Genomic DNA, 57,671 nt, shown 5'->3' with positions numbered 1-57,671 from the left:
GGCGCAAAAACGACGCTGATCGAGGGCAGCAACCACGCCATCAGCGATTTCGACGATCATCTGGATGCGGTGCTGGCATTCTGCGGCATCGATGTCGCGCCGTTGCCCGGCGCAGTCGCGTCCTGTGCGGATGCGGACATCGACGTCAACGACGTCGGGCGCTCGGCGCTGTCGATCGGGGCCGCCTCGGGTGGGATCGCCGCCGTCGTTACAGGATCCGGCCGTCTGGCCAATTGAATCAATCGACGAGGGTCGCCGACCGGCGGCCGTCGCCACCGCCGTGTCACTGCGCACACGGTTGGAACGACCGCAGTCGCATGCGGAGAAAGGGTAGAGCGTGAACGTTTTTTTTGAAGAATCCGGCAGTTTCAAGGCGGGCACCGTGCTCTCGCAGAACGGTGACGCGCTGCAGGTGGAGTTGCCGGGCGGTCGACGTGCCAAGGTCAAGGGCCGCGACGTGATGGTGGAGTTCGCCACCCCGACACCGGCAGAGCTCGTCAAGCAGGCCGAGGCCGACGCGGCCGATATCGATCTGGATTTTCTTTGGGAAGTGGCCGGCGCCGACGAATTCAACTTCGCCGCGCTTGCCGCCGAGTACTACGGCGAAAAGCCGACGGCGGTGCAGCGCGCCGCGCTGGCGCTGCGCATTCATGCGTCGCCGGTGTATTTCCGTCGCAAGGGTCGCGGCAATTATCAGCGGGCGCCGGAAGAGCAATTGAAGGCGGCATTGGCCGCGCTGGCGCGCAAGGCGGAGCAGGCGCTGGTCCAGGACGGCTACACGCAGGAATTGATCGCCGGGCGCTTGCCGGACGTCTTCAAGGGCAAGGTCGTTGCACTGCTGGTGCGGCCGGACAAGAATACGATCGAATACAAGGCGATGGAAGCCGCCGCCGCCGCGCGCGGCATGACCGCGGCGCAGCTGATGATCGCCTGCGGCGGCATCGAGTCGCCGCGTGTCTGGCATGAAACGAAATTTACCGCCGAGTATTTCCCGGGCGGCACCGGTTTCCCGCCGGTCGAGGTCTCGACACCGCTCGACGAACTGCCCGATGCGGGCGTGCGCGCTTTCTCGATCGACGACATTACGACGACCGAAATCGACGATGCGATCTCGGTGACGCATCTGCCGGATGAGCGTTTGCGCGTCGGCGTCCACATCGCGGCGCCGTCGCTGGGCATCGCGAAGGACGATGCGATCGATGCGATCGCCCGTGCGCGCCTGTCGACGGTTTATATGCCGGGCGACAAGATCACGATGTTGCCGCCGGAAGTGGTCGATGCCTTTACGTTGAACGAGGGCGATTTCCGTCCGGCCGTGTCCTTGTACCTGATTTTCGACAAGCAGAACTACGAGGTGCTGGCCACCGAGACGCGCGTCGAAAAAGTCTTTATCTCGCACAATCTGCGCACCAACGAACTCGATCCGATCGTGACCGAGGAATCGTTGGCGGCCAATGAGGGCGACTATCCGCACCGTGACGATATCGTCGCCTTGTGGCCGGTCGCGCAGGCCTTGCACGAGAAACGCCAACAGACGCGGATCGCGAATGGCCTGCGTCGTGAAACGCAGCGTTCGGCGGACTTCAATTTCTACATCGACGGCGAGCATGTGACCATCGCGCCGCGGCGTCGCGGCGCGCCGTTGGATTTGATCGTTGCCGAATTGGCCATCGCGGCCAACAGCAACTGGGGTGCCTTTCTCGCGGAGCACGGCGTGCCTGGCATTTACCGCGCGCAACGCGCATTCGGACCGAACCGGACCCGGATGCAGACGTCGGCGGCACCGCACGAAGGGCTGGGCGTCGCGCAATATGCGTGGAGCACGTCGCCGCTGCGTCGCTATGTCGATCTGGTGAATCAATGGCAACTGGTGGCCATCACCCGCAATGGCGTGGCGGCAAAAATGGTGGCGCCGTTCAAGCCGAAGGACGCGGATCTGTACGCGGTCGTGCAAGGTTTCGACGAGACCTATTCGGCCTACGCCGAGCATCAGCACAAGATGGAGAAGTTCTGGTGTCTGCGGTGGCTGCGCCAGGAAGCACGCAAGCAGATGGTCGCGCAAGTAATCAAGGGCGATCTGGTGCGCTTCGAGGAAATTCCGCTGACGATGATCGTGCCCGCCATCGGGGTGCATGCGCGTGGTACGCGTTTGCTGCTGGACATCGTCGAGATGGATGAGCTGAATGTCGATCTGTCGTGCCGCCTGGTACAGGTGCTCGACAGCCCGGTGGGCGACGGTGCCAATGCCGGCGAGAGCGCGGACAGCGAAGCGGCCGGTGACGAGAGCACGTCGACAGCGGAAGGCGAGGCGGACAGCGCTGCCGCCGACGCCGACGCATCGTCGTCGGTCGCGCTGGCCGACGACACCGACGCTGCATCGGCCCCGGTGCACGACGCGGCGGATCGCGGCGATGCATTCGACCAGGAAGCGACGGTGACGGAAAACCGCGATCAGGCCGCACTGCAGGCCGGCGCGACGACGGAGAAACCGCTGTGAGCGCCGCGGGCCAGGCACCGCAATCGACTGCCGGCGACGATGCGGAACAGCACGTGCCGGTCGGTGTCGATCGCTACCGGGTGATCGGCCATCCGATCGCGCATAGCAAGTCGCCGGCGATCCACGCGGCCTTTGCCGAGGCGACCGGTCAGGCCTTGCACTATGACCGCGTGCTGGCGCCGCTCGATGGTTTCGCCGACGCGGTACGGGCGTTTGCCGCCATCGGTGGACGGGGAATGAATGTCACGGTGCCTTTCAAGTTGGAAGCGTATGCCTTGTCCGATGTGTTGACGCCGCGCGCGGCGGCAGCGGGCGCGGTTAATACGCTGCGGTTCTTGCAGGAAGGCGAGCGTGTCCGTATCGAAGGCGACAACACCGACGGCGCCGGTCTGGTATGTGATATCGAGCGCAATCTGGGGCGTGCGTTCGCGGGCAAGCGGGTTTTGCTGCTCGGTGCCGGCGGCGCGGCACGCGGCGTGATACTGCCGATGCTGGACGGTCGCCCGTCGCAATTGCATATCGCCAATCGCACCGCGGCCCGTGCGGTGGAATTGCAGGATCGGTTTGCCGCCGATGCGGCCCGGCTCGGTGTCGAATTGGCGGCCGTGGATGCCTCGCGACTGATGCCGTTTTCGCGTGCGGTCCCGGGCGCTGCAGCCGAGGGTGCCGATGCCGCCGCGCAACGCTACGACATCGTCATCAATGGTACGTCGAGCAGTATCGGCGGCGACTTGCCGGATGTGCCGGAGGGCGCGATCGGTGCCGGCACGCTGGTCTACGACATGATGTACGGTGCCGCGCTGACCCCGTTCCTGGTGGCGGCGCAGGCCGCGGGTGCCGACGTCGCGGATGGCCTCGGCATGCTGGTCGAGCAGGCGGCCGAGTCGTTCCTGCTTTGGCGGGGCATTCGTCCGGACGGCCGGCCCGTGCTGGCGACGCTGCGTGCCGCCACCCGCGGGCAGTGAGAACGTGGCCACCCGCTCCCCGCCTCGGCGATGGCTCCGCTCCCGCTTCATGCGGGTCGTGTTGCTGTTTCTGATCGCCTGGTGTGCGACGCAGGTGTTCTATATCGGCAATATCGTCTGGTGGCGCTTTGTCGATCCCGGTTCGACGGCCTATATGCGCGCAGGCAGCTGGCGCATGGCGCATGACGGCGATAAGCGTCCTTTGCAGCACATCTGGGTGCCCTACGAGGCGATCTCGCTGACGCTGAAGCGCGCGGTGGTGGCATCCGAAGATGCCACCTTCGTTGAAAATCCGGGCTTCGATACCGAGGCCATGATGCAGGCCTGGGATCGTAATCAACGCGCCGGGCGCATGGCCCGCGGCGGCTCGACGATCACGCAGCAATTGGCGCGCAATCTTTTCCTGTCGTCGGAGAAAAACTACATCCGCAAGGCGCAGGAACTGATCATCACCGCGATGCTCGACACGCTGCTCGACAAGCGCCGCATCCTGGAAATCTATCTGAACTCCGTGGAGTGGGGCGATGGGATCTATGGCGCGGAAGCGGCCGCGCAGCACTATTTTCATGTGCCGGCATCGCGCCTTTCTTCGGCGCAGGCTGCCCGGCTCGCGGTGATGTTGCCGGATCCGCGCTATTTTGACGCGCATCCGGGCTCACCGTATCTTCGGCAACGCACCGGTGTCATTCAGGCGCGGATGAACGCGGTGACAGTGCCCCGGTAAGGTAGAATCGCGCTTATTTCCCACGGCGCTCGCCAGCACCCTGTCTGGCGGTCCGTCTCGCGTTCCGGTCATTCCATGTCAGTTCATCCGTCTGTGTCCTCCTCTTCTGCAACGCCGTCGTTCAACGGCATGCTGCGTGCCGCGTGGCAACGCACCGGTTCCCTGCTGTGCGTCGGGCTGGACCCGGAACCCAGCCGGTTGCCGCTGTCGCTGGTCGGCGCGGACGCCGGCCAGGGGGCGATCGATCCCGAGCATATCTTCACGTTCTGCCGCGATATCGCCGACGCGACGGCGCCTTATGCGAGTGCTTTCAAGCCGCAGATCGCCTACTTTTCGGCGTACCGCGCCGAAGTCCAGCTCGAGCGATTGATCGCGCATATCCACGCACGGCATCCGGGACTGCCGGTGATCCTCGACGCCAAACGCGGCGATATCGGCTCCACCGCACAGCAGTACGCGCGGGAAGCATTCGAACGCTATCAGGCCGATGCGGTGACGGTGAATCCGTATATGGGTTTCGATACGATCGAGCCCTATCTCGCCTATCCGGGCAAGGGCGTCATCGTCTTGTGCCGGACCTCGAATCCAGGTGGATCGGATCTGCAGTTTCTCGACGTAACGTCCGCTGCCGGCACGGCGGCGCGTCCGCTGTATCAGGTCGTCGCGGAAAAGGCGGCACGCGAATGGAATGCCAGCGGTGAACTGTCGCTGGTGGTGGGCGCAACCTTCCCGGCGGAAATCGCCCGCGTGCGCGAAATCGTCGGCGATATGCCCTTGCTGATTCCGGGCATCGGCGCGCAGGGCGGCGATGTGCAGGCGACGGTGGCCGCCGGCAAGACCGGTGACAACACCGGGATGATGATCAACTCGTCGCGCGCGATCCTCTACGCGGGGAAGGGCCCGGATTTCGCCGCGCGTGCGGCCGATGCGGCGCGCGAGACGCGCGATGCGATCAATGCCGCGCTGGCGGCCTGATCGGACGGTTGCGTAATTTACCGGATGTCTGCGGCGGGCAGCAGGGCATCCAGTCCCTGCAATGCGTGCCGCACACTGCGAAGCCGGACGTCGCGCCGATCCCCGTCGAAATGACAGGTCACCGTGTGGACCAGCGGCTCCCCACGCAGCACCAACGTATTCCCCTCCCTCGCTTGTTCCTGGCGAAGTGCGCCATCCGGCCAATAGGCCCAGCCGAAACACACGGTACCCACCGGCTTTTCCACGCTGCCACCGCCGGGCCCCGCAACGCCGGTCACCGATGCCGCGATCCGCGCGCGGCTCGCAAGCAATGCGCCGCGCGCCATCGCGGCCGCCACCGCTTCGCTGACGGCACCGTGCGCGACGATCAAATCGCTGGGAACGCCGACCGCTTCGGTCTTCGCTTCGTTCGAATAGGTGACGAAACCCCGCTCGAACCACGCGCTGCTGCCGGCCACTTCGGTCAGCGCCGCGGCGATCAATCCACCAGTGCAGGATTCGACGGTGCTGACCATCCAGCCGCGCGCGATCAGGCGCTGTCCCAGCTGTGCGGCTTGCTGCGCCACCGCCTCGAATGACGGGGCGGGCGCGACGCTTTGAGAGGCGAGACGGGAAAGAGGTGCGTGCGACATCGACAGCTCCGGTAGCGATATTGCGGCGGTATCGCCGCTTACGTCACATTGAGGGGGCTCAGGCGAACAGACGATGCCCAATGGCCAGCACCACTAGCGAGAAGAACGCCGCGACGAGATCGTCGAACATGATGCCGAAGCCGCCCTTCAGTCGCTGATCGAAATAGCGTATCGGAGGAGGCTTCACCATGTCGAAAAAACGGAAGACGAGGAAGGCGATTAGCTGCGCGACGAAACCGGTCGGCGCGGCGAGCCAGAGTACCAGCCAGATCGCAACGATTTCGTCCCAGACCACGGCACCGGGATCCGGCGTATTCATGTGACGCGCGGTGAAGCCACAGAAGCCGATGCCGGCGAGGAAACCGATGACGATCAGCGCGGCCCAGGCGGCGGAAGACAGCCAGGGTTGCAGGATGGCGAATACCGCCCAGCCGAACAAGGTGCCGCAGGTGCCGGGCATGATGGGCGACAGACCGCTGCCGAAACCCAGCGAGGCGATATGCACCGGATGGGACAGCATGAAGCGCAGCGTCGGGCGCTGCCGTTTCGCGGCCGTCGGATCGACGTGCGCCGCGGAAGTCGCCGGGGCGACCGGTGCGGCGGTGCGGGGGGTGTCGTCGGAGGAGTGCGGATCAGGCTGCATCGAAGTGATCGAAACCGGTCAAGGAAAGAGAGAGGCGGGTGCCGTCGTGCGCGACCCAGTGTACCTGACCGGCCTGGCCGAGAGCCGCCGCGGCGCCGCCGGCAACGTCATCGTCCTTGCCCGCATCGGGTGTGCGGTGCGGGGCCGTCGTGTCGGCGGCAAGCGTGTCAGGCGCATCATCGGTGGCGCGCATCGTGCCGACGCGCGTCAGCGCGATGCCGTCGATCGACGGCTGTCCATTCAGCGCTTCCAATGCGGCACGAGCGTCCACCGGTGCGGTGAAGCACAGCTCGTAGTCGTCACCGCCGCTCAAGGTGCAGATGCGCTGGATATCCAACGAGCAGGCGGCCAGTCGGCCCGAGCGCGGCACCGCATCGGCATCGACGACGGCCAGCAAACCCGAGCGTCGGGCGATATGGGCCAGATCACCGGCAAGGCCGTCGGACAGATCGATCGCCGCATGGGCCAGTCCGCGCAATTGTTCGCCCAAGGCTATGCGAGGGTGCGGCTGCTCCATCGCGACCCGCACGCGCTCCAGGGTGTCGGTCTCGGTCGCCGCCGACGTGATGCCGAGTGCCGACAACGGCCAATCCTGGCGCATCAGACCTAAGGCCAAACGCGCATCGCCGAGTGTGCCCGAGAGCCAGATGTCGTCGCCTGCCCGCGCCGCGTCCCGACGCAAGGCGGTCCCTTGCGGCAAGGCGCCGAAGATCGTGATGCTGATCGTCAACGGACCGGCCGTCGTGTCGCCGCCCACCAGCTCGCAGCCGTGATGCTCGGCCAACGCGAACAGTCCTTCGGCGAAACCGTTGAGCCAGACCGCGTCCGCGGCGATCTCGGCGGGTAACGCCAGCGACAGTGTGAACGCCACCGGCGTCGCGCCCATCGCGGCCAGATCGGACAGATTGACGGCGAGCGATTTATGGCCGAGTTTGCGCGGGTCGACGTCGGGAAGGAAATGTCGGCCGCTCACCAGCATGTCGGTGGAGACCGCCAAAACCTGTCCCGCCGGCAAATCCAGCAGCGCGCAGTCGTCGCCGATTCCTAATTGCGTGACCCCGCGCGCGATATCGCGCGAGGGCTGCGCGGCACGCTGCCGTACGGCCCGTGCGCGCTTCAGGAAAATCTGATCGATCAGTTCGAATTCTGTTGGCATACCGAGAGGAAACGCGCCCGATTTCAGGCGATCGGAAGGGGAGAAAGGTCGATGGCGACAGCCGATGCCGCGCCCGGTATTGTGCCCGCATTCGGTCCCGCGTGGTCGGGCGCCGGGCAGGCACAACGCATCGGTGCGCGATTGATGTCCGTCCAAGCGGGGCAGCGACAGCGAGGGCGCGGGATACGTCGTCTCATGGTGCGATGCGGCATGCGCGCGCGAAGTCGGTGAGGCGCCCACACGCGCGCTGCTGCGATGCAGCATTGCCGCGTTCGATGCGGCGCAATAGCGTACTTCTAGCGGCGGGGCCGGTATTTGTCGCGACATTTGGCGCTACAATGCGCCGACACGTCAACGATTTCGCGGCCGGCCCAGGCGTCGGCCGAGGCGATGTCGCGGCGCGGCGCGCGGCGTTTTCCGCACGCCGACGCCTTGTCTTACGCGATGGTGCAAATAGTTCGATCGTTGACGCAGGGGTTGCGGTGCAAGCGGGTTGTCGATAGCGCGCCTTGGACGCCATGCGTCGGTGCGCATGACGCCGCTGCCGTGATCGTGGCAGTATCGTTTACGTTGTTGCCGTCACCCTGCCGTCGCTGGATCGTTATTGCTTTTTGGTCGGTGCTCGACCGCTTTCTGCCAGGTTCTCATGTCCACACCCGTGAATGACAAATTGCGCGAAGCCGCGCTCGATTACCACGAATTTCCGACGCCGGGCAAGATTGCCATCGCCCCGACGAAGCAGTTGATGAATCAGCGCGACCTCGCCCTGGCGTATTCGCCAGGCGTGGCCGCGGCGTGTGAAGAGATCGTCGCGGATCCCTTGAACGCGGCGCGGTTTACCGCACGCAGCAATCTGGTCGGTGTGGTGTCGAACGGTACCGCGGTATTGGGTCTCGGCAATATCGGTCCGCTGGCATCGAAGCCGGTGATGGAAGGCAAGGCAGTGCTGTTCAAGAAGTTCGCCGGTATCGATGTGTTCGATATCGAGTTGAACGAGATGGATCCGCACAAGCTGGTGGATGTCATCGCAGCGCTGGAGCCGACTTTCGGCGGCATCAATCTCGAAGACATCAAGGCTCCCGATTGTTTCATCGTCGAGAGCGAATGCCGTAAGCGGATGAAAATCCCGGTATTCCACGATGATCAGCACGGTACCGCGATCGTCGTGGGGGCCGCTGTCACCAATGGTTTGAAAGTGGTCGGCAAGCCCATCTCGGAAGTGAAGCTGGTGGCTTCCGGTGCGGGCGCCGCGGCGCTCGCCTGCCTTGAATTGCTGCTCGACCTCGGCCTGAAGCTCGAGAACGTGATCGTGACCGATCTGGCCGGCGTGGTCTACAAGGGCCGCGTCGAATTGATGGATCCGAAGAAAGAGCAGTTTGCCCGTGAGACCGAACTGCGTACGCTGGCGGAAGCCATCGACGGCGCCGATATTTTCCTGGGCCTGTCCGCCGGCGGCGTGTTGAAGCCGGAGATGGTCGTCAAGATGGCGAAGGATCCGCTGATTCTGGCGCTGGCCAATCCGAATCCGGAAATTCTGCCGGAGGCGGCACTGGCCGTGCGTCCGGACGCGATCATCGCCACCGGTCGTACCGACTATCCGAACCAGGTCAACAACGTCCTGTGCTTCCCCTTCATCTTCCGCGGGGCACTCGATGTCGGCGCCACGACGGTGACGAAGAATATGGAGATCGCGGTGGTCAATGCGATCGCCGAATTGGCACGCCAGGAACAGAGCGATGTGGTGGCCACGGCCTACGGCATCGAAGACCTGTCGTTTGGCCCGCAGTATTTGATCCCCAAGCCGTTCGACCCGCGCCTGATCGTCAAGATCGCGCCGGCCGTTGCGAAAGCGGCGATGCTCGACGGCGTGGCGACGCGTCCGATCGAGGACATGGACGCGTACGAGCAGCATCTGCAGCAGTTCGTCTACCAAAGCGGCACGATCATGAAGCCGGTGTTCCAAGTGGCGCGCGCCGCCACGTCGGAACAGAAGACGATCGTCTTCAGCGAAGGCGAGGAAGAGCGTGTGCTGCGCGCGGTGCAGATCCTGGTCGATGAAAAGATCTGCTTCCCGATCCTCGTGGGACGCCCGGCGGTTATCCAGCAACGGATCACGCGTTATGGTCTGCGTCTGGTTCAGGATCAGGACTTCCGCATCGTCAATCCGGAATTCGACGAGCGCTACCGCGACTACTGGCAAACTTACCTCAAGATGCAGTCGCGCAAAGGCACGACCGCGCAGTCGGCCAAGCTGGAAATGCGTCGCCGCCCGACCTTGATCGGTTCGATGCTGGTGAAGAAGGGCGAAGCGCGCGGTTTGATCTGCGGCACGATCAGCACGACGCACCGCCATTTGCACTTCATCGATCAAGTGATCGGCAAGCGCGATGGTGCGACCGTCTACGCGGCGATGAATGCGCTGCTGCTGCCGGGCCGTCAGATTTTCCTGGTCGACACGCATGTCAACTACGATCCGACGCCGGCCGAATTGGCCGAAATCACCGTCATGGCGGCGGAAGAAGTGCGGCGTTTCGGCATCGAGCCGAAAGTCGCCTTGTTGTCCCATTCGAATTTCGGCTCGAGCAAGGGACCGAGCGCGCAGAAGATGCGCGACACGCTCGACATCCTTCGCGAAACCGCGCCGGATCTGGAAGTCGATGGTGAAATGCACGGCGACGTCGCCCTGGACGCGCAATTGCGCGCCGATCAGTTGCCGGACTCGACGCTGACCGGAAACGCCAATCTGCTGGTCATGCCGAATATTGATGCAGCAAATATTGCTTACAATCTGCTGAAGACGGCAGCGGGCAATAATGTCGCGATCGGTCCGATCTTGCTGGGTGCCAAGCAACCGGTGCACATCCTGACGGCATCGGCGACGGTGCGCCGTATCGTCAATATGGCGGCGCTGCTTGTGGCCGACATCGTGGCGGAAGAGCTTCGGCACTGATTCCGCCATGGACAGCCGACTACTGCGTCGATGGTCGGCTGTCTCGTATTTTCCTTCTCCGTCTCCCGTCGTAGGGGGACAAACCGGGTCCGCGACACATGCCGGACCCCGGCCAAATTCCGATATCTGATTGATTTGCCTGTGTCTTCAGGTTAGGCTAACGCCTTGGCGCGTATTCTTTCGTGCGAAAGGGGGCGTCGAGCGGCGTCCTTGAGACGTGAAGAACGGCGTGCGACTACGCCTTCCGGACAGCAGAAAAAGTGCCAGCCTAAGCAATCATTGCTCGGTGGCAAGGGTTCGGTACGGTGATGAGTGCCGGCCGGCGCAGGACTTTTGCCGCTGCTGGTGCAGCGTCGACCTTTTTTCTGCAGCGGCGATGAACTCAGCCGCGTCGCCGGTGTCTTAGCATGGGTATTGTGTCGGAAAGCGGGTGGCAGCGCGTGCTGCGCATGGGACGGCGTGAAAGCGATATCGCGTCTTCCTCCGGATGTCGGACGAAGGATGTCCGACGCGCCAAACCCGTACGTGCCGTTGCGACTGCGGCCGTGCTGCTGGCTGCCTGGTTGGGCGTCGGCGCTGGAAATGGGGCGGCAGGCGTCGATGCGCAGGGTGGGCACGGCGTTTCCGTGCATCTGCTGGCCTCCGCCGAGGCGCGGCAGGGTTGGCAAAGCCGGCAATACACGCCGGACGGCACCGACAATGCCGAGGGCGCGAGGCGCCTGGCCACTTTCGCGGGTGCCGCGATTGGGGCGGATGCATTGCCGACCGAGGCTCGGCGGGTATTAGGCGAAATACGTGACGGCGGTCCTTTCCGGTACGAGAAGGACGGCGTCATATTCGGCAATCGCGAAAAGTTGCTGCCGCGCGAACCGCGCGGCTATTATCGGGAGTACACGGTACCGACACCGCGCGCGCGGGACCGCGGAGCGCGGCGCATTGTGTGTGGCGGGCCACCGAGACAGCCTGATGCCTGTTTCTACTCGGACGACCATTACAGCAGTTTCAAACGAATCCAGGGATGACAACGGTATGAGCGGCAACCATTCTGCGCAAGAGACCGTCGTCGCAGTTGATCTTTTCGGACGCAGCGACTTGAACCTGTTCCGTCGGGTCATGTCGCTGCGCGACAGCGCGGTGGAGCGCCAGCCAACGGCTCCCAGTGTGCCCGAGGACACGACGGTCGACATGTTCCGCACGGTGCGGTCCAATATCGTGCAATCGATCCGCGCGTTCCGGGTGATCGATCTCGCCGAGCAGGCGAAGCGACTCGACCAACATTTCTTCTATGCCGATTGCTCGGCGGCGAACACCAAGGGTGAAGTACTCGAGGCGATTTCACGCGCCTTTTATTTCCCGAAACATTTTGGGAAAAACTTCGATGCGCTCTACGATTCGCTGACCGATCTGGTCGCGAAGTCCGGGCGGCAGACCGGTTTCGTCATCGTCTTGGACAGCTTGCCGGCCGTGCAGAAGTTCGACAAGGAAGCGCGTGAAAACCTGTTGGACGTATTCCGCGAAGCGTCGGAATTCTGGGCCGAGCGCGGCGTGTCCTTCCGCGTGTTCTATTCCTTCATCTAAGACGAGATCGGTGCCGTAGCGGCGCCGATCACCAGCCGCCCCATCGCCCCGCCAACGCGGCCAGAACGGCCATGCCGGCCGTCTCGGTGCGCAACACGCGCGGTCCCAGCGATAAGGCGGCGATGCCGGCCTCTCGCGCCGCCGCTTCTTCCTGATCCGACCACCCCCCTTCCGGGCCAATCCATAATTGGACCGTGGCGCGCGGCGCCGTCGTCGGCAATTGCGCAAACGGTGTCGCGGCGCGTGGCGACAGCAGCCAGCGCAGCGGCGTCGCGGGGTCGTCGGCGCTGCCGTCGGTCACCGCTTTATCGGCGCCGCGCTCGGCCAACACGCGCTCGAACGACTGCGGCACCCGCATCGTCGGGATCACATTCCGCCCGCATTGCTCGCAAGCGGCGCGGACCAGCGCTTCCCAGTGCGCGTGGCGGCGTTCCAGTCGCTCGCCCTGCAGCTTGACGACGCTGCGCTGCGCGAGGACGGGCGTGATCGTGTCGACGCCAAGCTCGACGGCTTTCTCGATCAGCCAATCCATTTTCTCGTTGCTCGCCAGACCCTGGACCAATTCGATCCGATAGGGCGGTTCGGCATCGCCGACGTCCACTTGTTCGGCGAGCACGCTGGCCTGCGCGGCGCGTTTCTCGAGCAGGTCGAGCCGCACGTCATAGGCCTTGCCGTTGCCGTTGAACAGCGTCAGCGCATCGCCGTCGCGGAGTCGGAGGACCTGCAGGTGCCGCACGGTTTCGGCCGGGAGGGAGAGCGTCGTGCCGGCGGCCAGCGGCAGATCGACGAAGAATCGGGGACTTGGCATGCGGCCATTCTACACTGGGGGTTCTGTTAGAATGATGTGCCCAACCGGTGTGCGCTTTCGTCGCGGCATCTGCCGCAGACCCGCCTGCCGGAGGGGACGTATCGTGGACGTACTCTCCATGCATCCCGCGTCGTGGTCGGCCGCGGCGAGACTCGCACCGCGCGGCAATGGCCGGCGCCGGGCGGGTTTGCGCCGCGTACGGCGACGGCGCCAGCTCTCGACACCATGACTCTCCAGACCAGCAGCCAGATGACGCCCCTAGCCAATGCGATCCGCTTCCTTGCCGTGGACGCCGTGGAAAAGGCAAAGTCCGGCCACCCGGGTATGCCGATGGGCATGGCCGAAATCGCCGTGGCGCTGTGGCAGAAACACCTGAAGCACAATCCGTCGGATCCGCTGTGGTTCGATCGTGACCGTTTCGTGCTCTCGAACGGCCATGGTTCGATGTTGCTGTACGCATTGCTGCATCTGACCGGCTATGACTTGCCGATCGGCGAACTGAAGCAGTTCCGTCAATTGCACAGCAAGACGCCGGGTCACCCGGAATGGGGCATCACCGCAGGTGTCGAGACGACCACCGGACCGCTGGGCCAGGGCATCGCGAACGCGGTGGGCATGGCCTTGGCCGAAGTGCTGCTGGCGCGTGAGTTCAACCGCCCGGGCCACGATATCGTCGATCACCACACCTATGCTTTCGTCGGTGACGGCTGCCTGATGGAAGGGATTTCGCACGAAGTCTGCTCGCTGGCCGGTACGCTGGGCCTATCGAAGCTGATCGTGCTGTACGACGACAATGGCATCTCGATCGATGGTCATGTCGAATACTGGTTCGGCGACGACACGCCGAAGCGCTTCGAGGCCTATGGCTGGAACGTCGTGCGCGGCGTGGACGGTCACGACATCGCCGCCGTCGATGCCGCCATCACGGCCGCCAAGGCGGCGGGCAAGCCGTCGCTGATCTGCTGCAAGACGGTGATCGGCAAGGGTTCGCCGAACAGGGCCGGCACGCATGACGTGCACGGCGCCGCGCTGGGCGCGGATGAAATCGCCGCGACGCGTGCCGCGCTGGGCTGGCCGTACCCGGCATTCGAAGTGCCGGAAGAAATCTACGCATCGTGGGATGCGCGCGAAACCGGCAAGCAAGCCCAAGCCGAATGGGATGCCCGTTTCGCCGCCTATGGCGCGGCGTTTCCCACGGAAGCCGCCGAGTTTGGCCGCCGCATGCGCGGTGAGCTGCCGGCCGACTGGGCGACGCAGGCTGCCGCGATCGTCGACGGCGCGAACAGCCGCGCCGAAACGGTGGCAACGCGCAAGGCGTCGCAACAGGCCATCGAAGGCCTGGCCGCGGCGCTGCCGGAATTGCTCGGCGGCTCGGCCGATTTGACCGGCTCGAACCTGACGAACTGGAAAGCGGCAAAGCCGGTTCGCGCGAGCGCCGAAGGCACGCAGGGCGGCAACTACATCAACTACGGTGTGCGCGAATTCGGCATGAGCGCGGCGATCAACGGCATCGTCGCGCACGGCGGCTTCGTCACCTTCGGCGGGACGTTCCTGACGTTCTCGGATTACAGCCGCAACGCCTTGCGCGTGGCCGCGCTGATGAAGGCGCGCTCGCTGTTCGTCTTCACGCACGATTCGATCGGTCTGGGCGAAGACGGCCCGACGCACCAATCGATCGAACACGTGGCCAGCCTGCGCATGATTCCGAATCTGGACGTCTGGCGTCCGTGCGACACGGTCGAATCGGCCGTGGCGTGGACGCAGTCCGTCGAACGCAAGACCGGCCCGGCCGCGCTGATCTTTAGCCGCCAGAACCTGCCGTTCCAGGCGCGTACCGACGCGCAGATCGCCAACATCGCCCGCGGTGGCTATGTGCTGCTCGATTGGAACGAAGAGATTCCGGCGCGCAAGGTCATTCTGCTGGCTACCGGCTCCGAAATAGGCCTGGCGATGGAGGCCGTCGAGGCGCTCCAGCAGGTCGGGATCGGTGCCCGGGTCGTATCCATGCCGTCGACCGATGTGTTCGACCGGCAGGATGCCGCATACCGCGAACGCGTGCTGCCGAAGGGCGTGGCACGGGTCGCGATCGAAATGGGAGTCAGCGACTTCTGGCGCAAATACGTGGGTCTCGAGGGCGGCGTGGTCGGTATCGACACGTTCGGCGAATCGGCCCCGGCGCCGGTGCTGTTCCAGCACTTCGGCTTCACCGTGGACAACGTGGTGAAGACCGTGAAGACGGTGCTCGACTGATTTTTTTCAATCGATAGGAGACGTACCATGACGGTTCGGGTTGCAATCAATGGTTATGGCCGCATCGGCCGTAACACGCTGCGCGCGTTCTATGAAGGTGGCAAGAAACACGACATCGAGATCGTGGCCATCAATGACCTGGGTGATGCGAATACCAATGCGCATCTGACGCAGTACGATACGGCGCACGGGCGTTTCCCGGGCACGGTATCGGTCGAGGGCGAGTATCTGGTCGTCAACGGCGACAAGATCAAGGTCCTGGCAAACCGCAACCCGGCCGAACTGCCGTGGGGCGAGCTGGGTGTGGACGTGGTGCTGGAATGCACCGGCTTTTTCACGACGAAGGAAAAGGCCAGTGCCCACCTGAAGGGCGGCGCGAAGAAAGTCATCATTTCGGCGCCCGGCGGCAAGGATGTCGATGCGACGATCGTCTATGGCGTGAACCATGGCGTGCTGAAGGCCAGCGACACGGTGATTTCGAATGCCTCGTGCACGACGAACTGCCTGGCGCCGCTGGTCAAGCCGCTGCACGACAAGCTGGGCGTCGTCAGCGGTCTGATGACGACGATCCACAGCTACACGAACGATCAGGTGCTGACCGACGTGTATCACGAAGATCTGCGCCGCGCCCGTTCGGCCACGCACAGCATGATCCCGACGAAGACCGGCGCGGCCGCGGCCGTCGGTCTGGTGCTGCCGGAATTGAACGGCAAGCTGGACGGTTATGCGATTCGCGTCCCGACGATCAATGTGTCGATCGTCGATCTGTCCTTCGTCGCCGCGCGGGACACCACCGTCGACGAAGTCAACGCGATCCTGAAGGAAGCGTCGGAATCGGGTCCGTTGAAGGGCATTCTGGCCTACAACACGGCGCCGCTGGTGTCGGTCGACTTCAACCATAATCCGGCGTCCTCGACCTTCGATGCCACGCTGACGAAGGTCACCGGCAATCTGGTCAAGGTGTCGAGCTGGTACGACAACGAGTGGGGCTTCTCGAATCGCATGCTGGATACGACGGTCGCATTTGCCAACGCCAAGTAAATTCGGCGTAATCCGTTGCCGGATCATTGAGTGACGGCGCAGGCTTTTCCGGCTGTGCCGTCCGGTAAAAAAGGCGACGGACGACAAAAAGGGGAGGAAATCCGGGTTTTCCGGATTTTCTCCCCTTTCTCATTTTTTTCACCGCATTACAGCGTGGACCGCCATTTATCGGTCCGGCAGGCCGTCAGGACTTGCGATTCGGGCATTGCTCGCGCGTGCAGACACCATAAAGTGCCAATGCGTGGTCCTGCAACTTGAATCCTCGCTGCTCGGCAATGTTATGCTGCCGCTTCTCGATCTCGGCATCGAAGAATTCTTCGACGTGGCCGCAATCGATGCAGACCAGGTGGTCATGGTGGTCCTTTTTCAGCTCGAACACGGCCTTGCCGGACTCGAACGTGGAGCGCGACAACATGCCGGCCTGTTCGAACTGCGTCAGCACACGGTAGACGGTCGCCAGCCCGATATCCAGTTCTTCCTGGATCAACTCGCGGTAGACATCTTCGGCCGTCAAATGGCGGTCGCCGTTGTTCTGGAAGATGTCGAGGATCTTCATGCGCGGCAGCGTCGCTTTCAGTCCCTTGCTTTTGAGGTCGGATGGATTGGTCATCGGTGATTCTGCCTAGAGTACAATACGAGGCCCCAATAATAATGGGTTTTTCGTGCCGCCGGACGTTACCGTACGAAAAGACCGCCATGCGGGCTGCTGTCGGGGAGACGTCGCGGGTGGGACGGATGGAACAAAACGGCTTCAATGATGAGGTTCAATGACTTCGTACAAGCATAAGATGCGCCTGGCGTCGCTGGCCGCCGCGCTGGGCGCGTCGGTTCTGGCGGGCTGTTCGACGTACAACAGCATGACGAGTCGGATCGTGCAACATGTGACGCCGTATCGCGTGACGATCGTGCAGGGCAATTTCGTCTCTAGCGACGCGGCAGCCAAGCTGCATGCGGGCATGACGCGAGACGAAGTGCGCGCTGCGCTCGGCACGCCGCTGCTGACGGACATGTTCCACCCGGAACGCTGGGATTATATTTTTTACTTCAAGCGTGGCTCGACGTCCGTCGTCGAACAGCGCGATGTCGTGGTCAACTTCAATGGCGATACCGTCGTCAGTTGGAGCGGCGCCAACGACCTGCCGTCGAATCAGGACCTGATCGAGATGATCGACAGCTCCCGCAGCGAACGCAGCTGGCTGCGCCTGCGCAAGGATCAGCGCGCAAGCGACAATGCCAAGGCCAAGCCGGCCCCGGCCGCTGCCGCCGCCAGCGGGGCCAGTGCCGCGAGCGCCGAACCGGCGAACCAGCGCGCTGCCGATGCCGCGAACAACGCCTTGGCGGCGTCCTCGCCGGCGACGACGGTCCGTGCTCGGAATGTGCCGCAGTCGAACGTCGTCCACGCCGGACCGACCTCGTCGGTGCAGAGTGCACCGGAGCCGCAGTTCCACCTGACGACGCCGAACCATCTGCGTCCGGCCGGCGGATCCTCGCTGCTCGCGCGTCCGCCGGGTGCCGACGATGCCCCCGCTTCGGGCGCGACCGGCTCTTCCAATTAAGTCGGCGCGACGTCGACAGCGGATTTGCATATGAAAATCGCGATTGCAGGCGCAAGCGGCCGCATGGGCCGCATGCTGATCGAAGCCGTCCTCGAGGCGCCCGACACGACGCTGTCCGGTGCGCTGGCCTCCGCCGGCAGCGCCGCGCTGGGCCGCGATGCCGGTGCTTTCCTCGGCCGCGACACCGGCGTGATGATTTCGTCGGATATCGACGCCGTGCTGGCCGCATCGGACGTGGTCATCGATTTCACGCGTCCCGAAGGCACGTTCGCCTTGCTGGAAGCGGCCACGCGGCTGCGCAAGGGCATCGTGATTGGCACGACGGGCTTCGATGCGGCAGGCAAGGCCGCCATTCAGGCGGCGGCGCAGACGATTCCGGTCGTGTTCGCGGCGAATATGAGCGTGGGCGTCAACATCACGTTCAAGCTGCTCGACGTGGCAGCGCGGCTGTTGGCCAGTGGCTACGATATCGAGGTCATCGAGTCGCACCATAAGCACAAGGTCGATGCGCCGTCCGGTACGGCGCTGGCGATGGGCGAGGTGATCGCGCAGGCGCTGGGCCGTAACCTCGACGAATGTGGCGTGTTCGGCCGCAGCGGCGTGACCGGTGAACGCGACCCCTCGACGATCGGCTTCTCGGCGATCCGGGGCGGCGACATCATCGGCGAGCACACCGTCATGTTCGCCGGCATTGGCGAACGGATCGAAATCACGCACAAATCGGCAAATCGCGTCGCTTATGCGCAGGGATCGGTCCGTGCGGTCCGCTTCCTGGAAGGGAAGTCGGCCGGCCTGTTCGATATGCAGGATGTGCTGGGTCTCAAGTAAGTGATGCGACGATCGGCCGCGGCCCGTGCCGGCGGCCCCGTCCCTTCGGAGCGCTAGATGACCGCAACGTCCGGTCTGACGCAGTACTGGGAGCAGGGCGACGCCCTGACCCATCTGGTGGCGGTGTTGCTGCTGGCGATGTCATTGCTGAGCTGGATCATCGCGCTGTATCAAGCGTGGAATCTGCGCGCGGCACGTCGCGGCGTCAGTCCGGCCATCGCCGGCTTCTGGGCCGCCGCGAGCCCCGATCTCGCGCTGGCGGCGTTACGCGCCGCCCGTGCCGATACCTGGTTATCGCCCCTGGCATTGGCCGCTCTGTATCCGGATCAGGCGCTAGACGGTGGCGCGGCGCCGTCGCTCGCAGCGCGCGCTTCCCACGCGGATCGCGTGACGCGCGCGCTGCGCGATGTGCTGCTGGTGCTGCAGCGGCGCATCGATGCCGGGCAGACCTGGCTCGCGACCATTGCCGGCGCGGCGCCTTTCGTCGGCCTGCTGGGCACCGTCTGGGGCATCTATCACGCCCTGATGGGCGTGGCCGGCAGCGATCAGCCCTCGATCACGGCGGTAGCCGGCCCGGTGGGTGAGGCGTTGATCATGACGGCACTGGGACTGGCAGTTGCGATTCCGGCGTTGGTCGCCTACAACTTGCTGGGGCGCTCGGGCCGGATGCTGCACGACGTGCTCGACGGTTTTGCCGGCGATCTTCAGCGTTTGTTCGGCGCTGGCGAGGAACGCTGATGGGCTTCGGCGGCTTCGATCCGGGCGGCGGGCGCAATGGCGGGGGCGGCACGGGAGGCCGACAAGGGCCCGGGCCGCTGGCGGCGATCAATATGACGCCGCTGATCGACGTGATGCTGGTGCTGCTGGTGATTTTCATCATGGCCTCGCCGTTGCTGCCCCGTCAGATCGGGCTCGAACTGCCGAAGGCGTCATTGGCGCCGCAAGCCGCCCGTGGCGCCGACGAGACGCCGCCGCCGGTGGTCAGTCTCTCGATCGATGCCGCCGGCCGCTTGCAATGGAATGGCGCCGACATCGACGCCACGGCGCTGTCGGCGCGCATGCATGCTGCCGCCAGCGCCGATCCCCAACCGCAGATCGCACTACGCGCCGATCAGCGCACGCCCTATGCCCGTATCGCGCAAGTGATGGCCGTGGCGCAGCGGGAGGGCCTGACGCGCTTCGGCTTCGTCGTGGACAGTCCGGCGTCTGCCGGTGCCGCGCCGAAGTAAGGGTCGCATTCGGTGCGCTCAGGCGGCTTTTGCCGGCCGTAACGCTTTCGCTCGGTCATTCAGACGGCGTTTGCGGGCCCGGCAGGCACGGTATAATCCCGGTTTTACGTCGACATTAGTCATCAAGACGCCGCCCACGCCGGTGCGGCGCTGATCCGATCGCCCCTGCGGCACACCGTTCCGATGCCGCCCAGAGGGCGTCCGGGCCGGCGCGTCCGCCGCTTCGCCCGACCACACGCCATGCAAGAGAAATACGTTCCCGCCGAAGTCGAGTCCGCCGCGCAGCAGCATTGGCGCGACACCGACGCTTATCTGACCCGCGAAGACGACGCCCGCAAGAAGTTCTATTGCGTGTCGATGCTGCCCTATCCGTCGGGCAAGCTGCATATGGGGCATGTGCGGAACTACACGATCAACGACGTGATGTACCGTTATCTGCGGATGAACGGCTATAACACTTTGATGCCGATGGGCTGGGACGCCTTTGGCATGCCGGCGGAAAACGCCGCGATCGCGAACAATGTGCCGCCGGCGAAGTGGACGTACGACAACATCGCCTACATGAAGAAGCAGATGCAGGCGATGGGGCTGGCGATCGACTGGTCGCGCGAAGTGGCCACGTGCAGCCCGGACTACTACAAGTGGAACCAATGGCTGTTCCTGAAGATGCTCGAAAAGGGGATCGCGTACAAGAAGACCGGGACCGTCAACTGGGACCCGATCGATCAGACCGTGCTGGCCAATGAGCAGGTGATCGACGGTCGGGGCTGGCGTTCCGGCGCGCTGGTGGAAAAGCGCGAGATCCCGATGTATTACCTGCGCATCACCGATTATGCCGATGCGTTGCTGGACGACCTCGAAGGGCTCGAGTGGCCCGAGCGCGTCAAGGTGATGCAGCAGAACTGGATCGGCAAGAGCTTCGGCGTCAATTTCGGTTTCCCCTACGAGATCGATGGCGCGAAGCAACTGCTGCGCGTGTTCACGACGCGTGCTGACACGATCATGGGCGTGACGTTCTGCGCCATCGCGGCCGAGCATCCGCTGGCCACGCGCCTGGTCCAGGACAAGCCGGCGTTGCAGGCGTTCATCGACGAATGCAAGAGTGGCAGCGTCGCGGAAGCCGATATGGCGACCGCGGAGAAGAAGGGCATGGCGACCGGCTTCTTCGTCTCGCATCCGTTGACGGGCGCACCGGTCGAAGTGTGGATCGGCAACTACGTGCTGATGAGCTATGGCGAAGGCGCGGTGATGGGCGTGCCGGCGCATGACGAGCGCGATTTCGCGTTTGCGCGCCGCTACGATTTGCCGATTCGTCAGGTCGTCGCGGTCGAAGGGCAGGCGTATTCGGATAGCGCCTGGCAGGAATGGTATGGCGACAAGGGGCAAGGCACGCTGATCAACAGCGGCAAGTACGATGGCCTGACGCCGACCGAAGCGGTGGACGCGATTGCGGCCGATCTGGAAGCGGGCGGTTTTGGTCAGAAGCAGACCACCTGGCGTTTGCGCGACTGGGGCGTTTCGCGTCAGCGCTATTGGGGCACGCCGATCCCGATCATCCATTGCGACAGTTGTGGCGATGTACCGGTCCCCGAGGATCAATTGCCGGTGGTACTGCCCGAGGATCTGGTGCCGGACGGCAGCGGCAATCCGCTGGCGAAATGCGCGGCCTTCGTGAACACGACCTGCCCGACGTGCGGCGCCGCGGCGCGGCGCGAAACGGACACGATGGATACGTTCGTCGACTCGTCCTGGTACTTCTCGCGCTATACATGCCCGGACGCGCCGACGATGGTCGATGCCCGCACCGAGCAATGGATGCCGATGGACCAATACATCGGCGGTATCGAACACGCGATTCTGCACCTGTTGTACTCGCGCTTCTGGACCAAGGTGATGCGCGACCTCGGCCTGGTCAGCTTCAACGAGCCGGCAAAGCGGCTGTTGACGCAGGGCATGGTGTTGAACGACACCTTCTTCCGCGAAGATGCGACGGGCAAGAAGACGTGGTTCAATCCGCTCGACGTCGATGTGAGCACGGACGACAAGGGGCGCCCGAGCGGTGCCGTGTCGAAGGCCGACGGTCAGCCTGTCAAGATGGGCGGCGTCGAGAAGATGTCGAAGTCGAAGAACAATGGCGTGGATCCGCAATCGTTGATCGATTCGCACGGCGCGGACACCTCGCGTCTGTTCACGATGTTCGCGGCGCCGCCGGAGCAGCAGCTCGAATGGTCGGGCAGCGGCGTGGAGGGCGCGAGCCGTTTCCTGCGTCGGCTCTGGTCCTTCGGTCATGCCACGCGCGAGACGATCGCGGCAGCCGGAGCATTGGATCCGGCGGCCACTTTCGGCGACGCGCAGAAGGCGCTGCGTCGCGAGATCTACACGGTGCTGCGTCAGGCCGACTTCGACTACCAACGGATTCAGTACAACACCGTGGTCTCGGCATCGATGAAGATGCTGAATGCAATCGAACAGGCGCGTGCCGATGTGCTCGCCGAAGGCGCGCAGGGCGCCGCCGTGCTGCGGGAAACGTATAGCGTGCTGTTGCGTGCGCTGTACCCGGTCGTGCCGCATATCACGCAGGCGCTGTGGCAGGCACTGGGCTATGCCGAAGCGCATGGTGAGTTGCTCGATGCCGCCTGGCCGCAGGTGGACGAAAAGGCGCTGGAAGTCTCGGAAATCGAACTGGTTCTGCAGATCAACGGCAAGGTGCGGGGCGCGATCAAGGTGGGCAAGGACGCGAGCCGCGAGTCGATCGAGGCCGCCGCGCTGGCGCATGAAATGTTCGAGCGTTTCGGCAACGGTCAACCGCCGAAGAAGGTCGTCATCGTGCCGGGCCGACTGGTCAATATCGTCGCCTGATTCGGTCGTGCGGTACCGCGGGCCGACAAGCCGGCGGTGCCGATCGGCAGTATCGGTAAAGCATCAACGTGAAGGGATCATTGTGAAGACAGCAGCAACGCAGCGTACGGCGGGCGGAATCTGGGGGCGGGGCATGGGATGGCTGGCCGGGCTGGCCGTGCTGCTGACCCTGGGCGCCTGCGGCTTCCAGTTGCGCGGAAGCCATGACTATCCGTTTAAGCATCTGCTCATCGCCGGCAATCTGTCGCCCGAGATGAAGACGCGGATGAAGCGGATGATCGAATCGGGTAGCGATACCCGGCTTGTCAGCAATGCCAAGGACGCCGACGCGATCCTGTCGGTGTCGATCGGACGCGGGCAGAATTCCCTCAGCTTCGATATCAACGGCGTCACGCAGGAATATCAGCTGACGGAGATGGTGTCGTACACGCTGACCGGAACGAATGGTGCGACGCTGATTCCGCCGAGCTCCTTGAGCGTGAACCGGGCAATGGGCTATAACACGACCTATTCGCTGGCGAAAGCGACGGAATCCGAAGTGCTCTATCGCGATATGGAAAGCGATATCGTCGATCAGCTGCTGCGTCGTCTGGACGTCGTCCAATCGATGTCGCCGGCCCGTCCACAGGCGCCGGGTGTGAATCAACGCTCGCCGTTGCCGACGCCACCGCTGTGAGTCGGGCCCGATGCTGATTCGTGCCGACGCGCTGGACGCGCAGCTCGCCCGCGGTATCAAGCCGCTCTACACGGTATGGGGGGACGAGCCCCTGCTGGTGCAGGAGTGCGTCGACCGAATCCGCCGTGCCGCGCGTACGGCGGGCTGCTCCGAACGGATGGTCTATACGGTCGAGCGCAGCTTCGACTGGAGCACCTTGCTGGGCGAGGCACAGGCGATGTCCTTGTTTGGCGAGCGGCGGCTGGTGGAATTGCGCATTCCGTCGGGCAAGCCCGGCAAGGAAGGTGCCGATGCGCTGAAGCGTCTCGCCTCGACGGCCGCCGCCACCGATTTTTCCGCCGAGCCCGACACCGTGACGTTGGTCACGCTGCCGCGCCTCGACGCGGCTACGCAGAAGAGCGCCTGGTTTACCGCGCTGAGCGATGCCGGCGTGGCGCTGAAGATCGACCCGATCGATCGCAGCCGGCTGCCGCAATGGATCGGCGAGCGCTTGTCGATGCAGCGTCAACGCGTGCCCGGTGGTGACGCGGGGCGTCAGGCCTTGCAGTTCATGGCGGAGCGCGTCGAGGGCAATCTGCTCGCCGCGCACCAGGAGATACAGAAGCTGGGCCTGCTCTACCCGGAAGGCGAACTTTCGCTGGAGCAGATCCAGGCGGCCGTGATGAATGTGGCGCGCTACGATGTCTTCAAGCTGAACGAGGCGATGCTGAACGGCGATGTCGCGCGGCTGATGCGGATGATCGACGGACTGCGCGGCGAGGGCGAGGCAGCGGTGCTGGTCCTGTGGGCGGTGACCGAGGAAATCCGGACCTTGTTGCGCGTACGTCGCGGCCTGGATGCCGGCAAGCCGTTGCCGATGCTGTTGCGCGAACACCGCGTATGGGGGCCGCGCGAGCGCCTGATCGGACCGGCCTTGCAGCGGCTGACTGCGGCCACGCTGGAGCAGGCATTGACGATCGCCGCGCGCCTCGACCGCCAGGTCAAGGGCCTGAATCCCGACCGAGGCATGGCGCCGCACGCGGCCTTGCCGGGCGATGCCTGGGACGGACTGTTCGAACTGGCGATGCGAATCGCCGCGCCCCGTCCGCTGCACCACGCGGCACTCGTCGGCTGACGCGCGCGCCGCGCGCCGCTCGCCCCCGAAGGGCGCTGCGCGCGATACCACACCGCAATTGGCTTACAATAGTGGACCTGATTTCTGTACGCTTAACCGCTATCACATCGCGATGTCCACGCTCCTTTCCACGCCTGCCGTTGCCTCTGAGACCGAACTGACCGCGCCTGGCGCTGCGCCGGCATCGTCGTCGGCGGCCGTGTCCGCGAACCTGACGGTTCCGGCGGCGGGATGCCCGGATGCGGATGTGATCGCTTATATGACGGCGGTCGGCGTGCGTGCCCGTGCGGCATCGCGGGCGATGGCGCGGGCGTCCACCGCACTGAAGAACGCGGCGCTGTTGCGCATTGCCGATAGTATCGAGGCGAACCGGGAGGCGCTGGCCGAGGCGAACCGGCGTGACCTCGCACGTGCGACGGCCAATGGCATGGATGCGGCGTTCATCGACCGGCTCACGCTGTCCGAGAAAGCGCTGCGCACGATGGTCGAGGGCCTGCGTCAGGTTGCCGGCTTGTCGGACCCGATCGGCGAGATGTCCGAGCTGAAGGTGCGGCCGAGCGGCATCCAGGTCGGCCGGATGCGCGTGCCGCTGGGCGTGATCGGCATCATTTACGAGTCGCGGCCGAACGTCACGATCGACGCCGCGGCGCTGTGCCTGAAATCGGGCAATGCGACGATCCTGCGTGGCGGCTCGGAAGCGATCGACAGCAACACGCTGTTGGCGACGCTGATCGCCGATGCGCTCGCCGCCACCGGTCTGCCGCGTGACGCGGTGCAGGTGGTAGGGACGACGGACCGCCGTGCCGTCGGTGCCTTGATCACGATGACCGAATACGTCGATGTGATCGTGCCGCGCGGCGGCAAGAGCCTGATCGCGCGGCTGATCGCGGAGGCCCGCGTGCCGATGATCAAGCATTTGGACGGCATTTGCCATATCTTCGTCGATCGTCACGCGGATCCGCTCAAGGCCGTCAACGTCTGCGTCAACGCGAAGACACACCGCTACGGCACCTGCAATACGATGGAAACGCTGCTGGTCGACGCGCAGGCGCCGGCGGGCCTGCTGTCGTCGATCGCCGATGCCATGCTGGAGAAAGGCGTCGAATTGCGCGGCTGCCCGCGCACGCTGGCGGCGTTGGCCGTGGCGGGACGGGTGGCCGCGGACGCGGCCGACGCCGCGAAGACCGGCACGGCGCGCATTGTCGCCGCCACCGAAGAAGATTGGCGCACCGAGTATCTGGCGCCGGTGTTGTCGGTGCGCGTGGTCGACGATCTCGACCAGGCAATCGACCATATCCATCAGTACAGTTCCGCGCACACGGAAGCGATCATCACCGAACATCACGATCACGCGATGCGCTTTCTGCGCGAGGTCGACTCGGCGAGCGTGATGATCAATGCCTCGACGCGCTTTGCCGACGGTTTCGAATTCGGTTTGGGTGCCGAGATCGGCATCTCGAACGATAAGCTGCACGCGCGCGGCCCCGTCGGTCTGGAAGGACTCACGTCGCTGAAGTACATCGTCTTCGGACATGGCGAGCAGCGCGCCTGAGTGGGACTACGCGGTGTCTGGACAGCCGCCGCTTTTCAGCACCGTGAACCTCGGCGGCCTGCCTCGGGCAACGTGAATAAAGGACAGCATGGCTTATCTTTGGGCGAAGTCCCTGCATATCGTCTTCGTGGCATCGTGGTTCGCCGGTTTGTTCTATCTGCCGCGCCTCTTCGTCAACCTCGCGATGGAAACCGAACCCCTCGTGATCAAGCGCTTGCTGCTGATGGCACGCAAGCTATACCGCTTCATGACGATCATCGCGGTGCCCGCCTTGCTGCTCGGCCTCTACCTGATGTTGGGCCTGGGAATCGGCAAAGGCGCCGGCTGGATGCACGCGAAGCTGGCGATCGTCGTACTGATTCTGGTTTACCACCATGTTTGCGGCCGCCTGTTGCGTCAGTTCGAAGCGGGGCAGAACCGTCATAGCCACCGGTGGTATCGTATCTTCAACGAGATACCGGTACTAGGCCTGCTGGCCGCGGTCTGTCTCGTCGTTTTCAAGCCTTTCTAACACCCGCCGGTCCTCCCGGCATGCGGCCGGCGAGTGTGTCCGGCCGCCTGTTTTATAAAATTGGAACCGGTGCCGAAGTCAAAAAGGCGCGCTCGTCGCACGGCGAGTCGATAAGCCGACAGGGATTTTCGACATCCGGTATCCGATATCCGACCAGGAGACAACGATGCCCCCGATCCACTCGACTCTGCGCGCGGTCACCGACCGCGTGATCGCCCGAAGCGCACCGACGCGGCAGGTTTACCTGCAGCGTATCGACCAGGCGCAAGGCCATTTCCCGATTCGCGGCGCGCTCTCATGCGCGAACCTCGCCCACGGTTTCGCGGCGATGGAAGGCGACGACAAATTCGCGATCAAAGCGCTGAAGACGCCGAATATCGGCATCGTGTCGTCGTACAACGAGATGTTGTCGGCGCATGCGCCCTATCTGCGGTTTCCGGACATCATCAAGCGCGCGGCGCGCGACGTGGGCGGCACCGCGCAATTCGCCGGCGGCGTGCCGGCGATGTGCGACGGCGTGACCCAGGGCAATATCGGGATGGAGTTGTCGCTGTTTTCCCGCGAAACCATCGCGATGTCGACCGCCGTGGCGCTGACCCACAATATGTTCGACGCGGCGCTGTGCCTGGGCGTCTGCGACAAGATCGTGCCGGGGCTGCTGATCGGCGCCTTGCAGTTCGGCCATCTGCCGACGATTTTCGTGCCGGCGGGCCCGATGTCCAGCGGGCTGTCGAACGACGACAAGGCGAAGGTACGCCAACGTTTCGCCACCGGCGAAGTGGGGCGCGATGCGCTGCTCGAAGCCGAATCGGCCGCTTATCACGGCCAGGGCACCTGCACCTTCTTCGGCACCGCCAATAGCAATCAGCTGCTGATGGAAGTGATGGGCCTGCATCTGCCGGGCGCGGCCTTTATCCATCCGGAGGATCCGCTGCGTGACGCCTTGACGGCCGAGGCGGCGCGTCGAGTGCTGGCGATCAGTGCGGAGGGCGGCAACTATACGCCGATCGGCAAGGTGGTCGACGAGAAGGCGATCATCAACGGCATCGTCGGCCTGCTGGCGACCGGTGGCTCGACGAACCATACGCTGCACCTGGTGGCGATCGCGCGCGCGGCCGGCGTCGTGATCGATTGGGATGACTTCGACGCCTTGTCTCAGATCGTGCCCTTGCTGGCGCGGATCTACCCGAACGGCAAGGCCGATGTGAATCACTATCACGCAGCCGGTGGGATGGCTTTCCTGATCCGCGAATTGCTCGATGCCGGTTTGCTGCACGAGGACGTCACGACGGTCGTCGGTGCGGGACTGCGCCACTACGCGCGCGAACCACGACTGGCGGAAGTCGGCGCATCGGTCGGGGCCGCGACGTCGGCGGCAGCGGGGCATCCGGCGAGCGGCGTCGCGCCAAGCCGTCCGGCCGCGGTGACCTGGGTCGATGCGGCACCGCAAAGCCTGGACCTGGCGGTGTTGCGCCCGGCCAGCGAGCCGTTCTCGCCCGACGGCGGCTTGCGTCTGATGCAAGGGCGCATCGGTCGCGGCGTGATCAAGATTTCGGCTGTGGCGCCGGCGCATCGAAAGGTCGAGGCCCCGGCCATCGTCTTCGATTCGCAAGAGGCGGTACAGGCGGCTTTCAAGGCGGGCGAACTCGATCGTGACTTCGTCGCCGTCGTGCGCTTCCAGGGCGCGCGGGCGAACGGCATGCCGGAACTGCACCAATTGACGCCCTTGCTGGGCTCGTTGCAGGACAAGGGCCGCCATGTTGCCTTGTTGACCGATGGGCGGATGTCCGGCGCATCGGGCAAGGTGCCGGCGGTGATCCATCTGTCGCCGGAAGCGCTGTTGGACGGCCCGATCGGCAAGATCCGCACCGGCGACATGATCGTGCTGGATGCTGAAAATGGCACGCTGGAGGTCGTGATGGACGAGGCGCAATGGCAGGCGCGCGCCTGTCAGCGGCCGCCGGCGACCGATCCGGCGGCGCCTACGCTGGGCACGGATCTGTTCGCGGTATTTCGCCAGGCGGCGTCGAGCGCGGAAACGGGCGCCAGCGTATTCGGAGCGATGCCCGGAAGCCGGTAAACTGTAGGGATTTCGTACCAAAAACAAACAAATATCGATCATCCGATCGTCATCCGGCGCGCCTTTTGACGGAAAAACCCGACAACGCGCATGTTTGAAGCCCGCAAAGGGCGAAGGAGAGAGACAATGAGCGGCACAACGGCAAACAAGGGTTCGGCTCCCCGTTTCAGCGTGGAGCAGATCGTCAACATGGGACCGGTGATTCCTGTCCTGAAATTCGACAGTGTCGAAGAAGGGTTGGCGGTGTCGAAGGCGCTGTACGATGGCGGCGTCAAGGTGTTGGAAATCACGCTGCGCACCAAGGTGGGGCTGGACGTGATTCGCGAGGCGTCGCAGATCGCCGACGACATCGCGGTGGGCGTCGGGACCTTGACGCGTCCGGAAGAGTGCGAGCTGGCGGTGCGTGCCGGGGCCACGTTCGGCGTGTCGCCGGGTCTGACGGCCGATTTGGACCGCGCGGCGAAGGCGGCCGGGCTGCCCTTGTTGCCGGGCGTGATGACGCCGTCCGATATTCTTGCGACAATCGCGGCCGGTTATGAAATCGTCAAGTTTTTCCCGGCGGAGCAGGCGGGGGGCGTGAGGATGTTGAGCGCGCTCCACGGGCCGTTCCCCTCGCTGCGCTTCTGTCCGACCGGCGGCGTGACGCCCGGGTCAGCTCCCACGTTCCTGTCGCTGCCGAATGTCGTGTGCGTCGGGGGATCGTGGTTGACGCCGAAGGAAGCAGTGCTCGCCAAGGATTGGGCCCGGATCACCGAGCTGGCGCGGGAAGCGACATCGCTCGGGCCGCTGCGCGAACACGCCTGATGCCGGGACGGTAATCGCGTGAGGACAGGCCGGATGGGCTTGTTCCGCGCGGTTCGTCCGGCCGGGCAGCAAAAAATCAGAAAACAACAGAAAGAAGGTGCAGCAATGATCATTATCGTGATGGGCGTGTCCGGCTCTGGCAAAACCAGCGTCGGGACGATGGTTTCCCGTCGCCTCGGCTGCGGTTTTTCGGATGCGGACGCGTTCCATAGCGCGGCCAACAAGGCGAAGATGGCTGCCGGTGTCGCGCTGACCGACGACGACCGCTGGCCCTGGCTGGACGCGATGCGCGCGGCGATTGCCGACAACATCGCCAAGGGCGAGACGCATGTCTACGCCTGCTCGGCGCTGAAGCATATCTATCGCGACCGACTGCGCAATGGCGACGAGGACGTGCACTTCGTCTACTTGTCCGGCAGTTTCGAATTGCTGGAAAAGCGCCTGGCGCAACGCGCCAACCATTTCTTCGATCCGGTGCTGCTGAAGAGCCAGGTCGATACGCTGGAAGCGCCGCAGGACGATGAAGCCATCACGATCGAGATCTCGCAGACGCTCGATGAAATCGTTGACAAGGTCATGACGACTTTGCCGAAACAGGGCTGATAGATGACGCAATTCGACTTTTTCGCACCTTGCCCGCGTGGCCTCGAAGGGCCGCTTGCAACGGAACTGCGCGAGCTTGCGAGCGGCGTCGGTGCCGCGGCCAAGATCGTGCCGGGTGCGGAAACGCCTGGCGGCGTGCATTTTCGCGGCGGCTGGGCGGCGGCGTTCGCCGTCAATCTGCACTCGCGGATTGCCAGCCGGGTGCTCCTGAAGATCGCGACCGGTCCTTACAAGGACGAGCGTGACGTCTTCGCGCTGGCGCTCGCCCAGGCGTGGGAAGAATGGTTCTCGGCGCGTCAGACGCTGCGCGTGGATGTCACCGCCGTGAAGTCGCCGCTGAAGAGCCTCGAATTCACGACGCTGCGGATCAAGGACGCGATCTGCGATCGTCTGCGTGAGAAGACCGGCAGTCGGCCGGACATCGATACCGCCCATCCCGAGGTGCGCGTGTTCGCCTTCGTGACGGCGACGCATTGCACGCTATACCTCGACACCTCCGGCGAGCCGCTGTTCAAGCGCGGCTGGCGGCTGGACAAGGGCGCGGCGCCGCTGCGCGAGAACCTGGCCGCGGGCATCCTGCGGCTCTCGGGTTGGGCGCCGGGCCAGACCTTATACGATCCGATGTGCGGCAGCGGCACCTTTATCGCCGAAGCCACGCAGATCGCGTTGGGCGTCCCGCCCGGCAGCGACCGCCGTTTTGCCTTCGAGAAGCTGCGCGGCTATGACGTGAGCACCTGGCAGCAGATGAAGGTCGATGCGATGGACCTGCGCCGCAAGGCGAAGTCCTCACGCGCGCACTTGGGCATCTACGGCAGCGATATTTCCGGTGACATGCTGCAGAAGGCCCGCGCGAATTTCGAACGAGCCGGCCTGCCGATGCCGACGTTGAAGCAGCAGGATGCCCGATCGATGACGCCGCCGGTGAATGTGCCAGGCGTCCTGATCGCCAATCCGCCGTACGGCGAGCGAATCGAAGTACGGGGCCGCAATGCGCGTGGTGAGATCGTCGAACGCGGCCAGGGCGGCGGTCGCGACGACGCCGGCGGACGTGGCTTCTCCCGCGCGCAGCCGAGCGCCGAAGAAAGCGTCGATCCGGAATTCTTCCATGCGCTGGGCGATGCGCTGAAGCAGCGTTTCGTCGATTGGCGCGCTTTCGTGCTGACCTCGGATCGCGGATTGCCGGGCTTGATGCGCTTGCGCGAGTCGCAGAAGACGCCCTTGTACAACGGCGCATTGGAATGCCGGCTGTTCCGTTTCGACATGCAGGCCGGTTCGCTGAAGCCGAACAAGCCGCGGCCGGCCGTGGACGACAGTGGAGCAGAGGCATGACAGACACCCCCGCATCGACGAACCCGGATGACGCAGGCAGCGCCGGCGCGCCGACGATCGTGACGCGTGCGTTCGAGAATGTGGGCCGCGGCCGTCGGGTCGTGGTGGGCATGTCCGGCGGGGTGGATTCGTCGGTCACGGCTTGGTTGTTGAAGCAGCAGGGCTATGACGTCGTCGGCCTGTTCATGAAGAACTGGGAGGACGACGATGACGGCGAATACTGCTCGACGCGGCAGGATTGGATCGACGTCGTCTCGGTCGCCGATCTGATCGGCATCGATGTCGAGGCGGTCAACTTCGCCGCCGAATACAAGGACCGCGTCTTCGCCGAATTCCTGCGCGAGTATTCCGCTGGCCGGACGCCGAATCCCGACGTGCTGTGCAATGCCGAGATCAAGTTCAAGGCCTTTCTCGATCACGCGGTGGCATTGGGCGCGGAGACGATCGCGACCGGTCACTATGCGCGGGTCCGCGAAGTGGGCGACGGCGCCGGTGCCGGCCGCTTCGCCTTGCTGAAAGCGCTCGATGCGACGAAGGACCAGAGTTACTTCTTGCATCGCTTGAACCAGCATCAACTGTCGCGCACGCTGTTCCCGTTGGGCGAGATGCCGAAGACGGAGGTTCGACGCATCGCCGCGGAGATCGGGCTGCCGAACGCGGCAAAAAAGGATTCCACCGGCATCTGTTTTATCGGCGAGCGACCGTTCCGGGATTTCCTGAACCGTTACCTGCCGACCGATCCGGGCCCGATGCGCACGCCCGACGGCGAGATCGTCGGCGAGCATATCGGCCTGGCGTTTTATACCTTGGGTCAACGCAAGGGCATCGGCCTGGGCGGCAGCAAGGACGGTAGCGGCGACCCGTGGTTCGTCGCCGCCAAGGATATGGCCGCCAACACGCTCTACGTCGTGCAGGGCCACGATCACCCCTGGCTGCTGTCCGATACGCTGGTGGCGGGGCAGGTGAGCTGGACCAGTGGCGTGGCACCGGACGCGGCACGCTACCCGACGCTGGCCGCCAAGACCCGCTATCGGCAAGCCGATGCCGGCTGTCGCCTCGATGGCAATACGGCCGGGCACGCGGCGCGTATCGCGCAGTCGGAGCGGGGGCGCTCGCAGGCCGTCGTCGGGCTCGGTGCCTTTGCAGCGCCGCATGTCGAGGCGCTGTCCGCGCCGGCTTTGGCGCCGTTCGGTCTGCGCTTCGATGCCGCGCAATGGGCCGTCACGCCGGGTCAATCGGCGGTGTTGTATGACGGTGACGAATGCCTCGGGGGCGGGATCATCGAGGCGGTGGGCGACATGGATGTTAAAATCGCCGCCGCCGGTCATGCCCTTGCCGCCTGGGACGCCGCGCAAGCGGCGCAGCGCGCGGCGAAGGCCGACGAGGCCCGTCGCCGTGCGGCCGGCCGCGCGCGGCACGCGCAATCGGCCGCCCGCACGGCACGCTCCGGCGGACCGACCCCGCCGACCCCACCGGCTGGCCGCTAAAAAAGAAGCAGGCCAGGCGCCTGCTGTCTCTAACCGTTTTTACCGAATTCCGTCATGTCCACGCCTCAGATCGATTCCTTGAATGCGCTGACCGCGCTGTCGCCGCTCGACGGCCGTTACGCCACGAAGACCGAGGCGTTGCGTGATTGGCTGTCCGAAGCCGCTTTCATGCGCCATCGCGTGACGGTGGAAATCCATTGGCTGATCGCGTTGTCGCAAGCCGGTCTGGCCGAGGTGCCGCCGTTCTCGAGCGCTTCCGAAGCCTTCCTGCTGGCGCTCGCCGAGCGCTTCAGCGTCCACGATGCGGCCCGTATCAAGGACATCGAGCGCGTCACGAATCACGATGTGAAGGCAGTCGAGTACTGGCTCAAGGAGTCGGTCAAGGGGCAGCCGGAACTGGAAGCGGCCAGCGAGTTCATTCACTTCGCCTGCACGTCGGAAGACATCAACAACACCTCGCATGGCCTGATGCTGAAGGGCGCGCGCGAACACGCGATGCTGCCGGCACTGCGCAAGCTGCACGCCAAGCTCGTCGCCATCGCGCAGGCACAGGCAGAGCAACCGATGCTGTCGCGCACGCATGGTCAGGCGGCCAGCCCGACGACGTTGGGCAAGGAAATGGCGAATGTGGCGGCGCGGCTGGCGTACGCCATCACGCGTATCGAGTCGGTGAAACTGCTCGGCAAGATGAATGGCGCGGTGGGTAACTACAACGCGCATCTGTCGGCCTACCCGTCGCTGGATTGGGAAGCGTTTTCGAAGCAGGTGGTGGAACAGCGGCTGGGCCTGACGTTCAACCCGTACACGATTCAGATCGAACCGCACGACTATATGGCCGAGCTGTTCGATGCGGTCGCGCGGGCGAACACGATCCTGCTGGACTTGAACCGCGACGTGTGGGGCTACATTTCGCAGGGCTATTTCAAGCAGAAGCTGAAGGCCGGCGAGATCGGTTCGTCGACGATGCCGCACAAGGTCAATCCGATCGATTTCGAAAACTCGGAAGGCAATCTGGGCCTGGCGAACGCCTTGCTGCGCCATCTGTCGGAAAAGCTGCCGGTCTCGCGCTGGCAGCGGGACCTGACCGATTCGACAGTTCTGCGCAATATCGGCGTCGCGTTCGGCTACAGCCTGCTGGCCTATGACGCCTGCCTGCGCGGTCTGGAAAAACTCGAAGTCAACCCGCAACGCTTGAACGACGACCTCGACAATTGCTGGGAAGTGCTGGCGGAGCCGGTGCAGACGGTGATGCGCCGTTATGGCGTGGAGAACCCGTACGAGCAGTTGAAGGAACTGACGCGCGGCAAGGGCATCACCCGCGATGCGCTGCATACTTTCGTCGCGACGCTGGCGATTCCGGAAGAAGCCAAGCAATTGCTGCTGGCCATGACGCCGGGTAACTATATCGGCAAGGCCGTCGAACTGGCCAAGCGTATCGGCTGATCGTCGGGGCCGCCTCCGCTTAGGCGGTTGGCGGCCCGCGATGACCGGCGGGCGCCTGCCATCGCCTGGGGCTTATGCGCTATCGGCGAGGCCGGGCGCGCTTCAGGCCGACGGTGCCGGATTGCTGCTCGGACAGAGCAGAATCGGCGCCGGTTGGGTGGCCGACACCGGTGACACCGCTGCTTCCGAGCCCGCATTCGCGGGCTTTTTGCCGTTTACGGCTTTCTGCCCCTTCGCGGTCTTGCTCGCGCCCGCATCGGCGCTGCTATCCGACGCATCGCTCGGCAGCCGTACCGGTTCCGCGCGCTCCTGCTGCACGGCGGCGCCGATATCGGCCGCCACGCGTGCGAGCGCCTTGCGATGGCCGGCCACCAGGGCGTCGTAGCCCGAGGAGACCGGCTCGGTTGCGATCGTCTGGCAGGTCATCGTCAGATGATCGGAGGAGCGCACGACGCTCCACACGGTGTCGACGGTGGCACGTTCACCGATCACGGACTCGAAACGTCGCACATTGACGGTGATCTGATACACGGTCGCGCCGGCAGGGCGCGGGGCACGGTAGACGTCGATCGCCGGCAACGCTCGTGTCAGCGACGTCGACAGCGCGCCGCCGATTTCATCGGCCAAGGGCCCCGACCAGCGCCGGTAGTCTTCGATCTGAACCTGGCCGGAGCCGGCCGTCGTGGTCACGATCTGCGAGCGCGCCACCTGATCCGGGATATTGACCGGTGTCATCTCGATCATCAACGGATGCGCGAGGTCGCTCGGCTTGCTCGACGAGTCGGCCGTCGTCACCGCGCCGGGCGCGACGGTACTCAAGGTGTAGTACTGGCTATCCGGCGAGGTGGCGCAGCCCGCGAGCGCCAGGACACCCAGCAGGCACGACACGGAAAGGCCAAGGCGGGTTCGCCGATCGGTCTGCTTGCGGCGCATGATCATTTGTCTTTCCCTGTTTTTCCGCGCAGCAGCGCTTCCGGATGTCGTTCGAGGTAATCGGCCAGCACCGATAGCTGCTGGGCGGTACGGGTCAGCTCGCGCATCGCCTGACGCACATCGCCTTGCAGCGGCGAGTCCTGCGACAGGGTTTGCTGGGCGCTGGCAAACGTCTTCTTCGCTTCTTGCAGCGTCTGCGCGGCCTGCGGCGCCACCTGCGTGTTCAGCTGGTCGAACAGCTTGTTCGCACCGACCAATGCCGTGTTGACGTTATTGCCGATCTGATCGAACGGAATCTTGTCGATCTTCTTGGCGATATTCGCCACCTGCAGCTGCAGCTCGTCCAACGTGTTCGGCAGCGTCGGCAACTCGGTCGGCTGCGTGTCGTAGTTGATCGATACCGGCGGTGCGTTCGGGAAGAAGTCCATCGCCACGTACAGCTGGCCCGTCAGGAAGTTGCCGGTGCGCAATTGCGCGCGCAGCCCGCGCTTGATCATCGAGACGAACAACTGATGGCTGCGATCCGCGCTGTCTTTTCGAATCGCATTGGCAAAGGCCTTGCCCAGACGTTCCGGATAGACATTGATGGTCACCGGCATGCGGATTTCCTGATTCTTCGGATCGAAGTCGACACCGATATGCGTGACCTCGCCGATCGTAATGCCGCGGAAATCGACATTCGCGCCAACGGCCAGGCCGCGCAGCGACTGGTTGAAGTTCAGCACGACCGGCACCGGATCGGTATCCGGCGCCTTCATGGCGGTGCCTTCGTCGGCGGCCAGTCGGAACGTGTCGCTGTCGTCCGCCACCTTGCCCGGCGCTTCGTTCGGCGGCGCCTGGAAGGCGATGCCGCCGATCAGCACGGCCGCGAGACCCTGGGTATTCAACTTGAAGCCACCCGAGTCGAGGCGCACATCGACACCGCTGGCATTCCAGAAGCGCGCATTGGCGGTGACGAATTGATCGTAGGGCGCATTGATGAAGACGCGCAGCGTGACGCCGCTGCCATCGGGATTCAGGTTGTAAGCCACTACCTGACCCACCTGGATGCGACGGAAATAGACCGGCGAGCCAATATCGAGCGAGCCCAGATCGGCCGCCTTCAATACATATTGGTGCCCCTTCTGGTCACGCGTGACCGCGGGCGGGTTTTCCAGACCGACGAATTCCTTTTCGCTATCCGGCGACTGACCGGCATCGACGCCGATATACGAGCCCGACAGCAGCGTGTTCAGCCCCGACACGCCGCTGGCCGCCACGCGCGGTTTGACGATCCAGAAGCGCGTGTCCTTGACCGCGAAACTCTCGGCTTCCTTCGTCAGATCGACGGTGACGATCGCGCGCGAGCGGTCGTCCGCCAGACGTACCGACTTCACCTCGCCGATATCGACGTCCTTGTATTTGACCTTGGTCTTGCCGCTTTCGATGCCGTCGGCCGACTTGAAGCTGATCGTGATGGTCGGGCCTTGCTGGACCACCTGGCGAACCACCAGCGAAATCCCGATCAAGGCCGCGATCAGCGGAATCAGCCAGACCAGCGAGGGCAGCCAGCGCCCGCGCGGTGCGACGACAGGTTCCTGCCAGTCCGGCAGGCCGCCTGGGCCGCCGCTACCGGCACTGCCCGTCCGGGGTGTGCCCGACACACCGGTGGTACGGTCGTCGGTACGAGGGGGCGGTTGCTGCTGATCGCTCATTTACGCGCGGTTCCAGATTCGTCGATGGGGTCCCAGATACGCCGGGAATCGAATTTCAGTGAGGCGAGCATCGTCAGCACCACCACGCAGCCGAACGCCACGGCGCCAGGGCCGGCGGTAATCACGGCCAGCGATTGGAAACGGACGAGCGCCACGGTAAGCGTGATGACGAAGATGTCGAGCATCGACCAGCGGCCGATCGCTTCGACAATGTGATACAGCTTAGTGCGTTGCTCTGGTCGCCAATCCGAGCGCGTTTGAACCGTGTAGTTCAAGACGCATAAGGCGGCGAGCTTCAGCATTGGCACGAGAATGCTGGCGACGAAGACGATGATGGCCAGTGCATAGGAGCCAGTCGTCCAGAAAAACACGACGCCGCTCATGATTGTGTCGTCCGACGCGCCGAGCAGCGTCGCCGTGTGCATCACCGGCAACAGATTCGCCGGGATATACAGCAGCGCGGCGGCGATCAACAGGGCCCAGACGCGTGCCGTGGAATCGGGTTTGCGCGAGTGCAGCGGCGAACCGCAGCGGACGCAGTATTGAACATCGATCGTACGGACCCGGGGCGACACCAGGCCGCAGTCAGTGCAGCCGATCAGGTTCCGCGTGCGGGCGCTGACTCGGTGGTTCCGATGCCGACGTTCGGCGGCCGGCGTATCGATATCCGGTAATTCGACGTCCTCGTGCTCCATCAACGGCACGGTCGCACGCGGATCCTGGAGCATCGGGGCATCGGTCTCGCCGGTGTCGTGCGTTTCCGCCGCGGCGGCGTTGGCGGACAGCGCCGACGTCGGCCCGGAGGTTTCCACGCCCGCGGCAGCCACCGGCTGCTGCGGTGCGTGCGGCACTGGAAGCGACGAGTCCGATGATGCCGGGGGGCGATCCGGCTGATCCGATTGGGATGATGTCATGGCGAGGGGGGCTGCTGCATCGACCGCGACATCGCCGTATCGGCGGCGCGCAATGCATTCAAACGACGACGCGAACGGCGCCAGCGTCCGCAACGGGCATCGGCTCTATCCCACAACGTGTGCGGATCGAAGGACAGGGTCAGGGCGGTAAGCGCCGTCAGCGCACCAAAAGCGAACAAGGCTGGCTCCGGCACCAGCCGTGCGACACTCGTCATTTTCATCAGTGTCACGAGCACGCCGAGCATGAAGACCTCGATCATGCCCCAGGGCCGAACCGCAAGCAGCGCGCGCAGCACGGCGTCGAAATAGTGGGGGCGATGGCGAAATTGCAATGGAATCAATAAGTAAAGAAGCGCCACCGTTTCAAACATCGGAAACAGCAGCGCGCAGCACAGAACCATTAGCGAAATCGTCCAGCGACCATCGTTCCAGAGCTGGTAGATGGCGCCGATCAGCGTCGTTTGCGTCGTAATGCCCTGCGTTTCCAATTCGACGATCGGAAACGCATTGGCGATCAGATAGGCGATGAACGTCGTCAGCACGATGGCGAGCAGTTTGTCCACGCGGCCATCGGTATGCTGGTACAGAATCGCGCTGCAACGCGTGCAACGGGCGACCGAACGCCGCGGCAAGACCACCTTGCGGTGCAGCTTGTCACAATACTTGCAGGCGATCAGTTCGGTATAGGCCATCTGTTTTGCAGGGGCAACGGTTGCGATCCATCTTACCAAATCGTTTCATGCCGTGTGCCGGCATGCATCGGCCCTTCCGACGGCAAGTCCCGTCTGGCTGTGGCTACGTAACATGCCGTGTTTTTTCGGCGCAAACAAATCGCATAAGGTACGATGGCGGCCAAGGGGGAAGGACGGCGCCAGTCTGTAATCGGCCGTTTGGTTCGCGCCACCGACGGATGTTGCGGAGGGTGGGCGGGCGAAGGCCGGTCTCGGAGGAACGCTGCAGGACAACAGCGCTAGCTGGTCTCATTTCATACCGGCTTGGCGCATATGAGGAAGTACATGATGGTTTCCAGCGTAAACGTTCGGTCCTTGATGGCCGATAAGATCGTTCTGAAATCGACGCGTGCCAGCCGCGCGGTATTGTTGGCCATGGCTGCAGGCGCATTGTTCGGCGCGGCCTCCGTGTCGGCTGCGCCGATCGATGCCGCAAAGAGCACGGTGATCACGACGTCCAAGCAGATGAGCGTGGCCGTGGACGGCAAATTCAAGAAGTTCAGCGGCGACGTGACGTTCGATCCGGCCAATCCGGCAGCCGGATCGGCGAAGGTGAACATCGATATCGGTAGCTACGATATCGGCTCGGACGAGTACAACAACACGTTGAAGAGCGCCGAGTGGTTCGATTCGGCCAAATACCCGCAGGCGACGTTTGTGTCGTCGTCGATCGCCGCCGCCGGCCCAGGCAAGCTGACCGTGAAGGGCAAGCTGACGATTAAGGGTAAGACCAATGACGTCACGGTGCCGCTGTCGTACGCGGTGGCCGGGAATACGCAGACATTCGACGGCGTGGCGTCGATCAAGCGTCTGGCCTATGGTATCGGCGCGAACGAGTGGAAGGACACCTCGGTCGTGGCGGACGAAGTGGATATCAAGTTCCACCTGATCGTCACGAAGTAAGCGTTCGCGCCATTGCGGCGCGGATAAAAAAAGGGAGGCGCCGATCGATTCGGCGCCTCCCTTTTTGCATGCCCCGCGTCCTGCGCTGCCGCTGAAAAGGGCAGGGGAGGACGGGGCCGCCCGCAGCTTAGACCTGCGCGCCGGCGTTCGGATCGTTCGGATCGTGCGCCGTCTTCGACGTGCGGATCAGGTCCTCACGCTTGACCCCCAGCCACATCGCCAGCGCTGCCGCGACGAAAACCGACGAGTAGATGCCGAACAGGATGCCGATCGTCAGCGCGATGGCGAAGTAATGCAGCGTCGCGCCACCGAAGATCAGCATCGACAACACCATCATTTCGGTGCTGCCGTGGGTGATGATCGTCCGCGAGATCGTGCTGGTGATCGCGTGGTTGATCGTGCCGACCGTCCCGAGGCTCTTCTCCTTGCGGAAGGTCTCCCGGATTCGGTCGAAAATCACGACCGATTCATTGACCGAGTAGCCGAGCACGGCCAGGACCGCCGCGAGCACCGACAGCGAGAACTCCCACTGGAAGAAGGCGAAGAAGCCCAGGATGATGATCACGTCATGCAGATTGGCGATCACGCCCGCCACCGCATACTTCCATTCGAAGCGGATCGACAGGTAGATCATGATGCCGACCACGACGCAGGCCAGCGCCAGCAGGCCGTTGGTCGCCAGCTCCTTACCCACCGAGGGACCGACATACTCGACGCGCTGCAGCGCCACATCGCTGTTCTGCGCCTTCAGCGAACTCATGACCTGGTCGCTCTGCGCGGCCGAGGAGAGCGGCTTGCCGTCCGGACCCTTCTTCAGCGGCAGGCGGATCAGCACGTCGCGCGACGTACCGAAGGACTGCACCTGCGAATCGGCATAGCCGATCGTGCCGAGATCGCCGCGGATCGCCTCGAGGTTTGCCGGCTGCGTGTACTGCACTTCGATCACCGTACCGCCGGTGAACTCGATCGACAGGTGCAGCCCGCGATGCACGAGGAAAAACACTGCCAATACGAACGTGATCAGCGAGATCAGGTTCAGTATCAGCGCATGCCGCATGAACGGGATGTCTTTGCGGATACGAAAGAATTCCATGATGTCCTCTGGGTGTCAGCGCGACTTGCCGCCGCGCTTGCCTTGGCCGGTCTTGCTGCCCGCACCGCTGCTGCTGTTGGGAGTGTCGCCGGCAGCGTTGCTGCCCGATGCGCCGCCTTGCGAGCTGTCACGCGCGACCTGCGCCCGGCTCAACTTGCTTTTCTTGCCTGCGTTCGCCGCTTCCGCGCCGATCAGCTTGCCCGCCTGCGGCACGGACTTGGCCGACGCATCCGAATGCGCCAGGGCGCCCGCCTCGGGCGTGCTGGTCGGACGACCCCAGACTTGACCGATCGCCAGCGATTGCAGACGACGACGGCCGCCGTACCACAGGTTCACCAGCCCGCGCGAGAAGAACACGGCACTGAACATCGAGGTGACGATACCGATACAGTGGACGACCGCGAAGCCGCGCACCGGGCCGGAGCCGAAAGCGAGCAGGGCCAGGCCGGCGATCAGCGTGGTGACGTTCGAGTCGAAGATCGTCGCCCAGGCATGCGTGAAACCGGACGAGATCGCCGTTTGCGGCGGATGGCCGTTACGCAATTCCTCGCGGATCCGCTCGTTGATCAGCACGTTCGCATCGATCGCCATCCCCAGCGTCAGCGCGATGGCGGCGATGCCCGGCAACGTCAGCGTGGCCTGCAGCATCGACAGCACCGCCACCAGCAACAGCAGGTTGACCGACAGCGAGATCGCCGAAAACACGCCGAACAGCATGTAGTAGGCGACCATGAACACCGCGATCGCCGCAAAGCCGTAGGCGACCGAATCGAAACCGCGCTTGATATTGTCGGCGCCCAGGCTCGGGCCCACCGAACGCTCTTCGATGATGTTCATCGGCGCCGCCAGCGCACCGGCGCGCAGCAGCAGCGCCAGATCGTTTGCGGCCTGCGTGTCGGAGGAGCCGGTGATCTGGAAGCTTTCACCCAGTTCCGACTGGATCGTCGCCACCGTCAGCACTTCGCCCTTGTCGCGTTCGAACAGGACGATCGCCATCGGCTTGCCGATGTTGTCGCGCGACACCGTACGCAAAATACGGCCGCCGGCGGCGTTCAGCTTGATCATCACGGCCGGACGTTGCTGCTCGTCGAAGCCCGCCGAGGCGCTGGTGATCTGGTCGCCGGAGAAAATCACCTGCTTTCGCAGGAACACCGGCGCGCCGCGGCCTTGCGTGAACAGCTCGTCGCCCGGCGGGACCGGGTCCGTCGGCTGCGGATTCTGCGCGGCGTTCGGATCGACCAGACGCGCCTCCAGCGTGGCCGTGCGGCCGATGATGTCCTTCGCCTTCGCCGTGTCCTGAATCCCCGGCAACTCGACGACGATGCGATCGGCACCCTGTTGCTGGATCACCGGTTCGGAGACGCCCAATTCGTTGACGCGGTTATGCAGCGTCTGCATGTTTTGCTTGACCGCGTCGTCCTGCACCGTACGGCGCGTCTGGTCCGAGAACGTCCCGACTACCTGCGCGCCGCCGCCGTTGTTGACGACATTCCATTGCAGATCCGAGCCGCTCGCAACCAGCGCGTCGCGTGCCTGAGCGGCGACTTGCGCGTCCGAGAAATCGATCGCCAACGTGTCGTTGACGCGATTGATGCCGCCATCGCGGATGTTCTTGCCACGCAGCAGGCTACGCGCATCGGTCGCATCGGATTCCAGTCGCTTCTGCAGCGCGCCGGCCATGTCCACCTGCAACAGGAAGTGCACGCCACCGCGCAGATCCAGGCCGAGGTACATCGGACGCGCCATCAGCGCGGTCAGCCAATGCGGGGAGGCGCTTTGCAGGCTCAGTGCGACGATATAGGTGGGGTTCGACGGATCGTCGTTCAGCGCCTTTTGCAATGCGTCCTTGGTGCGCAACTGCGTATCGCCGTCGCGCAGCCGGACGTGGATGCTCGAATTGGTCGGACTGTTCTCGAACGAGACGTCGGCAGCATCGATATTGTTCGACTGCAGCGTCTGCTCGACGCGTGCCATCACCGAGGCGTCCACCTTCACGGTCGCTTTCAGGCTTTGGACCTGAACCGCAGGCGTTTCACCAAACAGATTCGGCAGCGTATACAAGAGACCGATGGCGACCGCCACCAGCATCACGATGTACTTCCAGAGGGGGTAACGATTCATGGCAGGCTGACGAAGAATGGCGCGGCGCCCCATCCGGGGATCGAACGGCCGCACGCGGAGCCCGAGGCTCGTCGGGGCAGCCGCGCACAGTGACGTCGGCCCACCCCATCAAAACGGCAATGCCGCCCGAAGGCGGCGAGGGCAAAAATTGCCGAGGCAAAATGCCGCGACAACTTTCTGTCGCCCCACGCTCGCGTCCCCGCATCGACCGTTTTGTCGGAGGGGGCGGGTGGGGACGATCGGCTTACAGCGCCTTGATCGTGCCCTTCGGCAGCACGGTCGTGATCGCGCCCTTTTGGACGGTGATCTCGACGTTATCGGCGATTTGAACGCCGACATAGGCTTCGCCGACCTTGCTGATCTTGCCGACCAGGCCGCCGCTGGTGACGACTTCGTCACCCTTGTCGACGGCAGCCAACATGTTCCGATGTTCCTTTTGGCGCTTCATCTGCGGACGGATCATGATGAAGTACAGAACCACGAACATCAGGATCAGTGGCAGGAAACTCATCAGGCTGGATTCGCCGCCAGCGCCTTGTCCAAAATTAAACACGTTGCAGTCTCCGCGTGTGTCTGAAGCGATATAAAAAAAAACAGGAAAAAACAAAAGCCAAAAAGAGCGGCGTATTCTAGCACCCTGGCGACACGCCGCCGTCAGGGCATACGCGCGATCGGCGCCAAAATCCGGAAAGCGTGGCGCGTGGCGCGAAACGGGCAGCCCGGAGCGGGCGCGATCGGGGGCGTGTCGACGGCGTCGAGCGTGTCGACGCGCGCCTGATCGCGCGGCGCCGTTCGCCTAGGTGACGCCGCGCGCGCGGTCCTCCTGGAAGCGTTTCACGAATGCGTCGAATTGCCGCGCATCGATCGCGTCCCGAATCTCCTGCATCAGCGTCAGGTAGTAATGCAGGTTGTGAATCGTATTCAACTGCGCCCCGAGAATCTCGCCGATGCGGTGCAGATGGTGCAAATAGCCGCGCGTGAAGTTTTGGCAGGCGTAGCAGCCACAGGTCTCGTCCAGCGGGCGCATATCGTTCTTGAACGACGCATTCTTGATCTTCAGGTCGCCAAATCGGGTGAACAGCCAGCCATTGCGCGCATTGCGCGTGGGCATTACGCAGTCGAACATGTCCACGCCATGCGCCACGCCGTTGACCAGATCTTCCGGCGTGCCGACGCCCATCAGATAGTGCGGTTTGTCGGCGGGCAGTTTCGGGCCGGTGTGCGCGAGGATGCGCATCATGTCCGCCTTCGGCTCGCCCACGGACAGGCCGCCGATCGCCAGGCCGTCGAACGGAATCTCGCTCAGCCGCTCCAGCGATTCGTCGCGCAGATTCTCGAACATGCCGCCCTGGACGATGCCGAACAAGGCGTTGGGATTCTGCTCGCGATCGAATTCGTCGCGTGAACGCCGTGCCCAGCGCGCCGACATCCGCATCGATTCGGCCGCCAGATCGTGCGAGGTGGGGACGCCGTCGACCTGATAGGGCGTGCATTCGTCGAATTGCATGACGATGTCCGAATTCAGCACGCGCTGAATCTGCATCGAAATTTCCGGTGACAGGAAGAGCTTGTCGCCGTTGATGGGGGAGGCGAAGCGGACGCCGTCCTCGCTGATCTTGCGCAGGTCGCCAAGGCTGAATACCTGGAAACCGCCGGAATCGGTCAGAATCGGCTTGTTCCAGCCCATGAAGGCATGCAGGCCGCCATGCTGGGCGATCGTCTCCAGACCCGGACGCAGCCACAGGTGGAAGGTATTGCCCAGGACGATCTGCGCGTTGATCTCGTGCAGGTCGCGCGGGGTCATTGCCTTCACGGTGCCGTAGGTGCCCACCGGCATGAAGATCGGCGTCTCGATGACGCCGTGATCGACGGTAATGCGGCCACGGCGGGCATGGCCGTCGGTGCCGAGCAGTTCAAACTTGAGCATCGGAGTGGGCCTCGGGCGTGCGGGTCAAAAACATGGCGTCGCCATAGCTGAAGAAACGGTATTGCTGCGCGATGGCGTGGCGGTAGGCGGCGCGAATCGTCTCCACGCCGGAGAAGGCCGACACCAGCATCATCAACGTCGACTTCGGCAAATGGAAGTTCGTGATCAAGCAGTCGACGACGCGGAAGCGATAACCGGGCGTAATGAAAATATCGGTCTCCGCGCGGTGTGGCCGTAGCGGCAGCAAGGCATCGGCAGCCAGCGCCTCGGACGTCTCGGCCTGGTCGCGTGCAGCGGATTCCAGCGCGCGCATCGAGGTCGTGCCCACGGCGATCACGCGTCCGCCGGCCGCGCGCGTGGCATTGATCGCATCGGCCAGCGCCGGCGGAATCTCGTACGATTCGCTGTGCATCACGTGCTCGGCGATATTCTCGGTGCGCACCGGTTGGAACGTGCCCGCGCCCACATGCAAGGTCAGCGTCGCGCGCCCGACCCCGGCTGCATCGAGCGCCGCGAGCAACGCTTCGTCGAAATGCAGGCCTGCCGTCGGGGCCGCGACGGCCCCCGGATTGGCCGCATAGACCGTCTGGTAGCGGGTCTCGTCGCTTGCGTCCGGCGTGTGCTGGATGTACGGTGGCAGCGGCAGCCGACCGTATTGCTCGATCAGGTCCAGGCAAGGTGCCGGAAAGACCAGCGTGTAGAACTGGCCGACGCGCTCGCCGACGACGACATCGAAGGCGTCGGCAAGCCGCAGCGTCGTGCCGGGACGCGGCGACTTGCTGGCACGCACCTGGGCCAGGGCGGTCGTCCCGCCGGTGCCGTTTCGGGGCGTGCCGGCCGGGTCTTCGACCAGCCGCTCGATCAGTACCTCGACCTGGCCGCCACTTTCCTTCGTGCCGAAGAAGCGGGCTTTGAGGACCTTGGTGTCGTTGAAGACCAGCAAATCGCCGGGGCGCAGGAAGGAGACCAGATCGGCAAAACGATGGTCCGTGAGGGCCGGCGTGGCGGCTGCGGCGGGCGGCCCGACGTGCAGCAATCGGCTGGCGCTGCGTTCCGGCAGCGCATATTGCGCGATCAGCGCCTCGGGCAGATTAAAATCGAAATCGGAGAGCGTGTACATAAAGGAAAGCATGCTTGACGAACATGCTGTAATCGCGCGCAAACGCGGCGCCGGAGGGAGCGGATACGGTCCCGATGTGTCCTGATTCGTCGGAAGCTCCGACAGCAGGACGCGGCGGCCAAACGGGCCAGGGTGGCCCGGGCGAATGTGCAAAAGTCGTTATTGTACTGGTGATTGTGCTTATGCCTGCGGATAAGAAGGCTCCTGCGAAAAAAACCGCCGGCAGCGATGCGGCCGCCAAGTTGAACAAACTCGGGCTGGCCCGCGATATCGATCTGGTCCTGCATCTGCCGATGCGCTATGAGGACGAGACACGCATCACGCCGTTCGGACAGTTGATGCCCGGCATGCTGGCGCAGGTCGAAGTGCGCGTATTGGATTCGGAAGTGTCCTATCGGCCGCGTAAACAGTTGGTTGTACGCGTCGAGGATGCGGCGGCGCTCGCCGTTTCGGAGCGCGCGCTTGCCGGTGCCGGGGGCGCGGCGCTCGACGAGGCGCCAGGACGCGAGATGCCGGGGCGGCGTTTCGGCGAACCGCTGAGCCTGCGCTTCCTCAATTTCTACGGGTCGCAGCTGCGTCATTTCACGCCGGGCGCGCTGTTGCGTGTTCGCGGCGAGGTGCGTGGCGGCTTTCTCGGGCTCGAGATGGTGCATCCGACCTATCGCGCGGTCGAACCGGACACGCCGTTGCCTGCCGCGTTGACGCCCGTCTATCCGTCCACGGCGGGCGTCAGCCAGGCGTATCTGCGTAAGGCCATCGATAACGCGATGACCCGCACGCCCTTGCCGGAGCTGGTTCCAGCCGCCTTGATGCCGTCGCAGGAGATCGCTCGCGCCGGGCGGTTCGGCGACGGCCCGCGTGGTTTGCCGACGCTGGCCGAGGCGGTCCGCGCCTTGCATCACCCTGCCAAGGATGTCGACGAGCAGGCGCTGAGCGACCGTACGCACCCGGCGTGGGTGCGGATCAAATTCGATGAACTACTGGCCCAGCAACTGTCGCTCGCCCGCGCACGCGCCGAACGGCGGGCGCAGGCGGCGCCGGCCATGCCGGTGCCGCAACCGCTGCGGACGGCGGCCGGGTCGTCTGCGCCAGCGTCGGCGTCGGCGTCGACGCAGGAGCGCGGTTCCGAAGGGCGGCCGGATAGCAACCGCCATGCTGACCGGACCGAGCCGGCCGCCGGCTCGCTGACCGAGCGTTTACTGCGGGCCTTGCCGTTCGAACTCACCGATGCGCAGCGCAAGGTCTGCGCCGAGATTTCCGGCGACCTGGCTGTGCGTTACCCGATGCAGCGCTTATTGCAGGGCGATGTCGGCAGCGGCAAGACGGTCGTGGCCGCGTTGGCGGCGACGCAGGCGATCGATGCCGGCTATCAGGTGGCTCTGATGGCGCCCACCGAAATTCTCGCCGAGCAGCATGCGCGCAAGCTGCGCGGCTGGCTCGAACCGCTCGGCGTCCATGTGGGCTGGCTGGCGGGTAGCCTGGGTGCGAAAGCGAAGCGCGCCGCCCTCGAGGCGGCGGCGTCGGGTGTCGCGCAATTGACGATCGGCACCCATGCGATCATTCAGGACACGGTGACGTTCGCGCGCCTGGGCCTGGTGATTGTCGACGAGCAGCACCGCTTCGGTGTAGGGCAGCGGCTCGCGCTGCGGCAGAAAGCACAGAATCCGGCCGCCGCGCCGATCGGCGGCCGCGAGGTCGCGGTCGCAGCGGGCGGCACGCCGAGCTTGGCGCCTTTGGCCCCGGGCGTGCAGCCGCACCAGTTGATGATGAGTGCGACGCCGATTCCGCGGACATTGGCGATGACCTATTACGCGGACCTCGACGTCTCGACGATCGACGCGCTGCCGCCGGGACGGACGCCGATCGTGACCAAGACGATCTCCGACCTGCGGCGCGCCGAAGTGGTGGAGCGCGTCCGCCAAGCCGCCTTGCGCGGCGCGCAGATCTACTGGGTTTGCCCGTTGATCGAGGAAAGCGAGGCGTTGCAACTGCAAACCGCCGTCGATACACACGGCGCCCTGGCCGCCGCCATGCCGGAGCTGCGCATTGGCCTGATTCACGGCAAATTGGCGGCAGCGGAGAAGCAGTCGGTCATGGACGACTTCGCCGCCGCCCGCACGCATGTGCTGGTGGCGACGACCGTCATTGAGGTAGGCGTGGATGTGCCCAACGCGTCGCTGATGGTGATCGAACACGCCGAACGTTTCGGTTTGGCGCAGTTGCACCAGCTCCGAGGCCGTGTCGGACGCGGCAGCGCGGCATCCGCCTGCGTCCTGATGTATGCCCAGCCGCTGGGACAGATCGCCAAATCGCGACTGCAGACGATGCGCGACACGACGGACGGCTTCGAGATCGCGCGTCGGGACTTGGAGATTCGCGGGCCGGGCGAATTCCTCGGCGCGCGCCAGTCCGGCGCCGCCATGCTGCGATTTGCCGATCTGGAAGTGGACCGCTGGCTGGTCGAGCCGGCGCACGCGCTGGCGCAGACGCTGCTCGCCAGCGAACCGCTTGCCGCGCAAGCCCACCTGGACCGCTGGCTGGGCACGCGTGCGCAATTCCTGAAGGCCTGATCGCATCCGACCGTCGCGCCCCGGTTTCACGGCCGTGCGACGGGATCGGCCGCCCATCCGTCACCCGCGCGTGCGGCGCGCCGCCTCGCAAATCCTGCCTCAACAACGATGTGATTCTGGCGCGGGTTGGCGGATTGGAATAACCCGTGTATAAACAGAGATAAGAAAAAACCTATCGAATTTCATTTTCCGATTGTCATGACGCTTACTGAACTGAAATACATCGTCGCCGTGGCCCGTGAGCGTCACTTCGGCCGGGCCGCCGAGGCCTGCTTCGTCAGTCAGCCGACGCTGTCGGTCGCGATCAAGAAGCTCGAGGACGAGCTCGAGGTGCAGATCTTCGAACGCGGCACCAGCGAGGTCAGCGTGACGCCGGTAGGCGGTCAGATCGTGGCACAGGCCCAGCGCGTGCTGGAGCAGACGCTGGCGATCAAGGAAATCGCGAAACAGGGACAGGACCCGTTGGCCGGTCCGCTGCGGCTGGGCGTGATCTATACGATCGGACCGTATCTGCTGCCGGCGCTGGTCAAGAACATGATCGAGCTCGTGCCGCAGATGCCGTTGATGCTGCAGGAGAACTACACGGTCAAGCTGCTGGAATTGCTGAAGCAGGGCGAGCTGGACGTGGCGATCATGGCGCTGCCGTTCCCCGAAACCGGTTTGATGGTGCGGCCGCTCTACGATGAACCGTTCGTCGTGGCCGTCCCACGCGGCCACGAATGGGAGAAACGTCAGGCGATCGTCGCCGAGGACCTGAAGAAGGAAACGATGCTCTTGCTCGGCAATGGCCATTGCTTCCGCGACCAGGTTTTGGGCGTCTGTCCGGAGCTGATGCGTTTCTCGCAAAACGCCGACGGCATCCAGAAGACGTTCGAGGGCTCGTCGCTGGAGACGATTCGCCATATGGTGGCGAGCGGCGTCGGCATCACGGTGCTTCCGCGCACGTCGGTGCCACAGGCATCCGATATGGATCGCAAGACCGATAGCGGCTTGTTGTCCTATGTGCCGTTCACGGCGCCCGCGCCCGACCGCCGTGTCGTGCTGGCCTGGCGCAAGAGCTTTACCCGCCACGAGGCGATCGAAGCGGTTTGCAATGCGGTCCTCGCCTGCGATCTGCAAGGCGTGGAAAAGCTCGATCTGCCCGCCGTCGCCCAGTAAGGCATTGGTTGTGTATTAGACCGATCCTCGAGGGAACGGCGCGACAGGCGATGCGACCCAATCGTTATGCTCAATAACGAAGGCATCCATGACGATCCGTCCCTCGATCCCATCGGACGCGCGGGCGCTTGTCGCCGACGGCGCGCCCGACGCCCAGAACGCCGCCGATGCGGCGCTCGTGTCGATCGGCGGCACCGCATTGTTCAAGGAGCAGATCGGCGCCAACGATCACCGCGCCGTTCTGTGGTTCATGGGCCAGACGTCGATGGACCCGGTCGTGCATCTGACGCCCGCGTTGCGGATCGCGTTCGAGGGCATGGCGCGCTTGCAGCAGCGGGGCGATCGGCGTCAGGCGCTGTGCGCCGCCGCACAGCAGTATTGCCATACCCAACATGGTTTCGGCGCCAGCGCGAATGCACTACAGAGCGTATGGAACGGCACCGGCCCGCAGGTTTATGCGGCTGCTATCGAGAACCTGCCGGGCTTCGATGCGTTGGATGACGCCATCAAGGACGACCTTCTGGCCGTGGCGCATCTCGACGACGTGCCGATGCTCGATACGACGGTGAAACGGGTGCGGATGCCAGACTACGCGCTGGCACTGCCGTCGCTCGGCGAGTCGGTGCTATCGGTGCGAGCCGAGCGAGTCGCGGCCTTGCAGCGCGCGGCAGGAGATGATGTAGCGGCCGATATACCCGGGACGGCGTCCGCGTCGCTGTTAATGCAGTTCCCGCGTGGCTGAACGCTGCGCCGACGGAACGATGCACGCGGCAAAAGCTATCCGATAGATAAAAATAATCAATTTATAAAAATCGATAGCATAAGGTAAATTCCTCTCCATGGCATCGCATCCGGTGCCCGACGCCAGTCAATGCAATACGAGAGAGGAATCCGCCATGACCACGAACCGCACCCCGGCCCCCACCGCTGGCAATGTCCGGCAGCGCCGCGCGCAACGTACGCCGATGTCGACGCTGACACGTCTGTTCGCGCATTTCGCTCGCGCCCATTAAGGCCGACGCGCCTCGCGCGAACGCTGACCCACGACATCTTATAAATCCAACGGGGAATCCCAATGAATGACCGCATTTTGACGACTGCAGCCGGCGCACCGGTGGGTGATAACCAGAATGCCATGACCGCGGGGCCGCGCGGCCCGGTGCTGTTGCAGGACGTCTGGCTGATCGACAAGCTCGCGCATTTCAATCGTGAAGTCATCCCGGAACGTCGGGTCCACGCAAAGGGATCGGGCGCGTTCGGCACGTTCACGGTCACGCACGACATCACGCCGTTCACGAAGGCGAAGCTGTTTTCCGAGATCGGCAAGACCAGCGAGATCTTCCTGCGGTTCTCCACGGTGGCCGGCGAGCGCGGCGCGGCCGACACCGAGCGCGATGTGCGCGGCTTTTCAGTGAAGTTCTACACCGAGGAAGGCAACTGGGACGTGGTGGGCAATAACACGCCGGTGTTCTTCATCCGCGACCCGCTGAAATTTCCGGACTTCATTCACACGCAGAAACGGGATCCGCGCACCAATATGCGCAGTCCGACGGCGGCGTGGGATTTCTGGTCGCTCTCGCCGGAATCGCTGCATCAGGTGACGATTCTGATGAGCGATCGCGGTATCCCGAAAAACTATCGGCAGATGCACGGCTATGGTTCGCACACGTTTTCGATGATCAATGCGGACAACGAACGTTTCTGGGTCAAGTTCCACTTCAAGTCGAAGCAGGATGTGGAGAACTTCACCGATGCGGAAGCGGCAGCCGTTGTCGCGGGCAATCGCGAAGCGGCGCAGCAGGACTTGTACGACGCGATCGAGGATGGCAATTTCCCGGCGTGGACGGTGAAGATCCAGGTGATGCCGGAAAAGGACGCGGCGACCTATCGCTACAATCCCTTCGATATCACGAAGGTTTGGCCGCACGCGGATTATCCGTTGATCGATGTCGGCGTCATGCAGTTGAACCGCAACCCGCAGAACTATTTCGCCGATGTCGAGCAGGCGGCCTTCTCGCCCGCGAATGTCGTGCCGGGCATCGGTTTCTCGCCGGATCGCTTGTTGCAGGGCCGCTTATTTGCCTACGGCGATGCACACCGCTATCGGGTGGGGATCAATCACCATCAGATTCCGGTCAACGCCACACGCAATCCGAATGCGAATGCCTATCACCGCGACGGCTTGATGCGCGCGGACGGCAACAAGGGCGGCACGCCGAACTACGAGCCGAATCGCTTCGGCGGGTTTCCGCAGGATCCATCGGTCCTGGAGCCGGTGGAAGCGGGCGGCGATGTCATGCGCTACGATCACCGGGTCGACGACGATTATTACAGCCAGCCCGCTGCCCTGTTTCGCAGTTTCGACGACGCGCAGAAGCAGCGGCTTTTCGGCAATATCGCCCGGTCGATCGCGAGCGTTCCCGAGGACATCGTAGCGCGCCAGGTGGCCCATTTCCGCCGCGTCGATCCGGCCTATGCCGATGGCGTGATCGCGGCGCTGGAAAATCTCCGCTAAACAGGTTGCGTAAGCAAAAAACTATCGTATATATAAAAACGATTGATTTTATTTATTGGATAGGTCCGGCTACACTGCTTTACATGGATGCACGTCGGACGAACTGAACGACGTTACATCCCGGCGTGAGTGACGACGCGTAGATCATCGATGTCGGGTAGGCTGCTAGTCCCAGGTCGTCGTTCGAGGCGGAATGGAAATGCAAAGCGCGCGACGGAAATGAATCCGCTAAACTTGCACGGACAATAACAGGAGTGCTGCAATGGGCAAGAAAGAGAAGAGCATCGCGGTCAACATCGGCATCAGCGACGACGATCGCAAGAAGTTGGCGGACGGCCTGAGCCGTTTGCTGGCAGATACGTACACGCTGTACCTGAAGACGCATTATTTTCACTGGAATGTGACCGGTCCGCAGTTCAACTCGCTGCACACGATGTTCGAGACGCAGTACACGGAATTGGCCGTGGCGTCGGACGACATCGCCGAACGGATCCGCGCGTTGGGGTATTTCGCACCGGGCAGCTATAAGGAATTTGCCAAGCTGACGACGATCGCCGAATCGGATGGCGTGCCGGATGCAGGCGCGATGATTCAGCAACTGGTCGAAGGGCAGGAAGCCGTCGTGCGCACCGCGCGCGCGATCTTCCCGATCTGCGATGCCGCCGGCGACGAGCCGACCGCCGATCTGCTGACGCAACGTATGCAAACGCACGAAAAGACCGCATGGATGCTGCGCTCGCTGCTGGCTTGATCGCTGCCGAGGTGCGGGATACGTAGCAGGGTCGATGCGGCGCTGCGCCGCCTGCGCGATGCCCGATGTGTTTCTCGCGGACCGCCCGACTTTCCCGATAACGGGACTGTCTGGCGGTCCGCGTTGCATTTGTGCCGCGCCGAGAGGGATGCGCGGCCGGCCGCCGTTGCCCTCGGGCCGCGATGCGGCGCCCGTTTCGATGATCCGTGTATCATGCTTTCACGCTAGCGAGGATGCATGATGCCGTACGTTTCACCTTCCCCTTCATCGCCCCAATCTCCCAATTCCCTGCCGCCCGCAGGGGGGCCGACCGGCCAACCGAACGGCGGTCCGGGTCCGCTGGCGCGGCTGCGCGCACGCTTGCCGCTGTATCTGCGGCTAATCCGGATGGACAAGCCGATTGGCAGCTTGCTGCTGCTCTGGCCGACCTTGAATGCCTTGTGGATTGCCTCCAACGGACATCCGCGGCCTGGCTTGCTGCTGATCTTCATCGTCGGCACGATTTTGATGCGCTCCGCCGGATGTGCGATCAATGACTACGCCGACCGCGACTTCGACAAGCATGTGAAGCGCACGGAAAACCGGCCGCTGACGTCGGGACGGATTCGTGCCTGGGAAGCGCTGGCGTTGGCCGGCGGGCTGGCGGTGCTGTCGTTCCTGTTGATTCTGCCGCTGAATGGGTTGACGAAATGGCTGTCGCTCATTGCCGTGTTCGTGGCGGGAACCTATCCCTTCCTGAAGCGCTTCTTCGCGATCCCGCAGGCCTATCTCGGCATCGCCTTCGGCTTTGGTATTCCGATGGCCTTTGCCGCCGTGCAGAACGATGTGCCGCCGCTGGCCTGGTTGATGCTGCTGGCCAACGTGTTTTGGGCCGTCGCCTATGACACCGAGTACGCGATGGTCGATCGCGACGACGATTTGAAGATCGGCATGCGCACCTCGGCGATTACCTTCGGTCGCTTCGATGTGGCTGCCGTAATGGGCTGCTATCTGGTGTTCCTGGCGATCTATTCCGGCATCGGCGCCGCGCTGGGCTATGGGCTGCCTTTCGTGGTCGGCTTGGTACTGGCCGCCGCCTGCGTCATCTATCACCATCGCCTGATCGCGCAGCGGGATCGGGCCGGTTGCTTCAAGGCATTTCTGCACAACAACTGGCTCGGTGCCGCCGTTTTCTTCGGCATCGCCGCGCAATACTGGCTACCCGGCGTACGCTGACGAAAATTATTTTCACCTATTGCATTTCGGTTTCGCCTCGCCTAGCATGCGTTTCAGTGCTTTAGCGCGACAAATTCCAGGGAGGCAGGGCAATGAGTGAAAATAATTTTCAATCGTCGAAGCAAGCCGCCGCATTGCGGGCGGATGCGCATCCGGCGCTGGATCGTTTCGGCAAGGGGCTCGCCGCCGATGTCGCGCATTGTGCTGTCGAAGACGTTGCCGCGCGCGGTTGGGAGATTCTGCGTGAGGATGTCAGTCTGCCGGTGGCCGTGCTGCGCGAAGCGCGCATCACGCACAACCTGCAATGGATGCAGTCCTTCATCGACCGCTACCAGGTCAAGCTGGCCCCGCACGGCAAGACGACGATGAGCCCGGCGCTGTTCCAGCGTCAGTTGGCGCACGGCGCCTGGGGCATCACCTTGGCCACCGCGCCGCAGACCCGCGCGGCTTTCGGTCATGGCGTGCGTCGCGTGCTGTTGGCGAACCAACTGGTGGGTCGCGCCAATATGGCCATCATCGCGGCACTGCAACAGGCCGATCCCGCGTTCGAATTCTGCTGCTGCGTCGACTCTGTCGAGAACGTCGAGGCGCTCGGCGCCTATTTCACGGCGAACGGTCAACGACTGCGCGTGCTGCTGGAATATGGCGTGCCGGGCGGCCGGACCGGCGTGCGCGACGTTGCGCAGGAAGAAGCGGTGCGTCAGGCGGTACGTCGCTGGCCAGCGCTGTCGCTGATCGGCGTCGAGCTGTACGAAGGCGTGCTGAGCGAAGAGGGCCCGATCCGCGACTTTCTGCGCCAGGTCTGCGCGCGTATCCAGGCGATTGCCGCGGCCGGCGACTTTGCGGCAGGCGATGCGACCTTCCAGCATGACGGCGCGCCGATGGCGCCGATTCTCTCCGGCGCCGGTTCGGCGTGGTATGACGTGGTCGCCGAAGAATTCACCGCCGGCGCGGCGGGATTGGAACTGGTGTTGCGTCCCGGCTGCTACCTGACGCACGACGTCGGTGTCTACCGACGGGCCAACGAGCGTATTCAGGCGCACAACCCGATCGCGCGCGAAATGCAGCGCAGCCTGCTGCCGGCGCTGCAATTGTGGGCCTATGTGCAGTCCGTGCCCGAGGCCGGCAAGGCGATCGTTGCCTTGGGCAAACGCGACGCGGCCTTCGACGCCGGTTTTCCCGAAGTCTCGCTGCACTACCGACCGTCGTCGCAAGCCAATGCCGTCGATGCGGCGGGCGAACATCCGCCGGTCGCCGCGCCGGCCGATTGGAAGATCACCGCGATGATGGATCAGCATGCCTTCCTCGCCGTGCCGCCCGGCGCCGATATCCGCCCCGGCGACATGCTCTGCTTCGATATTTCGCATCCCTGCCTGACGTTCGACAAATGGAAGCAACTGCTGTTGGTGGACGAAGGCTATAAGGTGACCGGCGCCGTCACGACGTTTTTCTGAGATAGGGTGCCGCGGCGTTCCTGCAAAACAGCGACGCCGTTCCTTCTCCCCGAACCCGCCCGCGCCGACTGCCGCTGTCGCGCATTCAGCGCTTATCCGTGCCGAACCTTTTCCGTCCGATGGATCTCGTTTATCAGATCAGCGCGTTGCGCGCGCGTTTCAGCGCGACCGAGCACCGTATCGCCGATGCGTGCCTGCAGGATCTGACCTTCGCTGCGTCGGCGACGATCGATCAGCTCGCTGCCCGCGCCGGCGTCAGCCGTTCGGCCTTGTCGCGTTTTGCGAAGACGGTGGGCTGCCAGGATATCCGCGATCTGCGCATGCAATTGGCCCAGGCGCAGGCTGTCGGCGCACGCTTCGGCGGTGCCGCTGCCAGCGCTAACGCGTCGCCGGCGGCACCGACCGCGCCGACCGCGCCGACCGCGCCGACCGCGCCCGCCGATCGGCAAGGCGAAGCGTATGCCTCCGATGAAGCGGTGGCATCGACGTTCGGCGCCGTGGTGGCCGATATCCAAACGATCCTGCATGGTCAGCTCAGGCAATTCGACGCCCGCGACTTTGCGCGGGCGGTGCAATTGCTGAACGCGGCGCGTACGGTGCACAGCTATGGGATGGGCGGCGCATCGACGGTGATGGCGGACGAGTGCCAGCATCGCCTCGTGCGCCTGGGCAAGCCGGTGGCGGCGTATCACGACCCGGTGTTGATGCGGATGACCAGTGCCGTGGCGGGGCCGGATCATCTGATCCTCGCCTTGTCGATGAGCGGCTTGACGCCGGAATTGCTGGACGCGGTGCGGATCGGTCAGCGATACGGGGCGAAGGTCCTCGCCATCACGATGCCGCATTCGCCGTTGGCGGCGCTGGCCGACGTGACCTTGCCGTTACGCGTCGACGAAACGGACTTTATCTATAAGCCGACCGCGGCACGCTACGGCATGTTGCTGTCGATCGATATCCTGATGACGCAGTTCGCGCTTCTGCACGCGGAGCAGAACCAGGAACGACTGCGCCGTGTCAAATTGGTGTTGGATAGTTATCGCAACGACGGTCGGCATGACCGACTGCCGCTCGGCGATTGAACGCAGAGGAGACGAGCATGACGAACCGTCACGAAGACAGCAGGACGATGGGCAACGACAATGCGATGCGACGCGTGCGATCGGCCGAGGCGCGGCCGGTCTACGACACGATCATCCACGATGTCGAAGTGGAAGACGGCAGCGGGGGCCCCGCCTATCGCGCCGATGTCGCGCTGCGCGACGGCCGCATCGTCGACATCATGGCGCCGGGCGATTTGCTGCGGCTCAAGGCGAGTGCGCGCCACGACGATATCGACGGTCGGGGGCTGGTGCTGGCACCCGGCTTCATCGATGCCCACACTCATGACGATACCGTCGCGATCCGCCTGCCGGAGATGCTGCCGAAGGTGTCGCAAGGTGTCACGACGGTGATCGTCGGCAATTGCGGCATCAGTGCCTCGCCGGTGCGCTTGCGCGACCCGTCGGTGCCGGCACCGGATCCGATGAATCTGCTCGGCACGCCCGATGTCTTTCGCTATCCGACCTTTGCCGCCTATCGCGCGGCAGTAGATGCCGCGCAGCCGGCGGTCAATGTCGGCGCGCTGATCGGCCATACGGCGCTGCGCAGCAATCATCTCGACCGTTTCGACCGCGCCGCGACGGAAGCCGAAGTCGCCGCGATGCGCGCGGAATTGGACGCCTCGCTGGCCGACGGCGCGCTGGGTCTGAGCACCGGCCTGGCCTATGGCAATGCCTTCGCGTCGACGCCGGAAGAGGTGCAGGGGCTGGCCCAGGTGCTGGCCGATCATGGCGCCGTCTACACCACGCATCTGCGTAGCGAATTCGCGCCGATCCTCGAGGCGCTGGAAGAGGCGTATGCGGTGGGTCGGGCGGCACGCGCGCCGGTCATCGTCTCGCATCTGAAATGCGCGGGTGCCGGCAATTGGGGGCGCAGCGCCGAAGTGCTGGAAAGCGTCGCGGGCGCGGCACGTTATCAGCCGGTGGGCTGCGACTGCTACCCCTATGCGGCCAGCTCGTCGACGCTGGATCTGAAGCAGGTGACCAGCGATTTTCCGATCAAGATCACGTGGTCGACGCCGCATCCGGAGCAGGCGGGCCGGCACCTGGCCGATATCGCCGCCGACTGGCAGGTGTCGCTCGACGAAACGGCGCGGCGGCTGCAGCCGGCCGGTGCCGTCTACTACAACATGGACGAGAACGATGTGCAGCGCATCCTGCTGCATCCGCTGACGATGTTCGGCT

General features: G+C 64.1%; 45 protein-coding genes and 4 pseudogenes (2 of these 49 running past the window's edge). 35 read left to right on the top strand and 14 right to left on the bottom strand.

Features of this window, described 5'->3' with window-relative positions:
* The 5 genes and pseudogenes from ABEG21_RS13035 to pyrF form a co-directional block, all read left to right on the top strand.
* A pseudogene (locus ABEG21_RS13035) lies at positions 1-84 on the top strand (YqiA/YcfP family alpha/beta fold hydrolase) (its annotated part extends 474 nt beyond the left edge of the window); the annotation flags it as partial.
* A 253-nt stretch (positions 85-337) separates the two neighbouring features.
* Positions 338-2,497: a ribonuclease catalytic domain-containing protein gene (locus ABEG21_RS13030; protein ID WP_347554980.1), complete on the top strand. Its 2,160-nt coding sequence runs from the start codon at positions 338-340 to the stop codon at positions 2,495-2,497.
* A 53-nt stretch (positions 2,498-2,550) separates the two neighbouring features.
* The gene (gene aroE / locus ABEG21_RS13025) at positions 2,551-3,462 is read left to right on the top strand and encodes a shikimate dehydrogenase (RefSeq protein WP_347556788.1); all 912 of its coding nucleotides are present in this window, start codon (positions 2,551-2,553) and stop codon (positions 3,460-3,462) included.
* Positions 3,463-3,511: 49 nt separating this feature from the next.
* A complete protein-coding gene (gene mtgA, locus ABEG21_RS13020) occupies positions 3,512-4,186 on the top strand; it encodes a monofunctional biosynthetic peptidoglycan transglycosylase (protein ID WP_347556787.1) in 675 nt (224 codons plus the stop codon).
* 129 nt (positions 4,187-4,315) lie between these two features.
* Positions 4,316-5,161: an orotidine-5'-phosphate decarboxylase gene (gene pyrF, locus ABEG21_RS13015; RefSeq protein WP_347556786.1), complete on the top strand. Its 846-nt coding sequence runs from the start codon at positions 4,316-4,318 to the stop codon at positions 5,159-5,161.
* A 17-nt stretch (positions 5,162-5,178) separates the two neighbouring features.
* Here pyrF and ABEG21_RS13010 read toward each other — a convergent pair whose 3' ends face one another.
* From ABEG21_RS13010 to thiL, 3 genes and pseudogenes are all read right to left on the bottom strand, one after another.
* Complete coding sequence (locus ABEG21_RS13010) at positions 5,179-5,793, bottom strand: nicotinamide-nucleotide amidohydrolase family protein (RefSeq protein ID WP_347554979.1); 615 nt, start codon at positions 5,791-5,793, stop codon at positions 5,179-5,181.
* A gap of 58 nt (positions 5,794-5,851) precedes the next feature.
* Positions 5,852-6,436, bottom strand: a complete 585-nt coding sequence (locus tag ABEG21_RS13005) for a phosphatidylglycerophosphatase A (RefSeq protein ID WP_347554978.1) — start codon at positions 6,434-6,436, stop codon at positions 5,852-5,854.
* A gap of 187 nt (positions 6,437-6,623) precedes the next feature.
* Positions 6,624-7,592: pseudogene (gene thiL / locus ABEG21_RS13000) on the bottom strand (thiamine-phosphate kinase); the annotation flags it as partial.
* Between the two features lie 646 nt (positions 7,593-8,238).
* Between thiL and ABEG21_RS12995 the strand changes: the two are divergent.
* From ABEG21_RS12995 to ABEG21_RS12985, 3 genes and pseudogenes are all read left to right on the top strand, one after another.
* Positions 8,239-10,542, top strand: a complete 2,304-nt coding sequence (locus tag ABEG21_RS12995; RefSeq protein WP_347554977.1) for an NADP-dependent malic enzyme — start codon at positions 8,239-8,241, stop codon at positions 10,540-10,542.
* 800 nt (positions 10,543-11,342) lie between these two features.
* Positions 11,343-11,564 (top strand): annotated as a pseudogene (locus ABEG21_RS12990) (ribonuclease domain-containing protein); the annotation flags it as partial.
* 7 nt (positions 11,565-11,571) lie between these two features.
* Complete coding sequence (locus ABEG21_RS12985; RefSeq protein ID WP_347556785.1) at positions 11,572-12,120, top strand: barstar family protein; 549 nt, start codon at positions 11,572-11,574, stop codon at positions 12,118-12,120.
* Positions 12,121-12,148: 28 nt separating this feature from the next.
* On the opposite strand, the gene ABEG21_RS12980 is transcribed toward ABEG21_RS12985, so the two are convergent.
* Positions 12,149-12,928, bottom strand: a complete 780-nt coding sequence (locus tag ABEG21_RS12980; protein ID WP_347554976.1) for a 16S rRNA (uracil(1498)-N(3))-methyltransferase — start codon at positions 12,926-12,928, stop codon at positions 12,149-12,151.
* Between the two features lie 225 nt (positions 12,929-13,153).
* Here ABEG21_RS12980 and tkt point away from each other — a divergent pair, with 225 nt between their 5' ends.
* Together tkt and gap are read left to right on the top strand one after the other, a co-directional pair.
* Entirely contained in the window at positions 13,154-15,178 is a 2,025-nt protein-coding gene (tkt, locus tag ABEG21_RS12975) for a transketolase (RefSeq protein ID WP_347554975.1), read from the top strand.
* 27 nt (positions 15,179-15,205) lie between these two features.
* The gene (gene gap / locus ABEG21_RS12970; RefSeq protein WP_347554974.1) at positions 15,206-16,219 is read left to right on the top strand and encodes a type I glyceraldehyde-3-phosphate dehydrogenase; all 1,014 of its coding nucleotides are present in this window, start codon (positions 15,206-15,208) and stop codon (positions 16,217-16,219) included.
* 184 nt (positions 16,220-16,403) lie between these two features.
* On the opposite strand, the gene fur is transcribed toward gap, so the two are convergent.
* Positions 16,404-16,829 carry a ferric iron uptake transcriptional regulator gene (gene fur / locus ABEG21_RS12965; RefSeq protein WP_347554973.1) on the bottom strand — a complete coding sequence of 142 codons (426 nt, stop codon included), beginning with the start codon at positions 16,827-16,829 and terminating at the stop codon, positions 16,404-16,406.
* A 157-nt stretch (positions 16,830-16,986) separates the two neighbouring features.
* On the opposite strand from fur, the gene bamE reads away from it, so the two are divergent.
* The 15 genes and pseudogenes from bamE to purB all read left to right on the top strand — a co-directional run bounded on the left by bamE (position 16,987) and on the right by purB (position 34,290).
* Positions 16,987-17,775, top strand: a complete 789-nt coding sequence (bamE, locus tag ABEG21_RS12960) for an outer membrane protein assembly factor BamE (RefSeq protein ID WP_347554972.1) — start codon at positions 16,987-16,989, stop codon at positions 17,773-17,775.
* Positions 17,776-17,805: 30 nt separating this feature from the next.
* On the top strand, positions 17,806-18,603 hold the full coding sequence (gene dapB, locus ABEG21_RS12955) for a 4-hydroxy-tetrahydrodipicolinate reductase (protein WP_347554971.1): 798 nt from the start codon (positions 17,806-17,808) through the stop codon (positions 18,601-18,603).
* Between the two features lie 57 nt (positions 18,604-18,660).
* Entirely contained in the window at positions 18,661-19,341 is a 681-nt protein-coding gene (locus ABEG21_RS12950) for a MotA/TolQ/ExbB proton channel family protein (protein WP_347554970.1), read from the top strand.
* Positions 19,342-19,433: 92 nt separating this feature from the next.
* Complete coding sequence (locus ABEG21_RS12945) at positions 19,434-19,832, top strand: biopolymer transporter ExbD (protein ID WP_347556784.1); 399 nt, start codon at positions 19,434-19,436, stop codon at positions 19,830-19,832.
* Between the two features lie 240 nt (positions 19,833-20,072).
* A complete protein-coding gene (gene leuS / locus ABEG21_RS12940; protein ID WP_347554969.1) occupies positions 20,073-22,691 on the top strand; it encodes a leucine--tRNA ligase in 2,619 nt (872 codons plus the stop codon).
* 133 nt (positions 22,692-22,824) lie between these two features.
* Positions 22,825-23,367, top strand: coding sequence for an LPS assembly lipoprotein LptE (gene lptE / locus ABEG21_RS12935; protein ID WP_347556783.1), 543 nt, complete (start codon positions 22,825-22,827; stop codon positions 23,365-23,367).
* Between the two features lie 10 nt (positions 23,368-23,377).
* Positions 23,378-24,481: a DNA polymerase III subunit delta gene (holA, locus tag ABEG21_RS12930; protein ID WP_347554968.1), complete on the top strand. Its 1,104-nt coding sequence runs from the start codon at positions 23,378-23,380 to the stop codon at positions 24,479-24,481.
* Positions 24,482-24,740: 259 nt separating this feature from the next.
* On the top strand, positions 24,741-26,033 hold the full coding sequence (locus ABEG21_RS12925; protein ID WP_347556782.1) for a glutamate-5-semialdehyde dehydrogenase: 1,293 nt from the start codon (positions 24,741-24,743) through the stop codon (positions 26,031-26,033).
* A gap of 88 nt (positions 26,034-26,121) precedes the next feature.
* Positions 26,122-26,544 carry a CopD family protein gene (locus ABEG21_RS12920; protein ID WP_347554967.1) on the top strand — a complete coding sequence of 141 codons (423 nt, stop codon included), beginning with the start codon at positions 26,122-26,124 and terminating at the stop codon, positions 26,542-26,544.
* Between the two features lie 166 nt (positions 26,545-26,710).
* Positions 26,711-28,624 carry a dihydroxy-acid dehydratase gene (locus tag ABEG21_RS12915; protein ID WP_347554966.1) on the top strand — a complete coding sequence of 638 codons (1,914 nt, stop codon included), beginning with the start codon at positions 26,711-26,713 and terminating at the stop codon, positions 28,622-28,624.
* A 126-nt stretch (positions 28,625-28,750) separates the two neighbouring features.
* Positions 28,751-29,428: a bifunctional 4-hydroxy-2-oxoglutarate aldolase/2-dehydro-3-deoxy-phosphogluconate aldolase gene (gene eda / locus ABEG21_RS12910; protein ID WP_347554965.1), complete on the top strand. Its 678-nt coding sequence runs from the start codon at positions 28,751-28,753 to the stop codon at positions 29,426-29,428.
* 105 nt (positions 29,429-29,533) lie between these two features.
* Entirely contained in the window at positions 29,534-30,031 is a 498-nt protein-coding gene (locus ABEG21_RS12905; protein WP_347554964.1) for a gluconokinase, read from the top strand.
* Between the two features lie 3 nt (positions 30,032-30,034).
* Positions 30,035-31,360, top strand: a complete 1,326-nt coding sequence (locus tag ABEG21_RS12900; RefSeq protein WP_347554963.1) for a class I SAM-dependent RNA methyltransferase — start codon at positions 30,035-30,037, stop codon at positions 31,358-31,360.
* 80 nt (positions 31,361-31,440) lie between these two features.
* Positions 31,441-32,646 (top strand): annotated as a pseudogene (gene mnmA / locus ABEG21_RS12895) (tRNA 2-thiouridine(34) synthase MnmA); the annotation flags it as partial.
* Positions 32,647-32,901: 255 nt separating this feature from the next.
* Entirely contained in the window at positions 32,902-34,290 is a 1,389-nt protein-coding gene (purB, locus tag ABEG21_RS12890) for an adenylosuccinate lyase (RefSeq protein ID WP_347554962.1), read from the top strand.
* A gap of 102 nt (positions 34,291-34,392) precedes the next feature.
* Here purB and ABEG21_RS12885 read toward each other — a convergent pair whose 3' ends face one another.
* The 4 genes from ABEG21_RS12885 to ABEG21_RS12870 form a co-directional block, all read right to left on the bottom strand.
* Entirely contained in the window at positions 34,393-35,229 is an 837-nt protein-coding gene (locus ABEG21_RS12885) for a PqiC family protein (RefSeq protein WP_347554961.1), read from the bottom strand.
* The gene (locus ABEG21_RS12880) at positions 35,226-36,917 is read right to left on the bottom strand and encodes an MlaD family protein (RefSeq protein WP_347554960.1); all 1,692 of its coding nucleotides are present in this window, start codon (positions 36,915-36,917) and stop codon (positions 35,226-35,228) included. The genes ABEG21_RS12885 and ABEG21_RS12880 overlap by 4 nt, the downstream gene beginning before the upstream one ends.
* The gene (locus ABEG21_RS12875; RefSeq protein WP_347556781.1) at positions 36,914-37,519 is read right to left on the bottom strand and encodes a paraquat-inducible protein A; all 606 of its coding nucleotides are present in this window, start codon (positions 37,517-37,519) and stop codon (positions 36,914-36,916) included. Before ABEG21_RS12875 ends, ABEG21_RS12880 begins: the two co-directional genes overlap by 4 nt.
* A 308-nt stretch (positions 37,520-37,827) precedes the next feature.
* Complete coding sequence (locus ABEG21_RS12870) at positions 37,828-38,523, bottom strand: paraquat-inducible protein A (protein WP_347554959.1); 696 nt, start codon at positions 38,521-38,523, stop codon at positions 37,828-37,830.
* 357 nt (positions 38,524-38,880) lie between these two features.
* Here ABEG21_RS12870 and ABEG21_RS12865 point away from each other — a divergent pair, with 357 nt between their 5' ends.
* Positions 38,881-39,465 carry a YceI family protein gene (locus tag ABEG21_RS12865; protein WP_347556780.1) on the top strand — a complete coding sequence of 195 codons (585 nt, stop codon included), beginning with the start codon at positions 38,881-38,883 and terminating at the stop codon, positions 39,463-39,465.
* A 127-nt stretch (positions 39,466-39,592) separates the two neighbouring features.
* Here ABEG21_RS12865 and secF read toward each other — a convergent pair whose 3' ends face one another.
* The 5 genes from secF to queA form a co-directional block, all read right to left on the bottom strand.
* On the bottom strand, positions 39,593-40,558 hold the full coding sequence (gene secF / locus ABEG21_RS12860; protein ID WP_347554958.1) for a protein translocase subunit SecF: 966 nt from the start codon (positions 40,556-40,558) through the stop codon (positions 39,593-39,595).
* Positions 40,559-40,573: 15 nt separating this feature from the next.
* Positions 40,574-42,679, bottom strand: coding sequence for a protein translocase subunit SecD (secD, locus tag ABEG21_RS12855; protein WP_347554957.1), 2,106 nt, complete (start codon positions 42,677-42,679; stop codon positions 40,574-40,576).
* Between the two features lie 244 nt (positions 42,680-42,923).
* Positions 42,924-43,190 carry a preprotein translocase subunit YajC gene (gene yajC / locus ABEG21_RS12850; protein WP_347556779.1) on the bottom strand — a complete coding sequence of 89 codons (267 nt, stop codon included), beginning with the start codon at positions 43,188-43,190 and terminating at the stop codon, positions 42,924-42,926.
* Positions 43,191-43,475: 285 nt separating this feature from the next.
* A complete protein-coding gene (tgt, locus tag ABEG21_RS12845; protein WP_347554956.1) occupies positions 43,476-44,606 on the bottom strand; it encodes a tRNA guanosine(34) transglycosylase Tgt in 1,131 nt (376 codons plus the stop codon).
* The gene (queA, locus tag ABEG21_RS12840) at positions 44,593-45,726 is read right to left on the bottom strand and encodes a tRNA preQ1(34) S-adenosylmethionine ribosyltransferase-isomerase QueA (RefSeq protein ID WP_347554955.1); all 1,134 of its coding nucleotides are present in this window, start codon (positions 45,724-45,726) and stop codon (positions 44,593-44,595) included. Before queA ends, tgt begins: the two co-directional genes overlap by 14 nt.
* Positions 45,727-45,908: 182 nt before the next feature.
* On the opposite strand from queA, the gene recG reads away from it, so the two are divergent.
* The 9 genes from recG to ABEG21_RS12795 all read left to right on the top strand — a co-directional run.
* Positions 45,909-48,296 carry an ATP-dependent DNA helicase RecG gene (gene recG, locus ABEG21_RS12835; protein WP_347554954.1) on the top strand — a complete coding sequence of 796 codons (2,388 nt, stop codon included), beginning with the start codon at positions 45,909-45,911 and terminating at the stop codon, positions 48,294-48,296.
* Between the two features lie 198 nt (positions 48,297-48,494).
* Positions 48,495-49,454 (top strand): LysR substrate-binding domain-containing protein, encoded by a 960-nt coding sequence (locus ABEG21_RS12830; protein ID WP_347554953.1) that lies wholly within the window; start codon positions 48,495-48,497, stop codon positions 49,452-49,454.
* Between the two features lie 88 nt (positions 49,455-49,542).
* Positions 49,543-50,196, top strand: a complete 654-nt coding sequence (locus ABEG21_RS12825) for a hypothetical protein (protein WP_347554952.1) — start codon at positions 49,543-49,545, stop codon at positions 50,194-50,196.
* Between the two features lie 333 nt (positions 50,197-50,529).
* Positions 50,530-51,969 (top strand): catalase, encoded by a 1,440-nt coding sequence (locus tag ABEG21_RS12820; protein WP_347554951.1) that lies wholly within the window; start codon positions 50,530-50,532, stop codon positions 51,967-51,969.
* Positions 51,970-52,231: 262 nt separating this feature from the next.
* Positions 52,232-52,720 (top strand): Dps family protein, encoded by a 489-nt coding sequence (locus ABEG21_RS12815; RefSeq protein WP_347554950.1) that lies wholly within the window; start codon positions 52,232-52,234, stop codon positions 52,718-52,720.
* A gap of 348 nt (positions 52,721-53,068) precedes the next feature.
* Positions 53,069-53,935, top strand: coding sequence for a 4-hydroxybenzoate octaprenyltransferase (gene ubiA, locus ABEG21_RS12810; protein ID WP_347556778.1), 867 nt, complete (start codon positions 53,069-53,071; stop codon positions 53,933-53,935).
* A 92-nt stretch (positions 53,936-54,027) separates the two neighbouring features.
* A complete protein-coding gene (locus tag ABEG21_RS12805) occupies positions 54,028-55,389 on the top strand; it encodes an amino acid deaminase (protein ID WP_347554949.1) in 1,362 nt (453 codons plus the stop codon).
* Positions 55,390-55,508: 119 nt separating this feature from the next.
* Positions 55,509-56,468 carry a MurR/RpiR family transcriptional regulator gene (locus ABEG21_RS12800; protein WP_347554948.1) on the top strand — a complete coding sequence of 320 codons (960 nt, stop codon included), beginning with the start codon at positions 55,509-55,511 and terminating at the stop codon, positions 56,466-56,468.
* A gap of 65 nt (positions 56,469-56,533) precedes the next feature.
* A protein-coding gene (locus ABEG21_RS12795) for a D-aminoacylase (RefSeq protein WP_347556777.1) crosses the window boundary here: on the top strand, positions 56,534-57,671 show its 5' portion. It continues 383 nt past the right edge of the window; 1,138 of the gene's 1,521 nt are visible here — the first part of the coding sequence; its start codon is at positions 56,534-56,536; its stop codon lies off the right edge, out of view.

The sequence above is a fragment of the Robbsia sp. KACC 23696 genome, assembly GCF_039852015.1.
GTDB lineage: Bacteria > Pseudomonadota > Gammaproteobacteria > Burkholderiales > Burkholderiaceae > Robbsia.
The sequence above is the reverse complement of the archived record's forward strand: the minus strand, read 5'-3'. Positions and strand labels throughout refer to the sequence as shown.

Bases quoted from the DNA above. Each gene is read 5' to 3' on its own strand.
- lptE (WP_347556783.1), top strand. From the start codon at position 22,825: ATGGGATGGCTGGCCGGGCTGGCCGTGCTGCTGACCCTGGGCGCCTGC.
- holA (WP_347554968.1), top strand. From the start codon at position 23,378: ATGCTGATTCGTGCCGACGCGCTGGACGCGCAGCTCGCCCGCGGTATC.
- recG (WP_347554954.1), top strand. From the start codon at position 45,909: ATGCCTGCGGATAAGAAGGCTCCTGCGAAAAAAACCGCCGGCAGCGAT.
- secF (WP_347554958.1), bottom strand. From the start codon at position 40,558: ATGGAATTCTTTCGTATCCGCAAAGACATCCCGTTCATGCGGCATGCG.
- ABEG21_RS12870 (WP_347554959.1), bottom strand. From the start codon at position 38,523: ATGGCCTATACCGAACTGATCGCCTGCAAGTATTGTGACAAGCTGCAC.
- ABEG21_RS12820 (WP_347554951.1), top strand. From the start codon at position 50,530: ATGAATGACCGCATTTTGACGACTGCAGCCGGCGCACCGGTGGGTGAT.
- secD (WP_347554957.1), bottom strand. From the start codon at position 42,679: ATGAATCGTTACCCCCTCTGGAAGTACATCGTGATGCTGGTGGCGGTC.
- pyrF (WP_347556786.1), top strand. From the start codon at position 4,316: ATGCTGCGTGCCGCGTGGCAACGCACCGGTTCCCTGCTGTGCGTCGGG.
- ABEG21_RS12805 (WP_347554949.1), top strand. From the start codon at position 54,028: ATGAGTGAAAATAATTTTCAATCGTCGAAGCAAGCCGCCGCATTGCGG.
- bamE (WP_347554972.1), top strand. From the start codon at position 16,987: ATGACTTCGTACAAGCATAAGATGCGCCTGGCGTCGCTGGCCGCCGCG.
- ABEG21_RS12985 (WP_347556785.1), top strand. From the start codon at position 11,572: ATGAGCGGCAACCATTCTGCGCAAGAGACCGTCGTCGCAGTTGATCTT.
- leuS (WP_347554969.1), top strand. From the start codon at position 20,073: ATGCAAGAGAAATACGTTCCCGCCGAAGTCGAGTCCGCCGCGCAGCAG.
- tkt (WP_347554975.1), top strand. From the start codon at position 13,154: ATGACTCTCCAGACCAGCAGCCAGATGACGCCCCTAGCCAATGCGATC.
- ABEG21_RS12865 (WP_347556780.1), top strand. From the start codon at position 38,881: ATGGCCGATAAGATCGTTCTGAAATCGACGCGTGCCAGCCGCGCGGTA.
- ABEG21_RS13010 (WP_347554979.1), bottom strand. From the start codon at position 5,793: ATGTCGCACGCACCTCTTTCCCGTCTCGCCTCTCAAAGCGTCGCGCCC.
- ABEG21_RS12815 (WP_347554950.1), top strand. From the start codon at position 52,232: ATGGGCAAGAAAGAGAAGAGCATCGCGGTCAACATCGGCATCAGCGAC.
- tgt (WP_347554956.1), bottom strand. From the start codon at position 44,606: ATGCTCAAGTTTGAACTGCTCGGCACCGACGGCCATGCCCGCCGTGGC.
- gap (WP_347554974.1), top strand. From the start codon at position 15,206: ATGACGGTTCGGGTTGCAATCAATGGTTATGGCCGCATCGGCCGTAAC.
- ABEG21_RS12980 (WP_347554976.1), bottom strand. From the start codon at position 12,928: ATGCCAAGTCCCCGATTCTTCGTCGATCTGCCGCTGGCCGCCGGCACG.
- queA (WP_347554955.1), bottom strand. From the start codon at position 45,726: ATGTACACGCTCTCCGATTTCGATTTTAATCTGCCCGAGGCGCTGATC.
- ABEG21_RS12915 (WP_347554966.1), top strand. From the start codon at position 26,711: ATGCCCCCGATCCACTCGACTCTGCGCGCGGTCACCGACCGCGTGATC.
- ABEG21_RS12885 (WP_347554961.1), bottom strand. From the start codon at position 35,229: ATGATCATGCGCCGCAAGCAGACCGATCGGCGAACCCGCCTTGGCCTT.
- ABEG21_RS12825 (WP_347554952.1), top strand. From the start codon at position 49,543: ATGACGATCCGTCCCTCGATCCCATCGGACGCGCGGGCGCTTGTCGCC.
- ABEG21_RS12950 (WP_347554970.1), top strand. From the start codon at position 18,661: ATGACCGCAACGTCCGGTCTGACGCAGTACTGGGAGCAGGGCGACGCC.
- ABEG21_RS12920 (WP_347554967.1), top strand. From the start codon at position 26,122: ATGGCTTATCTTTGGGCGAAGTCCCTGCATATCGTCTTCGTGGCATCG.
- ABEG21_RS12995 (WP_347554977.1), top strand. From the start codon at position 8,239: ATGTCCACACCCGTGAATGACAAATTGCGCGAAGCCGCGCTCGATTAC.
- mtgA (WP_347556787.1), top strand. From the start codon at position 3,512: ATGCGGGTCGTGTTGCTGTTTCTGATCGCCTGGTGTGCGACGCAGGTG.
- fur (WP_347554973.1), bottom strand. From the start codon at position 16,829: ATGACCAATCCATCCGACCTCAAAAGCAAGGGACTGAAAGCGACGCTG.
- ABEG21_RS12900 (WP_347554963.1), top strand. From the start codon at position 30,035: ATGACGCAATTCGACTTTTTCGCACCTTGCCCGCGTGGCCTCGAAGGG.
- purB (WP_347554962.1), top strand. From the start codon at position 32,902: ATGTCCACGCCTCAGATCGATTCCTTGAATGCGCTGACCGCGCTGTCG.
- ABEG21_RS12925 (WP_347556782.1), top strand. From the start codon at position 24,741: ATGACGGCGGTCGGCGTGCGTGCCCGTGCGGCATCGCGGGCGATGGCG.
- ABEG21_RS12905 (WP_347554964.1), top strand. From the start codon at position 29,534: ATGATCATTATCGTGATGGGCGTGTCCGGCTCTGGCAAAACCAGCGTC.
- ABEG21_RS12880 (WP_347554960.1), bottom strand. From the start codon at position 36,917: ATGAGCGATCAGCAGCAACCGCCCCCTCGTACCGACGACCGTACCACC.
- dapB (WP_347554971.1), top strand. From the start codon at position 17,806: ATGAAAATCGCGATTGCAGGCGCAAGCGGCCGCATGGGCCGCATGCTG.
- yajC (WP_347556779.1), bottom strand. From the start codon at position 43,190: ATGAGTTTCCTGCCACTGATCCTGATGTTCGTGGTTCTGTACTTCATC.
- eda (WP_347554965.1), top strand. From the start codon at position 28,751: ATGAGCGGCACAACGGCAAACAAGGGTTCGGCTCCCCGTTTCAGCGTG.
- ABEG21_RS12800 (WP_347554948.1), top strand. From the start codon at position 55,509: ATGGATCTCGTTTATCAGATCAGCGCGTTGCGCGCGCGTTTCAGCGCG.
- ABEG21_RS13005 (WP_347554978.1), bottom strand. From the start codon at position 6,436: ATGCAGCCTGATCCGCACTCCTCCGACGACACCCCCCGCACCGCCGCA.
- ABEG21_RS12945 (WP_347556784.1), top strand. From the start codon at position 19,434: ATGACGCCGCTGATCGACGTGATGCTGGTGCTGCTGGTGATTTTCATC.
- ABEG21_RS12830 (WP_347554953.1), top strand. From the start codon at position 48,495: ATGACGCTTACTGAACTGAAATACATCGTCGCCGTGGCCCGTGAGCGT.